Consider the following 52,701-nt stretch of genomic DNA (forward strand, 5'->3'; position numbering starts at 1 on the left):
GGCTAAACGCCGGGGGGACAGTGAGACGCATGGCCCTACTCATCCACGAAGCGAAGCCGACCCCCGTCCGCCGTCCGCTGCCGGGACGGCACGCCGAGACCAGGCGGACCCTCTCCAGGGCCGTGTTCCAACTCGCCACCGGACTGGGGCTGGCCGTCGCGTTCCTCGTGACGTATGTGCTCTTCGTGCACACGTCGGCCGGGCAGCTCGCGGAGAACGGTGTCGTCCGCAGCGCGCAGTCCGGTCAGTGGTCCACAATGGACTGGGCGGGACCGCTGCGCGACCAGGACATGGTGCTCGTGATCGGCGCCGCCGGGATCGGGCTCGTCGTCCTGGCGCTGCTCCGGCGCAAACCCGGTCTCCTGATCCCGGCGCTGAGCGTCCTCGTGCTCCCGCTCGTCGCCGCGCAGTTGCTCAAGCTCTACGTCCTCGTCCGCCCCGAACTGCCCGACGGCGGCCGCGGGCCGGGGCACAACAGTCTCCCCAGCGGGCACGTCAGCGCCGCCATGGCCATCCTGATGGCGCTCGCCTTCGTTCTGCCGCAACGATTCCGTCCGGCGATCATCGGGATCGGCGGCGTCGCCGTCGCCTGGGTCGCGTCGTCGACCATCGCGCTGGGCTGGCATCGGCTCAGCGACACGGCGGGTGCCTGCCTGCTGGCGGCGTCGTTCGCCTGTCTGCTCGCCGCCTGGCTGACCACCCGGCGCCGGGACCTGCGCCGTACCCCCACGTCCCTGGTCGCGCTGGCCGCGGTGCTGCCCACCGTGATCGTCCTGATCGGCTTCGCGGTGCTCAGTACGGCGACCGCCGGGGCCGCCCAGTTCGTCGGCGCGCTGGTGCTGGCCGCGTGCGCGGCGGTGGGAATCGTGCTGGTCGCGCTGTGGCCGTTGGGCGGATCCGCGTTCGAGCGGCGGACCGACGTGGAGACCAGGGTGGTCGGCGATCTGCTCGAGACCCGCCTCGTGACCCGTCGCTGACGAAGGCGGGAACCTCAGTCCACCCGGGTCAACGGCGACGTCGGCGTCCGGGGCGAGGGCGGGACCGCGGAAGGTGCCACGACTACGCGGTTCCGCCCGTTCCGTTTCGCCTGGTACATGGCCGCGTCCGCGGCACGGAACAGCTCGCCGTAGTCCGTCGAGTGCTCCGGCGAGAGGCCGACGCCGATCGACACGGTGCAACCGTGGATCGGCCCCACCGCGCGGGGTTCGTTGGTGGCGTGCCCGCTGGCGAGTTCGGTCAGGCCGGTGATGGCGGTCTTCGCCACGGCCGCCCGGATCCGCTCGGCGATCCGCGTCGCCTCCTCACGGGTGGTGTCCGGCAGCAGTACCGAGAACTCCTCACCGCCCCAGCGCCCGACGATGTCGGTGGAGCGGGTGTTCTGCCGCAGCACGGCACTGACGCAACCGAGCACGATGTCGCCGCCGGAATGCCCGTACTTGTCGTTCCACTGCTTGAAGTGGTCGAGATCCAGCATCAGGAACGCCGTCGGCCGCCGACCGGTCTGGTCTTCGAGCAGCCGCAGGGCCGCGGGCGCGTGGAAGGAGTCCTCGGTCAGCAGTCCGGTCTTCCGGTCACGCTGGCTGCGCGCGATCGTGTCCGCCAGCGCCTGCGAGAGCCGGGTCGACCGCAGCGCGACACCGATCATCACCAGCGGCACCAGCGCGATGTTGACCGCGCCGAGGATCGTGGTGCACGCGGCGAGTTGCAGCGCGTAGACGAAGTCCGCGTTGTCGGCCCAGCTGCCGACCAGCTTCTGCCGCCGCCAGCCGCCCCACGCCAGGCCGCGCGCGATGCTGATCAGGAGCGTCTGCGACGCGAAGTACCAGAGCGCGGCGCCCACCAGCGCGACGGCGGCGACCGCGATGTCTCCCGGTCGCTGGGGGAGCGTGCCCGATTCGAGCCAGGTGTGCAGTGCCGTCAGTTCGATGATCGTGTGCACGCCGAGGATGGAGGCGGCGTGCGCGGCGGTGGTGAACAGGAACGTCGTCATCGCCTTGTGCGCGATGGAGTAGCGCTGCACGCGCACCATCAGCAGCAGCGCGAGCGACAACGCGGGCGGCAGCAGGACGGCCGCGCTGCCCAGCCAGACGGCGGTCTGGTCGATGTGCTCGCCGCGCCGGTCGTCGGCCCGGCGCTGTTCCTCCGGATGCTGTGTCTGGACGACGTACCAGATCGCGCAGCACGCGATCACGCCGAAGCGGACGAGATCGGTGGTCGTGGCGGAGGCCTTGAAACCGCTGTACAGCGCCCAAGCCGCGACGGCGATCTCGGTGCCGAGCATCCAGAAGACCGCCGCGGGCGGCAGCCGCCACAGTTCCCAGCCCGCCGGATGCCGCAGGGTGTTCCAGGCGCGACCACGCAGCCGCCACACGCGGGCGGCGGCGAGGCCGACGGTGTCGGCGAAACCCCGGAGCGAACCGCGCGGGGGCTCCGAGGCCGTGTCAGGGTCGTGCTTGCCGAACTCGCTGACGAGGGTCACCTCCCACCGTTACGCACCGCACCCGCTTCGATCTTGCTGGGTCACCACAAGGGGGTGACAGGGGGACCGCGTTGACGATCGCGTGAGACAGGCCGATATCTGCGTTCGCCGGACGCCGTTCCGCCACGAGCTGGCATCGTGGCTCGTATGCCTGACGCCGCCGAGGTACCCGTGCTGTTCGGCCCGGAGTTCGACAGGGATCCCTCGCCCGCCTACGAATGGCTCCGGGCGAACGCCCCCGCGTTCCGGCTCCCGCTTCCCGGTGACACCTGGACCTGGCTGCTGACCCGGCACGCGGACGTCGTTTCCGCGATGGCCGACCCGCGCCTGTCCAAATGCCCGTCCGTCGCGGCGGACCACTGGCGCAAGGCCGATCTCGGGCTGCCCGCCGACCACCGGCCCACGCTCATCGGGCATATGAACAACGCCGAAGGTGAAGAACACGCTCGGCTGCGCAAGGCGTGCGCCGGCGCTTTCGGCCCGCGGCGGTTGCAGCACATGCGCGACCGCACGCATCGGCTCGCGAACGAACTGCTCGACCCGATACTGGACCGGGGCGAGGGCGACCTCGTCGAGGATTTCGCGTACCCACTGGGAATCCGGTCGATCTGCGAGCTGATCGGCATCCCGGACAGCCTGCTGGACGAGGTCCGCCCGCCCGCGCTGGTGGTCGCCGCCGGCGACGTCACGGACATGGCGTCGATGCTGCGGGCGACCGACGAGCTGGACGCGCTGCTCGCCGACGTCGTCGCCCGCAAACGCGCCGAACCGGGGGCGGACCTGATCAGCGACCTCCTCGTACAGGAGGCCGCCGGGAAACTGACCGGCGAGGAGGTCGCCGCGACGGCGTTCCTCACCCTGATCGCCGGGCACGAGACGACGATCAGCCTCATCGCGTCCACCGCGCTGACCCTCATCACGCATCCGGAGGAGGCGGCCCGCGCCCGCGCCGACGGCGCACACCTGACGCTCGTCGTCGAGGAGGTTTTGCGCCGCGACACCCCGCTGCAGAACACGAGCTGGCGCTTCGTCACCGAACCGATGGAACTCGCCGGGCAGCGGATGGAGGCGGGCGATCCGATCCTGTTGTCGTTGCTGGCGGCCAATCGCGACCCGGAGGTGCACCCCGAACCGCTCGCCTTCCGACCGGGCGAGCGGCCGGTGCGGCATGTGGCCTTCGGCGTCGGCCCGCATATCTGCATCGGCGCCGCGCTCGCGCGGATGCAGGCGTCCGCGGCACTGGAGACGTTGTTCGGCCGCGCGCCCTCGATGACGCTGACGGTGCCCGAGGACCGGCTCGTGTGGTGGCCGAGCGCGATCACCCGGGGCCTGCACCACCTGCCGGTGAAGCTCTAGACCGCGCCCGGTCCGCCGGCTCGTGTGAGCAAACGGACGTCACGCGTGTCGTCCGTCCAATCACGCTTGTCGTCCATGTGATCACGCGTGTCGTCCGTCCAATCACGCTTGTCGTCCGAGGCGGGCATGCGCCCTGAGGTCAGACCGCGCCTTCGAGGCGGCCCCGCAGCACGCTCGCCTTCCGGTCGTCGAGATCCATGACGAGCTGGAGCGCGTCGCGCCAGACCGCCATGGCCTCGTCGGCGTGCCCTTGGGCGGCCAGCGCGCAGCCGCGTTCGTCGAGCGCGTCGGCCTGCCCCCAGACGTCGCCGCAGTTCCGGTAGGCGGTCAGCGCCTGTTCGCAGTACCCGAGGGCCTGCTCGAGATCGCCGAACCGGCGGCAGGTCCTGGCGAGCGGCACCAGGGCGAACCCCATGCCGTGCTGGTCGGCGTCCTTCGCGTAGGCGTCGAAGGCGCGCAGGCCGTGATCAAGGGCCAGGTCCCGCTCGCCGAGGTCGCGGTACGCGCGGCCGAGGTGCACCCGCGCGGTCGCTTCACCGAGCCGGTAACCGATCCGGGCGTTCACCTCCACGCTCTGCTCGACGAGCCGCACGGCTTCGGCGTAGTCCTCCCGCTCGTGCGCGATGTTGCCGAGCCCGACCAGAGCCCAGCCGAGGCTCGGGTTCTCACCGATCTCCTCCGAGAGCTCGACGGCCCGGCCGAACAGCTCGCGCGCGCGGTCGAGGTCGCCGCGCCGGCGGTGCGCCTCGGCGAGGTTGATCGCCGACCACGCCAGCCCGCCGAGGTCCCCGCCCGCCTCCGCGGACTCGATCGCCACCTCGTGGCTGGAGATCCACGTCTGCCACGGCCTGCCGAGCAGGTGGTAGTCGAACAGTTCCACCGGCAGCCGCCAGCCGATCTCGTACAGGCCGTGGTCCAGCGCCAGCCGGGCGACGCCGGTGATGCTCGGCATCTCCGACGCGCACCAGATGTAGGCCTCGTCGAACGTGGCGAACCGGAGCGGCTCGACGCCTTCGGGCGCGGGCCCCAGGTCGATGTGGTGGTCGCGGGCCGGGGTCAGCGTCCAGCTCGCCGCGTTGGCGGCGTAGAGGTACCAGTGGGTCAGCCGGGAGACCGCCGCCTCCCGCTCGTCCCGCCAACGCGCGGCGGCGGCCTCTTCGGCGGCGTAGACGCGGAGCAGATCGTGGAACCGGTAATACCGGGCACCGACCTGCTGGACGAGATGCGCGTGCACGAGCTTGTCGAGCAGCCGACGCGCGTCGTGTTCCGGCAGACCGGCGAGCGCGGCCGCCGCGCCCGCGGTGAACCGCGGCCCGGGATGGAGGCCGAGCAGCCGGAACATCCGGGCGGTGTCGGTCTCCAGCGCGCGATACGACCAGCTGAACGCGGCCCGGACCCCGACGGCGTCGTCGTCGACCGCGAGCAGTTCCAGCCGTCGCCCCTCGGCGACGAGTTCACGGGCGAGGTCGCCGACGCTCTGATGGGGATGCGTGGCGACCCGTTCGGCGGCGATGTTCACCGCGAGCGGCAGCGCCGCGCACAGCCGGACGAGCCTGCCGACACCTTCGGGGTCGCCTGCCGCGCGTTCGTCGCCGATGAGGTCGGCCATGAGCCGCGCCGCTTCGAGATCTTGCAGTGGCTCCAAGGAAACCTGGACCGCACCGGTGCCGACGACCAGCCCGGACAACCGTCGCCTGCTGGTGATCAGCACGGTGGTGTCCGGGGTACCGGGCAGCACCGGCCGCACCTGGTGCGAGTCGAGGGCGTTGTCCAGCACGACGAGCGTGCGCTGACCGCGCAACAGGCCCCGCAGGAGCGCGAGCCGCATGTGTTCCTCGGCGGGAACGCGATCGGGGCGGACACCGACGCAGCGCAGGAGGTCGTCGAGGATGTCGGCGGGTTGCGCGGGAGAACCCGCCGCATAACCGCGAAGATCGGACCAGAGGACGCAGTCGAACTCCTCTTGCCGCCGGTTCGCCCAATTCAGGACGAGCGCGGTCTTCCCGACGCCGGGCGGCCCGGCCACGAAGACCACCTTGGCCGCTTCGGTGAAGATCTTTTCGTCCAGCAGCGCCAACTGTTCCGCCCGGCCGACGAAATGGTCCGGCGCCGGGGGAAGGTGCACATAGGGTTCCGCGCGGGCGGCTTCGGCGAGCACGATCAGGGCGCCGCCCGCGTCCAGCGCGCGATCGCAGGCTTCGGCGAATTCCGCGCTCGGCGGGGTGAGCCCGCGTTCGACCCGGCTGATGAGACTTTTGTCGACATAGGCGGTTTTCTGAAGCTCCCGCAACGCCAGCCCGCGCGCCTGCCGCCGTTGCCGCAACGCGCGCCCGAAGGTCAGCGCGGCCGTCGAGACCGGGCGTGCCTTACCGGTCTCCCCGGATCTGGCCGAGCCGGAATTCTCGGTCACCAGAAGCACCTTTCTCCCCGCTGCGCGGCAGATGGTGCCACAACCCTCCCATTGCCTGGGTCACAACACGGCCACCGGGTGTGCGCGGGTGCGAAGACTGCCCCCAAACTGGGCGGGAACGCGCCCGTTCCCCACCGGTGCGCCAGTGGAAAGGGAGGTGGATCATGCGCGACCGCGAAATGTGAGCAGGCCCTGTTCCGCCTTGCGCGCAACCGGGCGAGTAGTGATCTCCTCGGAAGCCGGCCGTGGCCGCCTTTCCCGGCGGTCACGGCCGTGACCCTTCGGAACATTTAGGACCGCTTAACGTCGGTGTAGATCTTTTCACTTGTCCTGATGAGTCGCCCGAGGCAGCTTGGAGAGGTATCGAGCGGCCTGGCGAAAGGAACGAAGTGAGCATCGGCGCGCCGGGAACCCTGACCCGGATGGGCGTTCTCGCCCTGTTGTGGGGATCGGGGTTCCTGTGGATCAAGCTCGCCCTGACCGGGCTGCCACCCGTTCAGGTGACCGTCATCCGCTGCGCGCTCGGCGCGGCCGTCCTCCTCGTGCTGAGCCGCTTGGCCGGGCAACGTCTCCCGCGCGGCCGTCGGATCTGGGGCAGGCTCCTCGTCGCCGCCTTCTTCTGCAACGCCTTGCCGTTCGCGTTGTTCAGCATCGGTGAACTGACCGTCGACTCCGGTGTCGCCGGGGTGATGAACGCGACGACCCCGCTGTGGTCACTGCTGATCGGCATCGGGATCGGCACCGAACGCCGGATCACCGTGATCCGCGTCGGCGGCCTGGCCCTCGGATTCGGCGGCATCCTGCTGATCTTCGCGCCGTGGCAGAAGAGCGGTCTGCTGGGCTGGGGGACACTGGCCCTGCTCGGCGCCGGTATCAGCTACGCGATCGCTTTCGCTTACATGGGAAGGAAACTCGTCGGCGAGGGCGGTCCGATCGCGATCTCCGCCGCCCAGTTGCTGACCGCCACCGGGCTGAGCGCGCTCGCGCTGCCGTTCGACGCCGCCCCGTCCGGACCGCTGAACGTGACTGCGGTGGTCGCCGTCGTCGTCCTCGGAATCTTCGGCACCGGCGTCACCTTCTACCTCAACTACCGGCTCATCGCCGACGAAGGCGCGACCTCCGCGGCGACCGTCGGCTACCTGCTGCCGGTCGTCTCGGTCGCGCTGGGCGCGCTCGTGCTCGGCGAGGAACTCGGCCCGCGGGTGCTCGCCGGGATGGCCGTGGTGCTGCTCGGGGTCGCCCTGACCCGTTACGTGAGGTCTTCGGCGAGCAAGTCCATCAGCAGTCCGTCGTGCCAGCCTTCGCCGTCGGTGTCGCGTTCGTAGCCGCGCATCACCCCGACCTCGCGGAAACCGACGGCCTTGTAGCAGCGGATGGCGGCGTCGTTGTCCACGGCGGGGTCGATCACGAGCCGATGGTGCCCGCGATCGTGCAGGAGATACCGCGCCATCGTGCGGACGGTGTCCGTGCCCAGCCCGCGGCCGTGGGCCGCCGGGTCGAGGAAGAGGTCGACCGAGGCGTGCCGGTACATCGGGTCGTCCTCTTCGCCGTATTGGACGAAGCCGCGGACGACGCCCCCTTCCAAGACCGTGAAGCAGGCCGTCGTGGGGTCGTCGAACGGCCAGGTGGGGGAGTCGTCGACCGAACCCCAGCGCGCCCCGACCTCGGCCGTGCCGCGGATCCGCCGCAGGTCCGGGACATGGGCCTCGGTGACCGGGGTCAGGGTCACGAACTCCCCGCGCAACTCGGTGGTCAGTTCCCGCTCCGTCCGCTCGTCCGAATGGCGCCAGTCTAGGGAGAAACCGGCTGGGGCGCCGCCGGAACCGCAAGAACGCGGGGGCTTTCGCCGTCGGAATCGGGTATCAACGAAAGGGACGACGGAGGTGGGTCATGGGGAACCCGTTCGAGGGAATACGTCCGGTGGAGGAACTGGTCGACGGTGGGGCGACCGCGGTGCGGGCGGCGGTGCTGCGCAAGGCGACCGAAGCGGTGGTCGCGAACGCCCGCGACGCGACGGATTGCCGGATGCTGCTGGAGATGCTGGGGTTGCATTACGATCGGTCGATCCGGACCGACGACGAGGCCGCCTGAGGGCAGCCTTCACGCGCGTTGCTGATGCTTGTGGGCCGCGTGTGGCGATCGTCGAGTCCGTGAAGGCCTCCTTGAGGGACCCAGAGTCCCTCAAGGAGGCCTTCACGGACCGGCGGACCGGGCGGGCGGACCGGGCGGGCAGGGTCAGCGCCGCGGCAGCACGCAGAATTCGTTCTCTTCCGGGTCTGCCATGACGACCCAGGGGTCCGACTCGGGGTCTTCGAGGATCTTCGCGCCGAGTGAAACGAGCCGGGCGACCTCCTCGCGCTGCTCGAGTTCGATGGGCGCGATGTCGAGGTGTAGCCGGTTCTTGCCCGACTTCCCCTCGGGGACCGGCTGGAAGAGCAGGCTCGGCACGTCGGGGCTCTTCAACTCGACGTAGGTCACCCCGTGGCCGTCGGTCCACCGTTCGGTCTCGGGGTAGCCGAGTGCTTCCTTCCAGAACGCGGCCAGCGCTTCGGCCTCACGGCAGTCGACGGTGACGGCGAGCATCCGGGTTCGCATGGTTCCACGGTGGCACGGAACGGCGAGGTTTGCCGGATGCGCGGACGGGCATCCGGCGGGGGAGCAGAGCCACTCGCCGAAGGGAGCACCATGAAGGCCGTCACCTGGCACGGGAAACGCGATGTCCGGGTGGACACCGTCCCGGATCCGAAACTGGTCGAACCGACCGACGCGATCGTGCGGATCACCTCGACCGGTATCTGCGGTTCCGACCTGCACCTTTACGAGGTCCTCGGTGCCTTCATCGACGAGGGTGACATCCTCGGGCACGAGCCCATGGGCGTCGTCGAAGAGGTCGGGTCCGGGGTCACGAACCTGAAACCCGGCGACCGTGTCGTGGTCCCTTTCAACATCTCCTGCGGCCACTGCTTCATGTGTGACCGCGGCCTTCAGTCGCAGTGCGAGACCACGCAGGTCACCGACCGCGGCAAGGGCGCGGCGCTGCTCGGCTACACCAAGCTCTACGGCCAGGTCCCGGGTGGCCAGGCCGAATACCTGCGCGTCCCGCAGGCGCACTACGGTCCGATCAAGGTGCCGGACGGCCCGCCGGACGAGCGGTTCGTGTATCTCTCCGATGTCGTGCCCACGGCTTGGCAGGCCGTCGACTACGCGAACATCCCCGAAGGCGGCACGGTGGTGGTCTTCGGGCTGGGCCCGATCGGCCAGTTCTGCTGCCGCATCGCGAAACACCGGGGCGCGGGCAAGGTGATCGGCATCGACCTGGTGCCGGAACGGCTCGCGAAGGCCGCCGCGGCCGGCGTCGTCACCTACGACACGCGTGAACACAAGCACCTCGGCGACGTCATCCGCGAGGCCACCGGCGGCCGGGGAGCGGATTCGGTGATCGACGCCGTCGGGATGGAGGCGCACGGCGCCCCGGTCGGGCGGCTGGCGCAGAATCTCGTCGCCCTCCTGCCCGATCCGATCGGCGCGAAGATCACCGAAAAGGCCGCGATCGACCGGCTCAGCGTGCTGTACGCGGCCATCGACTGCGTGCGGCGCGGCGGCACCATCTCGCTGAGCGGTGTCTACGGCGGCATGGTCGACCCGCTGCCGATGATGGAGCTGTTCGACAAGCAGATCACCCTGCGGATGGGGCAGGCCAACGTCCGGCGCTGGATCGACGACATCATGCCGCTGATCACCGACTCCGCCGACCCGCTCGGCGTCGAGGGTTTCGCGACGCACAAGCTCCCGCTGGCGGAGGCGCCGCACGCCTACGAGATCTTCCAGAAGAAGCAGGACGGCGCGGTCAAGATCCTGCTGGAGCCGTCGTCGGGTTGAGGTGTCTGCACGCGGATGCCGGGTATCCGGTCTGCGGAATCCCGACGAAAGGAGCGATGCGATGACCACGGCACGAGAGATCATGACCGCGGGCACTACCTGCGTGTCCGCGTCCGAAACCGTCCTTGACGCGGCGAAGAAGATGGCCGCCGAGTCCGTGGGCGCGTTACCGATCTGCGGTGAGGACGGCAAGCTCCAGGGCATGCTGACCGACCGCGACATCGTGGTGAAGGTGCTCGCCGAAGGCAAGGACCCGAGGGCGCTGCACGCCTCGGAACTCGCTCAGGGCGAGGCGGTGACGATCGGCGCGGACGACGACGCCGAGGAGATCATGCGCACCATGGCGAACCACAAGGTCCGGCGGCTGCCGGTGATCGACGGCCACAAGCTCGTCGGCATCGTGGCGCAGGCCGACGTGGCGAGGGCGCTGCCCAACCCGGACAGCGGCGAGCTGGTGGAAGCACTGTCCTACGACTGACCCGCCATACTCCTTCGGTGGCGTTCTTCGACATCGAGGGTTACGAACCCGTGTGGCTCTCCGGACTCGAGACGATCCGGAGAGCCCACGGGGATCGTTTGCGTGCACTGGTGGGTGAGCGGCTCCAGCGCGTCCACCTCACCTGGTTCGTCGAGTACGCCGAGTGGCTCTCGGACGCGCCCGTGGTGGTGGACTTCGGTGCGGAACGGCTGGAGATCACGCACTGGAAGTTCGACGAGCTTTCCCTGACCTGGAACACGATCGACCCGTACGGCAGGTCCGAATGGGACTGGGGCGACCCGGCCGAGCCCAGCCCGCTGCGGTGGCGGCAGGACGTCTACCCGGAACTGTCCGCTTTGGAGGGTCAGGTGCTCCAGGACGTCGAGCTGCTCGACTGCGCAACGCGGGACATGGCGAACGGCATGGTGGCGCTCGGTTTCGTCTTCCCGCGAGGCCGGTTCACCGTCTTCAACGCCTTGGACGAGAACGGGATCGAGTTCACCGAGCCGGACTCGTCCTACCGGAGACATTCCCTGGCGGGCTGAAAACCGGATGCGGCGGTCGTCGAGCTTGGTGATAATTCCCGGCATGTCCCGGGTCAAACTGGCCGAAGCGCTCGCGCTGCGCGCCGACGCGACCAAGAAGGTGGAGGCACTGCGCTCCCGGATCGTCGACAACGCGCGGCACCAGGAGGGCGAGGAACCGTCGGAAGACGCGTCCGCCCTGCTCGTCGAGGCCGAAACCGCGCTGGACGAACTGGAATCGCTGATCCGGCGGATCAACCGGACCAACGCCGCGACCCCGCTCGGGGAGGGCACGATCACCGACGCGATCGCGCGCCGCGACGTCCTCCGGCTCCGGCACGGCGTCCTCACCGCGGCCGCCGACGCCGCGGCCGGGCGCAATCAGGGCGGCTACGGCCGCCAGCTCCGGTCGGAGCTGCGGTACCTCTCCGCGCTCCCGGTGGCGGAGCTGCGGTCGCGCGCGGACCGGGTCGCGGGGGAGATCCGCACGGTCGACGTCGAGATCCAGCGCACCAACTGGGAGACCGACCTCCTGGATTGAACGTGGAAAGCAGGTAGCCCTCCGGGAAGCGGGCACAAGCCGAGGGCCGGCGGTACTCCGGCCCACCTCCTGGTACGTGGCGGGCAGCGTGGGGTTCGACTCCCCGATCACAACTCCGCCCAGCACCACGCACAGGTGACGGCGCAAACGGCACAGTTCATCACCACGTGCCGGTCCCGGAGGGCGAGGGCGGGTACGGGGTCTTTCCATGCGCAGTCCCGGTGGCCATTCCCGGTGACACAGTGGTGTTCCCGACACTCTTCACCTCGTCGAGGCATGGGCGGAGCTGATCGACTCTGTGCCAAGGTGAAAAGCGGAACAACCCAAGAGCCCAGGTGGTGACCCCGGATGGCACTGAAGATCGGTTACAAGGCGTCGGCCGAGCAATTCGGCCCGCGCGACCTCGTCGAGTACTCCGTGCTCGCCGAGCAGGTCGGGCTGGACAGCGTGATGGTCAGCGACCATTTCCAGCCCTGGCGGCACCAGGGCGGGCACGCGCCGTTCTCCTTCGCGTGGATGGCGGCGGTCGGCGAGCGCACCGAGCGGGTCGTGCTCGGCACCAGCGTGCTGACGGCGACCTTCCGGTACAACCCGGCCGTGGTGGCACAGGCGTTCGGCACCCTCGGCAGCCTGTACCCGGGCCGGGTGCTGCTCGGCGTCGGCAGCGGTGAGGCCCTCAACGAGGTCGCGGTGGCCCGCATCGAGTGGCCGGCGTTCAAGGAGCGGTTCGCGCGGCTGCGCGAGGCGATCGAGCTGATGCGCAAGCTGTGGTCCGAGGAGCGCGTCACGTTCGAGGGCGAGTACTTCCAGACCACCGACGCCACCGTGTACGACCGCCCCGAGGGCGGCGTGCCGATCTACATCGCGGCCGGTGGCCCGGTGATGGCGAAGTACGTCGGCAAGCAGGGTGACGGCTTCATCTGCACCAGCGGCAAGGGCATGGAGCTTTACACCGAGAAGCTGCTGCCGGCGGTGGCGGAAGGCGCGGAGCAGGTCGGCCGCAGCACCGGCGACATCGACAAGATGATCGAGATCAAGCTGTCCTACGACCCGGATCCGGCGCAAGCGCTGGAGAACACCCGGTTCTGGGCGCCGCTCTCACTGACGCCGGAGCAGAAGGCCGGTATCGAGGACCCGGCGGAGATGGAAAAGGCCGCGGACGCGCTGCCGATCGAGCAGGTCGCCCGCCGCTGGATCGTCACTTCCGACCCGGCGGACGCCGTCGAGCAGATCAAGCCGTACGTCGAGGCGGGCTTCAACCACCTCGTCTTCCACGGTCCCGGCCACGACCAGGAGCGGTTCCTGCGCTCGTTCTCCGAACAGGTCGTCCCGGGGCTCCGCGAACTCGGCTGACCCGGCGCGGACGGCGGCATCGCGGGGGCGGTGCCGCCACGGGGCTTCCCTCAGGACTCGGTGACGAGCTTGCCGATCTCCTGGTCGAAGTCAAACCATTCCGGCTCGGAGCCGGCGGGCACGACGTCGTAGGTGCGGTCGAGAAACTCGGCCAGCTCCTGCGCGGGCGCTTCGAGAACCGCGCAGCCGTCGGGCGCGCTGAGCGCGAAAATCACGATCGCGGTGTCGTCGGCCGGGCTGATGATCACGTCGCCTTCACCTGATGGGGTGAGGAGCCCGTCCGCGAGGAGATCGCGGCCGAACATCCAGCGCACCGTCCCACCGCCCGAGTGGTAGGCCACCACGACGGCGTACGGGTCTTCGGGGTCGTATTCGACGTCGGCCCGCACGGGGAGCGGGTCCGCACCGAAAGTGCGCAGACCGAAGACGATCGTCCCCCGGATGAGGTCGCTTTCCCTGTCCAATGCTTCAGCCCCTTACGTTCGGTTGCTGTTGATCTTCAGCTATGGATAACGCAATGTGAAGCCTTTTCGTGACCCGAGTTGACAAGGTTCACACGTTCGGCTGAGAGCTGCGTCTCACGTGCTCACGCACCGTCTTCGCTGGGCACGTGGGGTGAGCAAGCGGAAAAGGTGACCATCCGTGCAAAAGAAAGAGAATGCGCACGTGCATATTCCGATGAAGGAAATACGGGCAGCCGTTTGGCGGAGTGAAACCGTATTCTTGGCGGTTTAACATCAGCAAGCGTCGTTCAAATATTTCCAGGAGACCGGCGTGGCTTTCGTCCTGGACCTCGGCGAGCGTGATCGTTGCGGATCGGGAGGAAGCGGTAATGGGCGTACGAATCACCGTCGTCATTCCCAGGGAAGACCGCGCGCGGCGGAAAGCGAATCAAGGGTCCGGCGGCCGGACGATGCCCGGACGCGTTCCGCCGCCGCCGGGCTACGGCACCTCGCCGGCGGTGCCGCGCGTGCAGGAGCGCCACCGTGATTGACCGGCTCCCGATGCGCGTCGGGCAGGCCGACATCGACCGGCTGGAGGGCGTGATCGCCGCGCTCCGGGCGCGCGACTACCGGGAAGGCGGCGGGTCCTGCCGGGAGCTGCTGCGCGTGCTGGAACCGTACGGCGCCGCGCTGCGGCGCGGGATGATGTCCGACCCGGTGGCCAGGCGGCTGGCCGGTGTGGTCGCGGATCTGCACAACCTCAAGGGCTGGACGGAATTCGACTCGGGCCGCCCCGCACGCGCGGAGCGGCACTTCCGGCGCGCGCTCGATCTCGCGGCGGAGGCGGGCGACGACGACCTCCTCGCCAACATCCGCTACCGGCTCGGCCGGATGTACCTGCATCACCGGTCGCCGTCGGAGGCGCTCGAGCAGTTCGACCATGGACAGGTCGCGGCACGCCGCGCCGGACGGCCGCTGTCACAGGCGATCCTGTCGGCGAACGAGGCGTGGGCCTACGCGCTGCTCGGTGACGTCCGTCAGACGCTCGACAAGATTTCCCTTGCACCGGAACAATTCGCGGACTCCGCGGGCGATGCGGTCCCGTCGTGGTCGGCTTTCTTCACGGCCACCGACCTGGCCGCGATGATCGGCACGGTGCGCACCGAACTCGCCAGGCTCGTCGACGTCCGCCACAGCCGGAAGGCCATTCCCGCGCTCACCGAGGCCATCGAGGGCTACGGGCCGGACATGGTGCGCAGCCGGTCGCTGACGATGATCTGGCTCGCCGTCGACCACGCGCTGGAGGGCGATCTCGACCGGGCGGCGGAGGTCGGTCTCGCCGCGATGGACATCGCGGACGGAATCCGTTCCGCGCGGACAAGAGATCGTTTACGGCCGCTGTCGGAAAGCGTGCGGAAGCGAGTGGGCGATATTAACGCGCGAGATATCCTTGACCGGATCGCAACATTTCGGGCCAGTGCCTGAGCGTCGGAGAATGGGTGTGGGAATGACCGGATCGATTTCGCCGGGCGTAGGCTCGCGGGTATGAAACGGACTTCGTTCGCGCAGTGGCCGTGTTCGATCGCGCGCACCATGGACCTGCTCGGCGACTGGTGGACGCCGCTGGTCCTGCGGGAGGCGTTCTACGGGATCCGCAGGTTCGACGAGTTCCAGCAGCAGCTCGGCATCGCGCGGAACACCCTCGCCGACCGGCTGCGCCGCCTGGTCGCGGAAGGGCTGCTGGAAAAGCGCGCCTACCAGGCCGACCCCGTCCGTTACGACTACGTGCTGACCGAGAAGGGCTCGGATTTCTACGGGGTGCTCGCCGCCATGACCCGCTGGGGCGACCGCTGGCTCTCCGGGGACGACGGGCCGCCGATCACCCTCCACCACGAGACCTGCGGGCAGGACACCCACGCGGAGGTCGTCTGCGCGCACTGCGCCCGGCCGCTCACCGCGGAGAACACGCGGGCGCGGCTCGGCGATGGCTACCCGCCCAAGCTCGCGAGCCGCCCCGACGTCGTACGCCGATTCGCCACGCAGGAGGGTTTGACAACATAAGTCCATCTACGCAACTATCGAGGTCACGGGCAGGGGAGGGTGACCACGATGGAGTGGACGGGCGCCAAGTACGCCGACAAGCCGACGGTCGAGGTGCAGGCGTGGGTCGACGCCGCACCGGAGCGGGTCTGGTCGATCGTGTCCGATGTGCGGCTGATGTCCGAGATGAGCCAGGAAGTCCGCTCGGTCGAGTGGTGCGATGGCGCGGAGGGCGCGCCCGCGGTCGGCAGGCGGTTCGTCGGCCACAGCAGGCACGACGCGTTCGGTGAATGGCAGACCACGTCGTATGTCGTCGAATGCGAGGCGCCGCGCGTCTTCGCCTGGGCGGTGCAGGATCCCGAAACGCCGACCGCACTGTGGCGCTTCACGCTGGAACCCGAGAACGGCGGGACGAAGCTCCGGCAGTGGATGCAGGTGGGGCCGGGACGGTCGGGACTCTCGCTGGCCATCGACCAGATGCCGGACAAGGAGGAGAAGATCGTCTTCGTCCGGCTGCGCGAGTTCGAGAACGCGATGACCGGGACCCTCGCCGCGATCAAGGAGCGCGCCGAGGCGGATGGCGCGTGATGCGGACGGCGACCACGGTCGAGGCCTCCCGCGGCTGGCGGGAGACGCTGGATTTCGTGCTGGAGGCGGAAAAGCTCGGTCTCGACGAATGCTGGGTCGCCGAGGCGTGGGGTTCGGACGCGCCGTCCGTGCTCGGCTATCTCGCGGCGCGGACCGAACGGATCCGGCTCGGCTCGGGCATCATCCAGCTCGGCACCCGGACCCCGGTGGCGGTCGCGCAGACCGCGCTGACCCTCTCGGAGCTCTCCGGCGGCCGGTTCGCCCTCGGGCTCGGCGCGTCGGGGCCACAGGTGATCGAGGGCCTTCACGGGGTTCCGTTCGCCCGGCCGCTGACCCGGATGCGGGAAACGGTCGCGATCATCCGCCAGGCGTTCGCGGGGGAGAAGATCTCGTTCTCCGGCAAGGCATTCGAGATCCCGCTGCCGGGCGAGAGCAAGCCGATGCGGCTGTCGACGGCGCCGAATCCGGATATCCCGATCCATCTGGCCACGCTCTCGCCGAAGCTGCTGGAGCTGACCGGTGAGATCGCGGACGGCTGGCTGGGCACCAGTTTCGTCCCCGAGGGGGCGCAGGCCTATTTCTCGCATCTCGACGCAGGGCTCGCGAAGGCGGGCCGAACGCGGGCGGACCTCGAAGTCTGCCAAGGTGCCGAGGTCGCTTTCGCCGCGGACGAGGACGAGCTGCGCGGGATGGTCGCGGGCCGCAAGGCCGAACTCGCGTTCAGTCTCGGCGGGATGGGTTCGGCGAAGACGAACTTCTACAACAACGCCTACAGCAGGCAAGGCTGGGCCGAGGCGGCCGCGGCGGTACGGGAGCGCTGGCAGGCGGGCGACCGGGAAGGCGCCGCCGCATTGGTGACCGACGAGATGGTGCTCGGCACGACGCTGATCGGCACCGAACCGATGGTCGCCGAACGGCTGCGCGTCTGGCGGGACGCCGGCGTCGACACGGTCCGGCTGTACCCGGCGGGGGAGACGGTCGCCGATCGGCTCACCACCCTCGGCCGCGCGCTGGAACTGGTCCGCGCGCTGGGCTGAATGTCCGCGCCGGTTGAGGTGGCCGGCCGAGCGCGGCGGGTCCCGCCTGCTCCAAGCGGGTAGAACTTGTTTCACTTTTGCCCGCCGTCCGGAGAACATGACCTCGCTCGATCCCCACGCGAGGAGGATTCATGAGTTCCGATTCCGGTCTGTCCCGGCGCCAGGTCCTGCTCGGCACCGGGCTCGCGCTCGCTTCGGGACTGCCGCTGGGCGGGACGGCATCGGCCGCCGCGGCCGCCTCAGCGGTGCTCGGCGAGTACGACGTCGTCGTGGTCGGGGCGGGCGCGGCGGGGATGACCGCCGCGCTGACCGCGGCGAAACGCGGGCTCAGCTGCGTGGTGCTGGAGAAGGCGGCGAAGTTCGGTGGTTCGGCCGCGCGGTCCGGGGCGGGGATCTGGATTCCGTGCAATCCGGTGCTGGCCGCCGCCGGCGTCCGCGACTCCCCGGAACAGGCCGCACGGTACTTGGCCGCCGTGGTCGGCCCGTCGATCCCCGCCTCGCGGCAACAGGCGTTCCTCGCCAACGGCCCCGCGATGCTGTCGTTCGTGATGGCCAACAGCCCGTTGCGGTTCCGCTGGATGGAGGGCTACAGCGACTACTACCCGGAGCTGCCCGGCGGAATGCCCGACGGCCGCTCGATCGAGCCCGACCAGCTCGATGGGAACCTCCTCGGCGCCGAACTGGCCAACTTGAACCAGCCCTACCTCGCCACGCCCGCGGGGATGGTCGTCTTCAGCGCCGACTACAAATGGCTCGCACTGGCCGCGGTCAACCCGAAGGGCGCCGCGGTGGCGGCCACCTGCCTCGCGCGCGGCACGGCCGCCGCGCTGGCCGGGCAGAAACCGCTCACCATGGGCCAGTCGCTGGCCGCGGGACTGCGGACCGGGTTGCAGCGCGCAGGGGTCCCGGTCTGGCTGAACACGCCGCTGACCGATCTCGTCATCGAGAACGGGAAGGTCACCGGGGTGACCGTCGCGGCGGGCGTGGTGAAGGCGCGGCGCGGCGTCATCGTCGGCTCCGGCGGGTTCGAGCACAACGCCGCCATGCGAGCGGAATACCAGCGCCAGCCGATCGGTACACAATGGACGGTCGGCGCCCGGTCCAACACCGGGGACGGGATCCTGGCGGGGAAGCGTGCCGGAGCGGCACTGGATCTGATGGACGACGCCTGGTGGGGGCCGGCGATCCCGCTCCCCGGCGAACCGTACTTCTGCCTCGCCGAGCGGACCCTGCCCGGCGGGCTGATGGTGGACGCGGCGGGCAAGCGATTCGTCAACGAAGCGGCGCCCTACAGCGACGTCGTGCACACGATGTACGACCGGAACCCGACGTCGCCCACCATTCCCGCGTGGCTGGTCGTCGACCAGCACTACCGCAACCGGTATCTCTTCCGCGACGTCGCGCCGCTGTTGCCGTTTCCCGGCGAGTGGTATTCGGCGGGAGCGGTCAAGAAGGCGTGGACCGTGGAGTCGCTCGGCAGCGCGATCGGCGTCCCGCCCCAGGCGTTGCGAGCCACGGTCACCCGGTTCAACGGACAGGCACTGTCCGGTGTGGACAATGATTTCCGCAGGGGCGACAGCGCTTATGACCACTACTACACCGATCCCCACGTCCTGCCGAACTCGTGCCTCGCGCCGCTCTGGGAGCCGCCCTTCTACGCCTTCAAGATCGTGCCGGGTGACCTCGGCACCAAGGGCGGGATGCGCACCGACGCGCGGGCGCGGGTCCTGCGGGCGGACGGCTCGGTGATCCCGGGCCTGTACGCCGCCGGGAACGCCAGCGCGGCGGTGATGGGCAACAGTTACGCGGGTGCCGGATCGACGATCGGTCCGGCGATGACCTTCGGGTATGTCGCGGCGAACGATCTCGCGGATCAGCCCGGCTGAGCTACGAGGACGCGGTCGGCGAGCTTGAGCCGTGAAACGGCGATGACGAGCACGAAAGCGGTGAGCGCGGCGACGGTCCGGACGACGTTGTAGGTCTCCCACTGATCGAGGATCGCCGCGTGGTCGGCCGGCGCCGAGGTGACCGCCCAAACCTTGATCCGGCCGTTGATGGGCACGTTCCCGAAGCGGGTGACCAGGAACGCCGTCACCGCCAATGCCGCTGCGGCGCCGGCCAGCTGTCGTGCCCGTCCTCGGCTCAGGAAGGCGAGCGCGAGCGAGCTGATCGCCGCGAGCGCCATCGCGGTCTGCATGACGACGCCGTTCCGCTGCATCAGCGCCGCGTGGAAGGTCAGCCGCACGTCGAGCGGGACGACGTCGAACGTGGCGGCGACGTTGACCATGCCGTACCCGAACGCTCCCGCGAGCAGCCCTGTCGACAGGAGAGCGATACCGGTTGCAAGGCTTAGCTTTGACATGCTGTCAAATATAACGGCTTGGGTTAAGGTTGACAACATGTCTGAGGTGCCGAACGTGCGGCAGCGGCGACGACGGACCGACGCCGATCGCAGTGTCGCTGCGATCCTCGCCGCGGCCAAGGAAGTCCTTGGCACACAAGCCCATGCGAGCGTCGAGGACATCGCGAAGGCGGCCGGGGTGAGCAGGCAGACCGTCTACGCGCACTTCAAGACCCGTGAGGCGCTCCTGAGCGCGGTGATCGACACGGTGTCCGCGGAGGCCGCGAACGAGATGGCCGCCGCGCGGCTCGACGAGGGTCCCGCGGCCGACGCCATGCTGCGCCTGCTCGATGTCGGCTGGCAGATGTTCCGGCGCTACCCGCGGCTGCCCGCGGGCGCCGCCGAAGAGAACGATCCCGAGGCCGACCGGGACCGTCATTCGGCGGTGGCCGATCATCTGGACCGGCTGCTCACCCGGGGCAAGGCGTCGGGGGAGTTCGACCGGCGGCTCGCGAATCCCTGGCTCGTCAGTGCGATCGTGACGCTCGGCCACGCAGCCGGACAGGCCGTGGACGCGAAGCAGCTGACGCTCGAAGACGGCGTCGACGCGCTCGCCGAAAGTGTGCTGCGGCTCTGTGGTGCCGCTCGGCGGGATTGACGGACACGGAACGCCCCGAAGCGCTCACGGCCGGTTCCCCACCCGTTAAGGTGGGGCGTTCGCGTGGCATCAAGGGCTGGGGGGTCCGCCATGATCGTCAAACGTGCCTATCACCACGGGGATCTTCGTCGTGCGCTCGTCCTCGCCGCACGGGAGCTCCTCGTCGAACGAGGTCCGGAGGGAGTGAGTCTGCGCGCGGCGGTCGCGAAGGTGGGTGCGTCCACCGCGGCGCCGTACCGGCATTTCCGCGACAAGGACGCGCTGCTGGTGGCGGTCGCGCTGGAGGGGCACGCCGAAGTGCAGGACCGCCTGCGGGCCTGCGGCGCCGGGACGGTGACCGCGCTCGGGCGGTCCTATCTCGGCTTCGCCATCGAGCATCCCGCGCTGTACCGCTTGATGGCGGGTGCCGGCATCGGTGACCGCGCCGCGTATCCGGAACTGGCCGAGGCGCACCGGGTGACCTGTGCGCTGCTGGCCGACCGGGTGGGGGAGCGGAACGATCCGGGTGGTTTCGCCGTCACGCTCTGGTGCCTGCTCCATGGGCTGGCGACGCTGGTGATCGACGGTCATGTCGAGCGGGAGGCGGCGGTTGCCGAGGTCGAGCGCAGTCTTGGGCTTCTGGTCGGTTAGGCGAGGGGCGTTGGGGGACCGGAAATCCACACGGTGCCCGCGTGACCGGTCCGGTGACGACGGTCAGGCCGCCGGAGACGTGAGGGGTGTGTGAAAATAGAGACGTCGAACGTCCCTATTTCCACACACCCCTCACCCTCGGTAACACTCACGCGCCGCCAAGCCTCAACCGGAGCGAAGCCGTGGGTGATCCGGGCGCCGGACCACCCACGACCCCGGATCAGCCGATGGACGGGATGAAGGTCGGCAGCCGCCGGACCTTCGTGTCCTGCTCGAAGGCGTAGGCGATGGCCAGCAGCGACGGTTCGCTGAACCGCCCGCCCATGATCGACAGCCCCAGCGGCAACGGCCCGGCGTACGCCATCGGAACGGTCATGTTGGCGTAGCCCGACACGGCCGCCGGGCCGGACGAGTCGATCAGCAGCGCGCCGTCACCGACCCCGAGCTGTGTCTTCCACGCGGCGTTGTTCGTCGGCGCCACGATCGCGTCGAGCTTCTCGCCGCGCAGCGTTTCGTCGAGACCCCGCCGGGCGGCGCTCGTCGCGGCTTCCCGCATCGCGCGGTACGCCGGATCGGTGAGATCGCCGGTGGTGGCCTGGGACCGGTCCCACAGGTTGTGGGTCCAGTACGGCATTTCGACCGCCGCGTGGTCCAGGTTGTACTGGATCAGCCCCGCCAGGTCGGCGGGATGCTTGCCGCCGGTGGAAGCGAGGTAGGCGTTGATGTCGTGCTTGAACTCGGTCCTGATCGCGGGGAATTCGTTGGCCGCGATGACGTCCAGATAGGGGATGGTGATCTCGACGGTGGTCGCGCCGAGCTTCCGGAGCCTGCTCAGCGCCTGCTCGAACGCCGCCTTCGTCGTGTCGTCCGGGGTGTAGACCTCACGCCAGACGCCGATGCGCTTTCCGCGCAAAGCGTTGGGGCGCAGGAATCTGGTGTAGTCGTCGAGTGATTGCCTCGCGGCGTCGACGGTGATCGGGTCGCGACGGTCGGCCCCGTTGAGGGCGGCGAGCAGGATCGCGGCGTCGACCACGTTGCGCGCCATCGGGCCCGCCGTGTCCTGCTGTTTCGACACCGGCACGATCCCGCTGCGGCTGACGAGCCCGAGGCTCGGCTTGACCCCGACGATGCCGTTGGCGCCGGACGGGCAGGAGATCGAGCCGTCCGTCTCGGTCCCGACGGCGACGGTCGCCAGGTGCGCGGCGACGGCCACGCCCGGGCCGGACGACGAGCCGCACGGGTTGCGGTCGAGGACGTAGGGGTTGGCGGTCTGCCCGGCGAGCGGGCTCCAGCCGTTCGACGAGCTGGTGGAGCGGTAGCTCGACCACTCCGACAGGTTGGCCTTGCCGAGGATGACCGCCCCGGCCTCGCGCAGGTTTTGGACCACTCCGGCGTCGCGGTAGGGGCGGGATTCCAGCAGTGCCGTCGAGCCCGCCGTGGTCGGCTGCCGGTCCGCGGTGTCGATGTTGTCCTTGAGCAGCACCGGAATGCCGTCCATGGGGCCCTTCGACCGGTGCCGGTGCCGCCGCACGTCGCTTTCCGCGGCGAGCCGCAGCGCGTCCGGGTTCGTGGTGAGCACCGCGTGGAGCGTCGGGTTCAGCTTGCGGATCCGCTGCAGGTAGAAGGCGGTGAGTTCGACCGAGGACAGCCGCCCGGAGCGCATCGCCCGCTGCAGGTCGGGGATCGTCGCCCGCTCCAAGTCGATCCCGGCCACCACGGGGCGGCCGGAAGATCCCGTGGCCGCCGCCGGGACGGCCGTGGTGACCGACGCCGCCGAAACCATGACGAGAAACGCGGCCACGGCCACGCCGCGCCTTCTCCAGGAATGTCTTTTCAAGGAATTCCCTCCTGTTCGAAAGAATTCCTGAACAGTACGGGTGGTGCTCCGTTCAGGAAGCACCTCGAAAAACGGGGGAACGGTGATTTGATCGCCCCGTGCCCGCCGGTCCGGTAGGCGATCGGTCACGCAAACAGACCGCAGGCCAAGGGTGATCTTGGTTTCGGCACTGGGTGCCGCCGGTCGTGGACGCTCGGTGAGCCGATATTCGTGATTCCGTCGGAAATATTCCGCCTGATTTCGGCGAGGTATCCGGTTTCGCGTTGATCGCGGATTGTTCGCGCTTCGCCGATCATCCGGCCCGGTTCTGCCGTGCGCATTCGGCGAGCGCGGCGCCGAAGGAGCGTGCGGTGCTCGTCAGCCCGGCCACCGCGGAAACCGGGTCGCGGCGGGCGGGCAGGACGGCGGCGAGTGCGGCGCCGACCCGGCCGTCGGGGGTCCTGATGCCGACGGCGGCGCAGCAGAGTCCTTCCGCGATCGTCTCCGATTCGGCCGCGTACCCGGCCGCGCGGATCTCCAGCGCGTCCGTGTCCGGTTCGGCGAGCGCGGGGTGATGAGCGGCGAGGAGCCGCCCGGCGGCGGTCCCCGGCGGAAGCGGGCGGCCCGGGCACACGGGGACGTCGTCGGCGGGGAGGACGGCACCCGCGGCGACCAGCGCGCGCCCTTCCCTCGGGACCACGAGCACCAGGCTCGCGCGCATCCGCGCCGAAAGCGACGGCAGCCGTTCCTTGGCCAGGTCCCGGAGTTCGGGCTGCCAGAACCGCCCGAGGCGGAACACCCGCGAACCGATCCGGTAGCCGCGGCCCGCCCGCTCGACCGCGCCGAGGTCGGCCAGCTGGTCCAGCAGCCGGTGCACGGTGGTCTTCGGTAGTCCGGTGGACCGCACGAGCTGGGACAGCCCGGCCTGTCCGCCGTGTTCGTCGAGCGCTTCGAGCAACGCGAACGCGCCTTCGAGCACGCCGCGTCCGCCGAGGGGTTCCCGCATCGCCGCCCTTTCCCGGAAAAGGTCACACCGGAGAAGTAAAGTGCGCCCCCGGCGGGCCGGGATACGAACTTTCGGGCAGCCGATGGGGCGGTGTTCCGCTGAACGGCCCATCCGCCGACGTGACCGACACCGCCCCGCGAACCACCCTGCCGGGTCCTGCCTCCCGGCGCGTTCCTGGCATGCTGGCAAGGTTCGCGCGAACACCACAGCTCCAGGGGGACGTCGATAATGGAGGAGATCCGCCGCCTCGCCGACCGGTTCGATCTCATCGAGCCCGTCGGCGGTGGCTCCATGGGCACCGTGTGGCGGGCGCGCGACGACAACCTGGAACGCACGGTCGCGATCAAGGAACTCCTTCTGCCGCACGGAGCCGGCGAGGAGAAGGCCGACGAGGCCAAGAACCGCGCGCTGCGCGAGGCGCGCATCGCCGCGCGGCTGGTGCATCCGCACGCCATCACGGTCTTCGGCGTGATCGACGAGCAGGACCGCCCGTGGATCATCATGGAGTACCTGCCCTCGACCAGTCTCGCGGACAAACTGCGCGAAGGGCCGATGGAGGTCGAAGACGTCATCCGCCTCGGCATCCAGCTGTGTTCGGCGCTGGCGGCCGCGCACCGGGCGGGCATCGTCCACCGCGACATCAAGCCCGGCAACGTCCTGCTCGGCGAAGACGACACCGTCAAGATCACCGACTTCGGGATCTCGCGGGCGATGGGCGACGTCCAGCTCACCGCGACCGGCGAGATCTCCGGGACGCCGGCGTTCCTGGCGCCGGAGGTGGCCCGCGGCGAGGACGCCACGTCCGCCTCCGACGTGTTCTCGCTCGGCGCGACGCTGTACACCGCGCTCGAAGGCGGCACGCCGTACGGCACGGCCGAGAACCCGATCGCGTTGCTGTACCGCGCGTCGAGCGGCGAGATCACCCCGCCGACCAGGTCGGGGATCCTGACGCCGCTGCTGAACCGGCTCCTCGACGTCCGGCCGGACAGCAGGCCGACGATGGCCGAGACCGAGCGGGAGCTGCGGGCACTGGCGGCGGGGGAGCCGACGACGCTCGTCGCCGAAGAACCGCCGCCGAAGGCGCGCAAGGGAATGCTGATCGGCGTGATCGCCGTGTTCCTCGTGCTCGCGGCGGGCGCCGCCGCGGCCGTGGTCGTGGTGCTCAGCCGCGAGGACGAGCCCCCGTCCGGCCAGGCGCCGCCGCCTGCCTCCCAGTCGCAGCCCGCCGCCCCGTCCACGTCGGAGCCGGTCGCGCCGCCGCCATCACCGTCGTCCGCGCCCCCTTCGACGCCACCTTCGTCATCCTCGTCCGCGCCGCCTCCGGCGCAGACGCCGGGGCAGGCGCTCGCGGCGTACTACGCGCTGATCCCGGGGAACCTCGAGGCCGGGTTCGCGACGCTGACCGACGACTTCAAGCAGAACAGGAAGCAGAGCTTCGAGCGGTATTCGAGCTACTGGAAGGACTTCCGCTCGGTGACCGTGTCGAACGTGACCGAATCCGGCAACACGGTGTCGGCGACGCTCACCTACGTGCGGGCCTCCGGCGGGACCACGACGGAGAGGGAGACCTTCGTCCTGGTCCAGCAGGGCGGCCGGTATCTCATCGACTCCCAGCGGGCAGGCTGAGCTTCCCGGCGAGGCGCTGAAGCCACGCCTCGACCTCTTCGGGGGAGCGGTCCGGGAGGCCGAAGATCGTTTCCGTGACCCCGGCCGCCTCCAGCTCGGCCAGGTTCTCCGGATCCGGGCGGACGCCGAGCGCCGAGATCTCCGGCTCCCCGGCGCGGCCCGCTTCGCGCCAGATCTCGCGTAGCCGCCGGGCTTTGTCCTCGATGTCGGTGTCGCCGGGCGTGGTGAGCCAGCCATCGGCCGAATTCGCGATCCAGCGGAACGTCTTCTCCGTCCCGCCGGCCCCGACGATCACGGGGATATGCGCTTGAGCCGGTTTCGGCCACGCCCAGCTGGCGCCGAACGAGACGAACTCTCCCGCGTACGAGGCTTCGTCCTGTGTCCAGAGCGCGCGCATCGCTTCCAGGTACTCGCGCAGGACCGTCCGCCGTTTGCCGCCGGGGACGCCGTGATCGGCCAGCTCGTCGACGTTCCAGCCGAAGCCGACGCCGAGGGTGACCCGCCCGGCCGAGAGGTGATCGAGGCTGGCGATCGTCTTCGCCAGCGTGATCGGATCGCTCTCGACCGGGAGGGCCACCGCCGTCGCGAGCCGGATCCGGGAGGTCACCGAGGCCGCCGTGGCCAGCGCGACCCACGGGTCCAGCGTGCGCAGGTAGCGGTCGTCGGGCAACGACGAGTCGCCGGTGCGCGGATGCGGAGCCTCCCGTTTGACCGGGATATGCGTGTGCTCCGGCACGTGGAAGGTGTCGAAGCCGGCCGCTTCGGCCGCTCGCGCGGCGGCCGCCGGGCTGATCCCCCGGTCACTGGTGAACAGCACAATCCCGTGTCTCACAGCCGCTCACGCTATTAGAACGTGTTTCAGTTCGCAACCGTGGCGTGCAGGGTGACCGGCAGCGCGTCCAGTCGCCAGGTGCCCGGGTCCGGGATCCGCAGCAGTCCGTCGGCGAGCGCGAGATCGGGAAACCGGCGCAGCAGGGCGGTGAGCGCGACCTCGACCTGAACCCTGGCCAGGGAGGCGCCGAGACAGAAGTGCGGCCCGTGGGCGAAGGCGAGATGCCAGGCGGGCCCCGCCGCGCGCCGGATGTCGAAGACGTCCGGGTCTCCGAATGCCCTCGGGTCCCGGTTCGCCGCCGCGATCGCAACGGTAACAGGTTCTCCTTCGGGGATGAGGACGTCGCCGATCCGGACGTCCGTGGTGGCGAACCGGGGGATCGTCAGCAACTGCGGGCTCTGCCAGCGCAGCACCTCCTCGACCGCGCCGGGCATGAGCGCCGGGTTCTCGCGAAGCTCGGCCAGCTGCCCGGGGTGGGTGAGCAGGATTTCGACGGCGTTCGCGATGAGGTTGCCGGGCACCTGACCGCCGAGCACGAGCTGCCAGACCAGAGCGACCAGTTCGGTTTCGCTGAGCCGGTCGCCGTCTTCGGCCTGGAGCCGGAGCAGGTGCGAGACGACGTCCTCGCGCGCGTCGAGTTTCCGGTCCGCGATGGCGGCGAGGGCGCCCTCGACGATCCCGGGGACCGCTTTCGCGAGTCCCGCGCCGTCGCCTGCCGAGACCAGCGCGCCGTACTCGCGCCACCGCGGGCGGTCGGCCGCGGGGATGCCGACCAGCGCGCAGATCACGTCGACCGGCAGTGGCCGCGCGAAGGCGGTGACCAGGTCGATCCGGTCTTGCCCGGCGAGTTCGTCGAGGAGGTCGTCCACGAGCCGCTCGATTCCCGGACGGAGGGCGGCGGCCTTGCGCGGGGTGAACGCGGGGGCGACGAGCCGCCGGAGCCGGAGGTGTTCCGGGCCCTCGACCTCCTGCATGGTCCGCATGTACGGGCGGCAGTGGTCAGGGATGTCCATCCGCTGGTAGCTGTTCGCGCTCAGGGCGAACCGCGGGTCGCTCAGCATCTTCCGGGCCTCTTCGTGGCGCAGCACCGCCCGCATCGAGAACCCGGGCGCGCTGAGCTTGGCGATCGGGGAGCGCTCGCGGATCGGTCCGTAGGCGGTGAACGGGTCGCGGAGGACCTCGGGGTCGGTCAGGAGGATCTCGGGAACGTCGGACAAGGTGGCTCTCCCAGTTCGGATGTTTAAATCAGATGTTCTCGTCATCTGAATGGCCAAGGTATCTTGATCCGGGTCCGAGGGCAACGTGCTGGCTGACGGGAGGCCGATGGTTCGGCTGAGCAGGGCGGAGACGCAGGAGCGCAATCGCGCGAAGGTGCTGGCAGCCGCGCGCGACGAGTTCGCAGAACAGGGTTTCCGGGACGCCAAGATCGACCTCATCGCCGAGCGGGCGGAGCTCACCCGCGGCGCGGTCTACTCGAACTTCCCCGGAAAACGCGCGCTGTACTTCGCCGTCCTGGCCGAGTTGGCCGAACAGTCCGCGGGGGCGCCGCACGCGGCGCCCGGCGAGACGCTCGAGAGCGCGCTGGGCGCGCTGGCCAGGGCGAGAGCGGCCGCGTTTCCCCTGGATGACGAGCAAGCCGGCCTCGCGCGCGACCTGATGCCGGAAGTGCTGGCCGACGAGCGTGTCCGGCGCCCGTTCGCTCAGCTGGTGAAGCTCAACGGGCTGCTGCTGGGGCTGGCGCTGGAACGGCTCGACCCGCCGGAGCGGCCGCCGGGGTCACCGATGCGGCGCCGGGTGCGGCTCGCGGAGACCGTGCTGACCGCCCTGCACGGCGCCGGCCAGCTCGCGGCCGCCGCGCCGGGGCTCGTCGAGCCTTTCGACGTGGTGAGCGCCTGCGAGCGGCTGGCGGGACTGTCCTTCAACGACTGGTGGGCGCCGCCGGTGATCGTGCCCGCGGCACAGGCGGCCGACCGGCCCTGGTCACCGCCCGGCGCCGTCGACCTCGTGCGCGCCGGATCCTTCGTGCCCGGCGACGGGGTGGTCGTCGTCCTGGGCACCCATCGGCTGGCCGCCGCGGAAGAGGCGGTCCGGGCTTCCGGCGGCGAGGTCACCGTCGTCGTCGTGACCAGTGAGCCCGCCGAGCTGGTGCCGCTGACCCGGCTGATCGTCGCGGAAGTGTGCGGCGCGCTGCGGCAGGCCTTCCCGGAACCGTCCTGGCCGCGGCTGCGCGTGGTGTGCGACGCGACGGGGACCCTGGCGGCGGCCGCGGGGGTGCTCGCGGTCAGCGACGAGACGGAGGTCGCGATCCGCGTCGAACGAGGCCGGATCGTCGCCACGGCGGACGGTCGCGGCGCGGGACACGCCGTCTCGGGCGAAGTGTCCCGTGTGGACAGCGGCTAGGCGCTGTCCGGCACGTCGTGTTCGCGGTCTTCGCGCCCAGGCGGTCCCTGACGGCACGGGCGGACGCGGCCGAGTACGACCCGGTACGAGGCCGATCCGCCCGCACCGTCAGGAACCACCTGGATCACGAAGGCCATCGAACAGGCTTACCGGACACCGCCTAGACGATGTCGGTGTGCCGGATCCGGTACACCTGCAGGCGAAGCCCGTAGTACTTGTCGGTTTCCCCGACCCAGACCATCCCGAGCCGTTTCGCGGTCGCGATGGCGCGGGTGTTGTTCGGCCGCGCGACGGCGAAAAGCTCGTCCGTGTCCTGGGTGAACGCCCGGCCGATCAGCGCGCGGGCGGCCTCGGAGGCGTAGCCCTCGCCCCAGGCGTCCGGATGCAGCTGCCAGCTGATCTCCAGGTCCTCTTCGTACGGTGGCAGCAGGTGGATGCCCAGCCCGCCGACGACCACGCCGTCCTCCTTGCGCTGCACCGCCCATCTCCCGCGCGGCGGCACGAGATTCGGCTGCGCCTGTTGCCAGGCCTGCAGAACCGAACGCATGGCCGCGGCGTCGGTCACCCGGTCCATCGCCGGGGTGAGCCACCTGGTCACGTCGGTGGTGCCGTAGATCGCCAGCGCTGCTTCGGCGTCGTCCTCGGACCAATCACGGACGACGAGCCTTTCGGTGGTCAAGTCCATAACAGAACGTTACGCGCAGGGATGGGTTCATGGGGTGTCCGGATCATGACAACTCGGCAACCCGCGTACCTTGGCCTCATGCGCGCCGACGCCTCGACGACCCCCGAACAGGCCTGCCCGATCGCCCCGGTGGTCGATCTCGTCTTCAGCCGCTGGACCACGCCGATCCTGTGGGCGCTCAACGAATTCGGCAGGCAGCGGTTCGTCGAACTCGAGCGGCGCATCGGTTCGATCACGCCGAAGGTGCTGACGCAACGGTTGCGGCAACTGGAACGCGACGGTCTGCTCACCCGGACCTATCACGCCGAGGTGCCACCCCGGGTCGAGTACGAGATCAGCGACCTCGGCCGGAGCCTGGCACCACTTTTCGCGACCCTTGCCGACTGGTCGACGGAGAACCTGCCGAAGGTGGAAGAAGCCCGGTCGGCTTACGACTCGCGTAGTTGAGCCCGGCCTCGTGCGGCGAACTCCGTGCCGAAACGGACGACAAGCGTGATCAGCCGGACGACACGCGTGATTGGACGGACGACACGGCGAAGTCTGTGCAGCGAGGCGGTTTCTTGACCGATCGGTCCAGATGCGGTTAGGCTGCTCTCGTGTCCCGGGTGAAGGAATTCGACGTCGACGCTGCCTGCGAAGCCGCGCTGGAACTGTTCTGGCGGCAGGGGTACGAGGCCACCTCGGTCAGCGACCTGGTCGCCGAGCTCGGTATCGGCAAGGCGAGTCTCTACGCCACGTTCGGCACCAAGCATCAGCTGTACCTGACGGCCTTGAACCGCTACATCGCCCGGGGCAACGAGCGGTTCGTCCAGGACTTCGCCGGCCCTGGGCCGGCGCTCGAGGGCGTGCGGCGGCTCATCGACCGCTATCTCGCCGAAATACTGGGTGAATCGGGGCGCAAAGGCTGTTTCGTGGTCAACGCCGCCATGGAGATGATGCCGAAGGACCCCGAGGTCGCGCGGGTGGTCGAGCGCAGCTGGGACGCCCTCGAGCTGGCTGTGCGGATGGCGTTGAGCCGCGCGAAGGCGCAGGGCGAACTCGGCGCCGCCGCGGACCCGGAAGAGCTGGCGGGCTTCCTGCTCACCGTCCTGCAGGGAATGCGGGTGCTGGGCAAGGGGCCTGATCCCGCGGCGCGGGTCAGGGCGACCGCGAAGCAGGCCATCGCGGTTCTCGAAGCCGCTCGCAAACACTGATAATGGAACGATCGGACCAGAAAGTTGGCTATCACTGTGTCTAATGCGGGGAAACGATTCAGCGGCAAGGTCGTCCTGGTCACCGGCGGAGGGTCCGGGATCGGCCGCGCCACGGCGGCGGCCTTCGCGCGCGAAGGCGCTCAGGTCGTCGTCTCCGGGCGTGACGGCGAGAAGCTCCGTCAGACGGTGAAGGAGATCGAGGCCGACGGCGGAACCGCGGACGCGGTGACCGCCGACGTGAGCGCCGGCGCGGAAGTCGAGCGGCTCGTCGCCGAGACCGTGCGGCGGCACGGCAAACTCGACATCGCGTTCAACAACGCCGGTGTGCTCGGCAGCCTCGCGCCGACGGCGGATCTGGACGAAGAGGGTTTCGACACCGTCGTGCGGACGAACCTCACGGGCACCTGGTTGTCGATGAAGCACGAGATCGCCCAGATGCGTAAGGGCGGCGGGGGAGCCATCGTCAACATGGCCTCCAACATCGGCTCGCACTACCGCCTGCCGGGAATGGCCGCCTACGCCGCTTCGAAGGCCGCCGTGGACGTGCTGACCCGCACCGCCGCCCGCGACCACATCGCCGAGGGCATCCGGATCAACGCGGTCAGCCCCGGCGCCACCGACACCGGGATGTCGTTCCGGCCCGGCGAATCCGAGGCCGACCGCGCCGAACGGCTCGGTTCGGTCATCCCGCTCGGCCGGATCGGCGCGGTCGAGGAGATCGCCGCTGCGGTCCTTTGGCTGGCTTCGGACGAGTCCTCGTACGTCGTGGGGCACGACATCGTTCTCGACGGCGGCACCAGCGCCTGAGCCTCAGCGGCGTGAAGGCAGCAGTTCCTGCATCTTCGTCTTGATCCCCTGCGCCACCAGGTGCCAGGCGTCGGGCTCACCCTTCAGGACGGCTTCGGTCATCGCCTTCACCTGCTCGAAGGTGGCGTGCGGCGGGATCGGCGGCACCTCGGGATCGCAGCGGACGTCGAGCACGGTCGGCACGTCGGCCGACAGCGCGACGTCCCATGCCTCGCCGAGCCGGGCGGGATCGTCGACGGCGATCCCGCCGAGGCCGATCTCCAGTGCGAAGTCCGAATAGGACACTTCCGGCAAGGTCTGCGACGGCTCGAACTTCGGCGAGCCGCCCATGGCGCGCAGTTCCCACGTGACCTGGTTCAGATCGCCGTTGTGGAACACGCAGACGACGCAGCGCTGATCGGCCCACAGTTCGCGGTACCGGGCGATGGTCAGCAGTTCCGCCATCCCGTTCATCTGCATCGCGCCGTCGCCGACCAGGGCGATCACCGGCCGGTCGGGATGGGCGAACTTCGCGCCGATCGCGTACGGGACGCCGGAGCCCATCGTCGCGAGGGTGCCGGAGAGCGTGCCCCGCATGCGGCCGCGCATCCGGAGGTTCCTGGCGTACCAGTTGGTGGCCGAACCGGAGTCGGCGGTGACGATGGCGTCGTCGGGGATCCGCTCGGACAGTTCGTGCACGATCCGCATCGGGTTGACCGGTTTCGCGTCCAGCATCGCCTGGCGGGTGATCGTCTCCTGCCACTCACCGACGTTCTTCTCGATCTTTTCGCGCCAGCCGCGGTCGGTTTTGCGCTCCAGCAACGGGATCAACTGCTGCAGCGTGCCCTTCGCGTCGCCGAGCAGGTTGACCTCGGTCGGATAGCGCAGCCCGAGGAACCGGGGGTCGATGTCGATCTGGATCGCGCGGGCCTGGCCGAATTCCGGCAGGAACTGTGCGTACGGCATGTTCGAGCCGACGATCAGCAACGTGTCGCAGTCCCGCATCATCTCGTACGTCGGCCGGGTGCCGAGCAGGCCGATGGAGCCGGTGACGTACGGCAGGTCGTCGGGCAGGACATCCTTGCCCAGCAACGCCTTCGCCACTCCGGCACCGGTGAGCTCGGCGACCTCGCGCAACTCGGTGACGGCGTTACGCGCGCCCTGCCCGAGCAGGATCGCGACCTTTTCGCCCGCGTTCAGCACTTCCGCGGCGCGGGCGACTTCTTCCGAGGGCGGAATGACGCTGGCCCGCGGATGATCGGGCGGGGAGGACGGCACGTGCTTGAACTCGTGCCGCGGCGCCTGGTAGGTCTCCTCCTGCAGATCCGCCGGGATGATCACCGCCGTGGGCGCGCGCTGCGCGATGGCCGTGCGGAGGGCGCGGTCGAGCGCGTTCGGCAGCTGTTCCGGGACGTTCACCTCGACGAGGTACTCGCTCGCGACGTCCTTGAACAACGCCTGCAGATCCACCTCCTGCTGGTAACTGCCGCCCATCGCGCTGCGCGCCGTCTGCCCGACGATCGCCACCACCGGCACGTGGTCGAGTTTGGCGTCGTAGAGGCCGTTGAGCAGGTGGATCGCCCCCGGGCCGGACGTCGCCATGCAGACACCGGGCCGTCCGCTCAGCTTCGCGTAGCCGACGGCCGCAAACGCCGCCATCTCCTCGTGCCGCGTCTGCACGAAGCGGGGCTTGTTGTCCGCCGCGCCGAACGCGCTCACCAGCCCGTTGATCCCGTCCCCGGGATAGGCGAAGACCTGCTCCACGTCCCATTCGCGCAGCCTGGCCAGAACATGGTCCGCAACGGTTTCGCTCATGGTCGCCGGATACCGCCGCCCTCCGGCGGCTAAACGTCCCCGAGGATCTTGGTGATCCCGGCGACGACGTCCGGATGCCCGAGCGGCAGCGGCGGCGGCACCCGGTTGTACGGTTCGCCGGTGCTGTGGGGGAGCACGTCCACGGCGGTCCCAGCTGAGCGCACCCGTTCGGCGAGGTCGGACGACCCGTCCGGCACCGGGTCGACCAGCAGGACATGGGACGCGGCGCCGGGGTGGCGCTCGGCCAGCCGCAGGGCGTCCGCGGCCGCGTCGCCGGCGGCCACGACGTCGATCGGCGGGCCACCGGGTTCCGCGTCACCGAGCACGTCTTCGGCCTGGCTGAGCGCGCCGTCCACCGGCAGCCTGCACCAGATGATCTGACGCCGGGCCGTGAGCGGGCGCCACGTCGCCGGAAGTTCACCGTGCTTGCCCTCGCCCGCCGGGTCGAGGACCAGCAGCTTCGCCCCTTCGTCGTCGCCGTCGGTGACGACCGAAGGGCCTTCGGCGCGAACGGGATCGGATTCGGCGGTCATGGGCGTCTCTCCTCTAGCAGTTCGTGCGGGGGAGTTCGGGGGAATCGGTGTCCAGCGGCACCGAACCCGATCGGACGAGTCCTAATTGGACCGTCTGCCGCTTCGTCACCGCTTCGAGCGCCCAGTCGGTGGCGGTGCGCAGCCGGTTGCCCGGCATGGCCAGCAGATGGTATCCGCGGGTGACCGCCTTGGCGGCGAACCCGGAAAGCGGGATGTGCAAGGGATTCGCCGCGGCCTGGTGGGCGCCGAGGTCGACGACGAAGCCGAGGTCGTGGTGCCGGTAGGTGCCGTGCGAGCCGTGCCCGAGGGAGGCCGCCACGTTCCGCCCGGCGAGTTTGCCCTGTCGTTCGGCGTGCTGGGCCGTCATCGGCGTGTATTCGCCGGGCCTGGTCAGATCCGGGACGGCCGCCGCGTCCCCGCACGCGTAGACGTCGCGCCGTCCGGGAACGTTCAGCTGCGCTGTCACGACGAGCCTGCCCTTGGCCGTCTTCAGCCCCAGGTCCTCGATCAACGGGTCCGGCCGGACGCCGACGCACCACACCAGGGTGTGCGTGGGCACGGATTCACCGGAGGTCAGCGTGACCCCCTTCTCCCCGGCGTCGTCGATCGACGTCTTCATCAGCACCTCGACGCCACGTTTACGCAGCACCTCGTCCGCCGTGTTCCCCAGCCGCCGGTCGAGTTCCGGCAAGACCCGCTCGGCCACATCCAGTAGGAGCCACCGGATCTTCTGGTCCTTCAGCTCGGGGTGCCGGGCGGCGAGCGCGTCGGTGAACGCCGGCCCCTGCGCGGCGACCTCCGTGCCGGTGTAGCCGGCGCCGACCACGACGAACGTGCAGCGTGCGTCGCGTTCGGCCGGATCCTGCGCCGAGGCGGCGAGTTCTATCTGCCGGGTGACGTGGTCGCGCAGGTAGAGGGCCTCGGGCAGACCGCGGAAACCGTGGGCGTACTCGGGCACGCCGGGGATCGGCAGCAGCTTGTTGACACTGCCCGCGGCAAGCACCAGACGGTCGTAGCGAAGGGAGTGTTCGCGGCCCTCGGGGTCGGTGTAACTCACGCTGCGACCGTCGAAATCGACGGCTTTGGCGGTGCCGAGCACCAGGCGAACACCGCGCAACGTGCCGGGGATCGACACCGAAATCCGCCGCGGCTCGAGGATCCCGGCGGCGACTTCGGGCAGCAGGGGGAGATAGAGGAAGTAATCGGTCGGGTTGAGCACGACGATCTCCGTGTCGTCGCCGACCGATTTGAGGAGGGTCTTGGCCGCGTTGTAGCCGGCGAACCCGCCTCCGATGATCACCACCCGCATCGTCAGTCCTCCGTGGGCCAGTCGCCGGTCGCCTTGCGATAGCCGACCGCGCCCGCCCGTTCGGTGGCGGCCTTCACCGCGCCGAAGATCGCGCCCTGGGCGGCGGCCGCGACGATCACCTGGGTCCAGGTGAAGTCGCGGTCGGTGGCGCCCGGCGCGTCTTCGTCACCGCTCACGCGTTTCCAGATCTGCTTGAACGCGATCCCGGCGAGCACGCCGCCCGCGGCGCTCACGACCATGCTGAGCGGCTTGTAAAGAACCTTGTTCACGATGAAGACCTCTTTCGCATGATCAGCCGGATGGTGACGAGCAACGCCAGGAGACCGGCGAAGACCGGCAGGGGGTTCGCGCGGACGACTTCGGTGCCCTGACGGAACTTCTGCGCCGCGGGCTCGGAGACCTTCTCAGAGATCTTGGCGCTCGCCTCGTCGACCTTGGTGTCGAGGTTGTCGTTGACCCTCGCCTTGACGTCCATTTTCTTGCCCAGCGCGTCGAGGGTCTCGGTGAGTTCCTCTCGCGTCACGTCACGATCGGCGCGGGCTTCTTCGGCGTTCTTGGGGAAATCGGTCATGACCGCACTCCTTGCTTGACGGTGTCGACGTCCTCACGGACACCTTCGATGGCCTCTTCCGGCACCGGCGGCGTCGCGCTCGTGACCTCCTTCTTGCCGACGACGGCCGCCAGGCCGCCGATCAGCAGCAGGGCCGCGCCCGTCACCACGGCCGCCAGCCACGCGGGCATCACCAGCGCGAGTGCCAGCACCGCCGCGGCGATCAGGGTCGCCAGGCCGAACAGCGCGAAAACACCCGCGGCGCCGAACAATCCGGCACCGAAGCCCAGCTTCTTCCCTTTGTGCTGCAACTCGAACACGGCCAGCCGCATCTCGTCGCGGACGAGGTGTTTGACCTCGTCGCCGAGATCGGAAACCAATTCGCCGACCGACTTGTCCTCGGACGGCTTCCGGTGGGTCTCTTCGATCATGGGGCACCTCCTCGGAGCGTTCTGCCCGCCGGGTACCCGGCGGCCCGGCGCGTCAATCACAGCGTGTTTCGCTCCGCTGGGCGCCGGGTAGCCGGAGAGTGCCGGCTCGAAAAGCACCCAACCGACAGGAGGATGCATGAGCACGATCACCGAAATGGTGGACGTCGAAGTTCCGGTGAAGACCGCGTACAACCAGTGGACTCAGTTCGAGAGCTTCCCGCAGTTCATGGAAGGTGTCGAAGAGATCCGCCAAATCGACGCGACCCACACCCACTGGGTGACCAAATTCGGTGGGGTGAGCCGGGAATTCGACGCGACGATCACCGAACAGCATCCGGACGAGCGGGTCGCGTGGACCTCGGACTCCGGTCCCGACCACGCGGGCGTCATCACTTTCCATCGTCTTGACGACAACAAGACCCGGGTCACCGCGCAGATGGAAATCGACCCGGAGGGCTTCGCCGAGAACGTCGCCGACAAGCTCGGCGTGCTCGACCGCCGGATCAAGGGCGACATGAAGCGCTTCAAGGAGTTCATCGAGAGCCGCGGCCACGAGTCCGGCGCTTGGCGCGGTGACGTGGACCGCCCCGGCAGCTGACCACCACCCGGCGGACCTCCCCCTGGAAGACGGCGTTTTCCCGGGGGAGGTCCCGGGTATCTCCTGGGGTGAGGTCCATTACGAAGGGAGCGTTCCGGCATGACTACCAACGCATATGTGGCCTTCCTCGTCATCGGGGTGGCGCTGGTCATGCTCGACGGTCTGATCATCTACCAGAGCGGTAAGCGCTACCTGCGAGGTTCCCACGGCGATCCGGCCGCGGGCGCTTCCATGACGTGGCTCGTCACGGTGCTGTTCCACCTCGCGACGCTGGGCGTCTTGGCGCTGTTGTCGACCGTCGACATCGGGGGCAGCGACCTTCCTGGTGTGGTGGGCAGGCTGGGTGTCCTGCTGCTGGTTCTGGCCATCGCCCACGCGATCACGCTCAGCGTGCTTTCGCGGATCCGCGGTGAGCAGGAGGCCGAAGCGGTCATCAACCGGCCGAGGCGCGTCGAGCCCGAGCAACAGGGCACGACTGTGACGCCGGTGCCCGGGCAGGACGGCCGCTACCCGACCGCGAGCCCGTCCATCGAACGGCAGGCGCCGTACACGACGCCGTAAGAAGTCGAGTGCCGGCAGGCGGTTTCGCCGTGCACGAGATCGAAGACGAGGGAACAGCCGAAGTACGTGAAGGCCCCCACTGCGTCCAGCGCAGTGAAGGGGGCCTTCACGTACTTCGCCTTCCCGTACTTCGGACAAGGAGACCTCCGGGTGTCCCTGGCCCGGCGTTGCGAAAGCCACTTTCGCAACCTTCAAGGTTGCGAAAGTGGCTTTCACAACGTCCGCCGGCCGGGCACCGGCTCGAACGCAAGGAACCTTCTTACTCGGAGAGCTTCCCGCGCAGCTGGTCCAGCGTCTGCGAGAGAAGTCGCGAAACGTGCATCTGCGAGATGCCGATCCGTTCCGCGATCTGCGTCTGGGTGTAACCCCCGAAGAAGCGCATCACGAGGATCGCGCGTTCCCGTTTGGGGAGTTCCCGCAGCAGCGGTTGCAGTGCCTCGTGGTTCTCGACCAGCGCCATCTCGTGGTCTTCCTCGCCGATCGTGTCGGCGAGCGAGAGAGCCTCGGTGGCGTTGTCGTGGACCGGCTTGTCGACCGACAACGTCTGGTACGCCTGGCCGGCGAGCAGCCCTTCCCGCACGTCGTTGACCTCGAGCCCGAGGTACTCGGCGAGTTCGGTCGGAGTCGGCGCGCGGCCGAGCCGCTGGGCCAACGCGGCCGTTCCCTGGCTGAGTGAGACGTGTAGTTCCTTGAGCCGCCTCGGCACCCGGACCGACCAGCCGGTGTCCCGGAAATGCCGCCGGACCTCGCCCATGATCGTGGGCACGGCGAACGACAGGAAGTCGTGCCCACGGCCAGGGTCGAACCGGTCGACCGCGTTGATCAGGCCGATGCGCGCCACCTGGACCAGGTCTTCGCGGGGCTCACCCCGTCCGGAGAATCTGGTGGCGATGTGCTCGGCGAGCGGCAGCAGTTCGGTGACGAGGCGGGCGCGCAGGTCACGGCGACGCGGGGAATCCTCGGGCAGGGAGGCCATCTCCGCGAAAAGCGGTTCGCACTGGGCGTAGTCGTCCGCCTGCCGGGTGAGTGTCTTGCGCTCGCCACTCACCCGTCGCTCGTTCCCGGCGCCAAGACGAGGTCGATCGTCGTCGTGCCCCCTGTTTCGCCGGGAATCGGTTCGCACCTCGCTCGCACCGAGTGGGTCAACGTCGTCAGGACGTGCCAGCCGAACGTCGTCTCGCTCGGCAGGTAGGGCCTGCTCGTCCGCGTCGAGATCGAGACGGCGATTCCTTCGGGTATCTCGTGAAAGACGCAAAAAAGAACGGCTCCCAGTTCAGCGGGCTGGACAAGTTGGGAACAGGCTTCGTCGACGGCCATCTTCGCGTCTGAAATGGCGTCCAAGCCGAAGTCCGCACGCGCCACCACACCATGGGTGAGCGTGCGGACGAGAGGGATCTGCTCCGCCTCGGCGGGAAGGCGGAGTTCGACCCGGTCGGACAGACCGTCCGACTGAGACCGGGTCTGCGGGGTGAGGCCGCCCCGTCCGTGTGCATCCATTACGAAACCCATCCGTCCGTGGCCGTGGGGTGACCGCGGCGGTGCTCCGCCGCGTGACGCGTGATCAACGGCCCAGGGCTCGCTGAAGCTCCTTTTTGGACATCTTCGACCTGCCCTCGACGTTGCGCTGTTTCGCTTCGTTGTAGAGCTGGTCCTTGGTCGGGCCGTTCGGGCCCAACCGGTTCCCCGACCGCTTGCCACCCCGCCGCTGAGGTGACATGTCCTGGAGGGACGTACGGCTGGCCTCGCGTGACTCGCCCGCCTGCGCGCGGTTCTTGTTGACCGTGCGGGCGGCGATCTCCTCGGCCCGGTCGGTGCTCGCGCCCCGATCCTTCGCCGAGTCCTTGATGTGTTCGTACTGACGTTCTCGTTTGTCGCTCCAAGCCTGCTGCGGCATCGCGGCTCCTTCCTTTCCCCGGTCGGGTACCCCGATCGATTCGCCGGATAAACGTCCGGTTGATCGCGGCGACGGGCGGGTACGCGGGGGTCGGACGCGAAGGAGGCTTCTATGCGTATCGGCTACACCCTCATGACCGAACAGACCGGCCCGAAAGACCTGGTGGGATATGCCGCCGGAGCGGAGAAGGCGGGTTTCGACTTCGAGGTCATGAGCGACCACTTTTCGCCTTGGCTGGACGAGCAGGGCCATTCCCCGTACGCGTGGAGCGTCCTGGGAGCGGTCACCCAGAGCACCGAACGGGTCGAACTGATGACCTTCGTGACGTGCCCGACCATGCGTTATCACCCGGCGGTGGTGGCGCAGAAGGCGGCGACCGTCCAGGCGCTGTCGGACGGCAGATTCACCCTCGGCCTCGGCGCGGGGGAGAACCTCAACGAACACGTCGTCGGGCGCGGCTGGCCGCCGGCGAACGTCCGGCACGAAATGCTCGCCGAAGCGGTCCAGATCATCGGCGGCCTATTCGACGGCGGCTACTTCAACTACAAGGGTGACCACTTCCGGGTGGACTCCGCGAAACTCTGGGACCTGCCGGAGCAGCGGGTCCCGATCGCGGTCGCGGTGTCCGGTTCACAGTCGGTGACCCGGTTCGCGCCGACCGCCGACGCGATGATCGCGGTGGAGCCCGACGAGTCGCTGTGCCGCGAGTGGGACGCCACCAAACTCGGCCCGCCCAGCAGGAAGATCGCCCAGCTGCCGGTGTCCTGGGGTGAGGATCGCGACGCGGCGATCCGGCGGGCGCACGAGCAGTTCCGCTGGTTCGGCGGCGGCTGGAAGGTCAACGCCGAACTGCCGGGGCCCGCGGGATTCGCGGGGGCCACCCAGTACGTCAAACCGGAGGACGTCGCCGAGGCGATTCCGTGCGGTCCCGACGTCGACCGGATCGTGAAGCAGGCCGGCGAGTTCGAGGCGGCGGGGTTCACCGACCTCGCCCTGATCCAAATCGGCGGTGACCAGCAGGAAGGCTTCCTCCGCTTCGCCGAGGACACGCTGCTCCCGGCGCTGCGGAGCTGATTCACCTGTGTTCGAACCCGCGGGCATCACAGCGACACATCCTTCGACCAAGGGGAAACAGATGAGCAATGAGCTCAGCCTTCATCCCGTCCCGGACCTGCTCTCGGAAGGCCAGGACACACCGGAGCAGGAGGCGATCCGGCGTAAGGCGGCCCTCACCGTGGCTTCGCGGGCGGCGAGCGCCGAAGACTGCGCGACCCTGCTGGACATGCTCGGCCTGCACGACAGAGGCCGCAGCTCCGAAGTGGCCTGATTCAGCGACCGCCGCGCGCCGCCACGAGATCCGCGACGAAGGCCCGGTAGGCCTCGTCGCGATCCGGCGCGCGCAGCACCGCGGACGGATGAACCGTGGCGACCGCGGTGGTCGCGAACTCGGCGAGGTCGATCCGCTCGCCACGGCTCCGGGTGATGCGGAAGTCATCGCCCATCAGCGCCTTCGCCGCGGTGGCGCCGAGGAAGATCAGCAACTCCGGGTGGACCGCCGCCAGTTCGGCGTGCAGCCAGGGACGGCAGGCGACGACCTCGGTCTTGGACGGCGTCTTGTGGATCCGCCGTTTGCCACGTTCGTCCCGCTTGAACTTGAAATGTTTGACCGCGTTGGTGACGTAGATCTTCCGGCGGTCGAAACCGGCTTCTTCGAGGGCGCGGTCGAGCAGTCTCCCGGCGGGCCCGACGAACGGGGCACCTTGCCGGTCCTCCTGATCGCCGGGTTGCTCACCGACCACCATGATCTCCGCCTTGCGGGATCCTTCGCCGAAGACAGTCTGGGTGGCGTCGCGGTAGAGATCGCAGCCGCGGCAGCTGGACGCCGCCGAACGAAGCTTGTCCAGATCCGCGGTTTCGGGCGGATCCGCGCCGGGTGCCTTGGTCGCCATGGCCGCCGGATTCCCCACCCGGACGTGGGACAAACCGGTTGTGCGCGCGTCGCGGCGGGTAGCTCTCGGCATGGCGACTCCGACCGAACCGGCCACCGCTTCCGTCCAGGACACCGTGCGTGTCGCGCTGCGGGTGGTCCTGCCCACCCTCGCCGGCGGGGTGATCAAGCGGCGCCCGCTGGGGATGGCGGCGGCACAGAAGCTCCAGTTCGACCGAGCCGCCGTGCGACTGCTGGGACGGCTCCGGTCTCACTACGGCCCTGGCCCGCTGCGGCTGCGCGTGCCCGGCCGCACGATCGATCTGGCGCTGTCCGGGCAGGACGTCGGCGACGTGCTGGCCGCCGCGCCGGTCCCGTTCAGCCCGTCGACCAAGGAGAAGCGGGCGGCGCTGGGACATTTCCAGCCGCACGGCGTGCTGATCTCGGACGCGGTGGAGCGCGCGCCGCGCCGCCGGTTCAACGAGGACGTCCTCGAACCGGGGAAGCCGCTGCACGATCTCGCCGCGCCCTTCGCCGCGGCGATCGCTGAGGAGGCGGCGTCGCTCTGGGACGGCGGCACGCTGTATTGGGACACCTTCAACGTGGCCTGGTGGCGGATGGTCCGCCGGGTCACGCTCGGCGAGTCCGCGGCGGGCGACGACGGCCTCACCGACGCGCTCGCCCGCCTGCGGAAGGACGCGAACTGGGCGTATGCGCATCCTCGGCGCGACCGTCTCCACGATCAGTTCCGCACCCGGCTCATCGGCCACCTGGAACGGGCGGAGCCGGGGAGCCTCGCCGAAGCCATCGCGTCGGCGGGCCCGTCGGGCGAACGGACGATGGAGGTCGTCGCCGACCAGGTCGCCCACTGGCTCTTCGCGTTCGACGCCGCCGGGATCGTCACCTTCCGCGCGCTCGCGCTGCTGGCCACCCACCCCGCCGCACGGGAACGTGCCGACGAGGAGGTCGCGGCGGCCGACCTGGCCGCGCCCGGCCAATTCGCGTATCTGCGCGCCTGCGCCCTCGAATCCGTCCGGCTGTGGCCGACCACGCCCGCGCTGCTGCGCGAGAGCACGGCCGAGACCGCGTGGGGACCCGCGGGGACCACGGTGCTGATCTTCACCCCGTTCTTCCACCGCGACCCCGAGTCCCTGCCCTACGCCGACCGGTTCGAACCCGGGATCTGGCTGGACGGCAGCGCGGCGGCCAACCCGGCGCTCGTCCCGTTCAGCGCCGGGCCGGCCGTCTGCCCGGGGCGGGACCTCGTCCTGTTCTGCGCGAGCACGATGCTGGCGCATTTGATCAGGGATCGGCGCTTGGAGCTGGTCTCCGGTGCCGTTCTCGGACCGGAGCGGCCGCTGCCCGCGACGCTCGACAACTTCCACCTGAAGTTCTCGGTGGTCTAGGCGTCCGGTAATTCTGTTCGATGGGCCGTCTGGGCGCGAAAGGACAGCGCCTAGTCGTCGACCCATTCGAGCAGGTCACCGGGCTGGCATTCGAGCACCCGGCACATCGCTTCGAGAGTGCTGAACCGGACGGCCTTGGCGCGGCCGTTCTTCAACACCGCCACGTTCGCCGGAGTGAGCCCGACGAGTTCGGCGAATTCGCCGACACTCATCTTGCGTTTGGCCAGTTCGACGTCGATGCGGACGACGATCGGCATCAGATCACCTGTTCCAGGTCCGACCGCAGGGTGGTGGCCTGCCGCAGCAGCGTGCGTATCACGACCATGAGCAGGCCCAGCACGGCGACACCGACCAACGCCAGGAACAACAGCAGTGGCAGGCCCGGGTCTTCGGCGTTGAAGCCGACGTAGAGGAACACGCCCGCCAGCACCACCCAGCCAGCGAGGATCGCCCACACGATGGCGTCCACCCACCCGAGGGACGCCTCGGTGAAGATCCGGTCCTTCTTGACCAGCGTGAGCAGATGCCAGGTGGCGATGACCACGACCTGGACGCACAGCACCCAGAAGATGGAGACCGCCGTCGCGGGCCAGCGCAGGTACGCCATTTCGGGGTCCTGCCGCGCCATATGCGCGAACTGCCCCGGCAGGGACATGGTCTGGAAGAGGACGAGGACCCCGAACAGCAGCACGAGGAACACTCGGAGAGGCGCGACCGCCCGTTGACCTGTGATCATGCATCGAGTTTCGCGCGTTATCTATCGAAAGTCAATCGGTAGTTCTCGGTTGTCGATGTGGGTGGGGTTGGGGTCGGTGGGCGCGGTGGTCGGGTGTGTCTTGAGAGGGGGTTGCGAAAGCCACTTTCGCAACCCTCAACGTTGCGAAAGTGGCTTTCGCAACGTGGCTGGCCTGGTTGGTCGTCGCTTCTGGTGTGGGGTCGGGGCCTTTCGGGTCGCGATTGGTGGGGTGTGTTGGGAGGGGTTGCGAAAGTGGCTTTGGCAACGTGGCTGGCCTGGTGGGTCGTCGCATTTGGTGTGGGGGCGGGTCACGGTGGTGGGGTGTGTCTTGAAAGGGTTGTGAAAGCCACTTTCGCAACCTTCAACGTTGCGAAAGTGGCTTTCGCAACTCCCCAGGGACACCCCTCGCAGAGGTCAGGTGTGTGCCGGTGCACCGGAGGGCTCAGGAGCCGGTGCGCAGATCGAGCCGCATCAGCCACCGCGGCTTCCGGTCCGAGCGCGCCTTGGTCTCGTCGACGAGTGCGAACCCCGCGGCGGCGAACAGCCCGATGGTCCCGACGTGTGCCGCGGAGGAGTTGATCCGGGATCGACGGGGGTGGCCCTCGATGACGGGCGCGCCGTGCGACCGGGCGTAGGAGACCGCGCCGTCCAGCAGCGCGTGTGCCACGCCCTTGCGGCGATGGCCGGACCGGACGACGAAACAGATGACCGTCCACACCGGAACGTCGTCGATCGGCGGCATCGTGCGGGAACGCGTCATGCGATGCAGCTGCGCGCGCGGTCCGACGCCGCACCAACCGACCGGCGTGGTGCCGTCGTAGGCGAGGACGCCGGGCGCCGGGTCGGCCGCGCACAGGCCGCGGACGTGCTCGGCGCGTTCGTCGCCGCGTAGTCGGCTGTAGTCCGCGGGGTTCGTGCGGTAGGCGAGACACCAGCAGGCGCGGTCGTTCCCGTTCGGATTGAGGATCGTCGCGACGTCGCCGAACCGGCCGGCCGTCGCGGGGTGGATCTGGAACGAGGGCATACGGGACCCTAAAGCGGCGCTCGACGGCTGGTCGAGCGTATTCGGTAAATCGCTCACCGCATTCGGTGAACGGCGTTGAATTTTTGGTGTGCGAAGGAATTCACCCGGCGGTAGTCCGGCCATTGTCGTGCCGGGAGGCGTCTGCCAGGATGCTCGTGACCCGACCAGAAGGAGCGTTCCAGTGGCTTCCCGTCTCAATCCGTACCTCAGCTTCGCCGGCGATGCCCGGCAGGCCATGGAGTTCTACAAGTCGGTGTTCGGCGGAGAACTGACGCTGAATACGTTCGGTGAGTCCGGTATGGCCGGAACGCCGGCGGAGGACCAGATCATGCACAGCCAGCTCGATTCCCCGAGCGGCTACACGATCATGGCGTCGGACACGCCGCCGGGAATGGAGCACAATCCGGGCACCAACGTGTCGATCAGCCTCAGTGGCGACGACGGCGAGGAATTGCGCGGATATTGGGAGAAGCTCTCCGCCGACGGCACCGTTTCGGTTCCCCTCGAAAAGCAGATGTGGGGCGACGAATTCGGCGCGTGCATCGACAGGTTCGGCATCTCGTGGATGGTGAACGTCGTTCTGTCCTAGGGACTCGCGCCCGGTCGTGAGTGATTCTGGTCGTTAGAACGACCCGAATCACTCACGACCGGTGCGGGCCGGAACCGGACGTCGAGCACGCCCCGCGGATCTTCCCGGCCGAGTCCGCGGAGGTGGATCGGCGCCCCGCCGGGGTCGTCGTACAGCCGGATGCCGTCGCCGAGCAGGACCGGCGCGATGTGCAGGTCGATCTCGTCGATCAACCCGAGCGCGAGCAGCTGGCGGCCGATGTCCGGCGAGAACACTTCGAGGTTCTTCCCGTTCGCCGCCTCCAGTCCGATCCGGACGGCTTCGGCCGCGCCGCAGTTCAGGAACGTCACCCCGTCCGTGGGGGTGGCGTCTTCGGGGTGGTGGGTCAGGACGAACAGCGGTCCTGTCCAAGCGCCGCCATAGATACCGCTCGGGTCGGGGTAGGCGTCCCAGCCGTCGCGGCCGCCGAGGACGGCGCCGGTGGTCGTGGCGTATTCGTCGATCAGGTCCGGCCGGGAAGTGATGCCGGTCATCCAGTCCATGCCGTGGCCTGGACCCGCGACGAAGCCGTCGAGGGACATCGTGAAGTGCCACAGCACTTTCCCGTCCGCGGTCTGTGGTGCGAACATCCCTGGCCTCCTAGTGATTGCGTTCTGCAACCGGTTGGTTCACGATAAAGTGAGCGATGGTAGATTGCAACCACTTCTGCGGAGGTGAAGGGATGGCGGAACCCGCCCGTTCCGGCTGCCCGATCAACGCCGCGGTCGAGGCGTTCGGCGACAGCTGGAGCCTGCTCGTGCTGAGGGACATCATGTTCGGCACCCGGCGCTACTTCCGGGAGCTGCTCGCCGGATCCGAAGAGGGGATCGCGTCCAACATCCTCTCCGACCGGTTGAAGCGGCTGGTCAAGGCAGGTCTGCTGACTCGCGAGGACGCAGGGCCCGGCAAACGGGCCGCGTACAGCCTGACCGAGGCGTCGATCCAGCTGGTGCCGGTGTTCGCGCACCTCGGTTCCTGGGGTCTCGAGCATCGTCCGACAACGAAGCGCCTGCGGGTTCGGGCCGAACTGCTCGCCGCGGGCGGGCCGGAACTGTGGTCGGAGTTCATGGCCGAACTGCGGGTCGTCCACCTCGGCGAGCCGGCACCGGAGAAGGACGGCCCCGGCGTGCTGCAGCGCCTCGCCGCCGCTTACGAGGCCGCCCTCTGAAGCCGCGCCCTCGTTGATTGTTCTTCCCGAATCAAGGGTTCCGGTCAACCCGCCCCCGGGATGTAGTAGCCCGCGACGGAGCGACGGGCTGGTGGGGAGAGGGAATGAGCTCAGCGGAAGGTGTTGTCCTGGTGATCGGCTGCGGGATGCGGCCATACCGGGAGTACCTGTTGGCGTCGGCCGGGCACCGGCATCCCTTGTGGCTGTTCACCGGGACCGAGCCGACGTGGCAGGAGCGCTACATCACCGGCGCCACGGTGCTGGACACACAGGACCAGGACGCCGTGCTGGCCGCGGCCCGGGCGCTGAACGCGACCACGCCGGTGCTCGGCGTGGTGTCCTGGGACGAGGCGCTGATCGTGGCGGCGGCGCATGTCGCGGACGAACTCGGGGTGCCGGGCGCCGGGATCTCCGCGATCGAAGGCTGCCGTGACAAGTGGTTCAGCCGCCGGACGCTGACCGCGGCCGGTGTCGCGCAGCCCGATTTCGGCTTCGTGCACGACGACGACCAGGCCGTCCGCGTGGCCGAACGGATCGGGTACCCGGTCGTCGTCAAGCCGCGCGGGGGTGGGGCCAGCATCGGCGTCAGCCTCGCGGAAGACGCCGAGGCGGTGCGGAAGGCGTTCCGTACCGCGGAGGACGCCAGCTTCGGCGGCTCTCCCGCCTACCAGGGCGGGGCGCTGGTCGAGGAGTACCTGGCGGGCCCGGAGATCAGTGTGGACGGCGCCGTCGTGGACGGCGAGTACACGCCGATGTTCGTGGCACACAAGACGGTCGGTATGCACCCGTACTTCGAGGAGCTCGGCCACCTGGTCAGCTCCGCGGACGAACTGCTCGCCGACCCGGCCCTGCGCTCGACGCTGGCCCGCGCGCACAGCGCGATCGACTTCCGGTACGGCATCACGCACACCGAGCTCAAGCTCACCGCACGCGGACCGGTGATCGTGGAGATCAACGGCAGGCTCGGCGGGGACCTGATCCCGTGGCTCGCCAAGTTCTCGACCGGGGTCGACCCGGGGGCGGCCGCGGTCGACGTCGCGCTCGGCATGCGTCCGCACCTCCCGCACGAGGCCGAGCCCCGATGGGTCGGCGTGCGGTTCGGCTACCCGAAACAGGATTGCGTCGTCGAGTCCGTGTCGGTCCCGGATTCCCTGCGCGACAACGGGATCCTCGCCGCCGACGTGCTCGTCGAGCCGGGTGCGCGGATGCGGCTGCCGCCGGCGGAGTTCATCTCGCGGCACGCGTACGTGATCTGCGCGGGCACCGACCCCGAAGACTGCGAAGCGGTGCTGGACAAGGCCATGGCCCAGGTCCGGTTGACCGCGCATCCCCTGTTGCCCTCGGTGGCCGCCGGCGCCTGACGCGCACCGGCACCGCAGCACACCTTCCCAGCACTCTCAACGATGGCGGAGCAAACAAATGGCGAACCGTGATGTCGAGCTGCTCGCAGTCGGAGCAGGACCGTCCAACCTGGCGCTCGCAGTGGCACTGGAAGAGCTCGCGCCCGGCCTGGCCCGCGAATCGGTCCTGCTCGAACGGGACGAAGAGGTCTCCTGGCAGCGGGGCATGCTCCTGCCGGAGGCGCTGTCGCAGGTCTCGTTCCTCAAGGACCTGGTGACCCTGCGCAACCCGCGCAGCCGCTTCTCGTTCCTGAACTACCTGCACGCCACGAACCGGCTCAACGAATTCGTGAACATGGGCAGCTTCGTCCCGTACCGGGTGGAACTCGCCGACTATCTCAAGTGGACGGCCGACTCGCTGTCCCTGGTGGACCTGCAGCGCGGCCGGGAGTGCCGTGAGATCACTCCCGTGTGGACGGACGGCACGCTCACCGGCTGGGACACCCACGTCGCCGACGGCGAGGTCATCCGCAGCCGGTACCTGGTGGTCGGCGCCGGCCGGGACGCGCGGATCCCCGACCTGCTCCGGACGGTGAACCAGGATCGCGTCATCCACAGCACGCAGTACCTGCCGAGGATCGCGAAGCTGCGCAAGGATCTTCCGTACCGTGTCGCGGTGATCGGCGCCGGGCAGAGCGCGGCGGAGCTGTTCGGCTCGGTGCAGGCCGACCTGCCCGAATGCAGGCCGACGATGGTGATGCGTTCGATCGGCCTGAACTACTACGAGAGCAGCAAGTTCAACAATGAGCTGTTCTTCCCGTCCCATGTGGACAAGTTCTTCGAGGCGCGCCCGGAAGCACGTGAGCAGATGCTCAAGGAGATGCACCACACGAACTACTCCGGGCTGGCGCCGGGCACGATGGACGCGCTCTACCGCTCCGTCTACCTTGACCGTCTTTCCGGCCGTTCCCGGCTCAAGATGATCACGATGAACGACCTCACCGACGCCCGTGACGAGGGCGACGAGATCGTGCTGGAGCTGACCGACCGGCGCACCGGCGAAGTCCAGGAACTGCGCACCGATCTCGTGCTGCTCGGCACCGGTTTCTCCCCGGAGATGCCGAGGATGGTCCAGGAGATCGCGAAGTCGATCGGCCTGTCGGAGATCAAGGTGACCCGCGACTACCGGCTGGAGATCGACCAGCCCGCGACCGCGGCCGTGTACCTCCAGGGCGTCAACGAGGCCACGCACGGGATCGCGGACTCGCTGTTGAGCGTCCTCGCCCCACGGGCCAACGACATCCTGCAGGACATCCTCGCCCACCGCGGCGAAAACCCTTCGGTGCCACCGCAGCCGACCTCGGAAACCGCCCCCATCGTCGCCACCCGCTGACCACCGAGAAGAAAGAGAAAGTCATGGAGATCCGTCCGCTTGAGCGGGAAAAGATGGTCTTCGAGAACGGCGCCTACGGCCAGCGGCTCCTGCCGTGGGCGGCGCTGAACGCGCCGTTCGAAGGCGCCTGGGTGACGGTGCCGGCGCACGGCGCGACGGGTGCGCATTCCCACCACGAGTACGAGATCTTCATCGCCGTCGACGGTGAGGCGGTCGTCGAGTCCGGGGGAGAGCGCCGTGCCTTCCGTCCCGGCGACATCGAGTTCCACAAGCCCGGTACCGAGCACCGCATCCTCAACGACGGCGCGGAGGACTTCGAGATGTACGCGATCTGGTGGGACTCCGACATGACGGCGAAGTTCGCCGCCCGGCACGCGGAAGAGGCATGAGCATGGCCGACACGCGACCGGTGGTGATCATCGGCGGCCCGCCGACGTCCAACGGGGATCTGCACATCGGGCATATCGCCGGCCCGTACCTCGGCGCCGACGTGCACCGGCGGTACCTGCGCGCGGCGGGCCGCGAGGCCGTGTTCGCCTCCTGCACCGACGACAGCCAGACCTACCTCGTCACCAGCGCGGCCCGCGTCGGGCTGACGCCGCCCGAACTGGTGAAGCAGTCGACCGAGAACATCCAGCTCACCTTCAAGGCGATGGGTGTCGAGGTCGACGGTTTCTCACCGACCGACGAAGGCTACAAGTCGCTGGTCTACGACTACGTCAAACGCCTGTATGACAAGGGAAAGCTCCGCCTGCGCAAGGTGCGGCTGCCCTACAGTGAGAGCAAGGGCGAGTTCCTGGTCGAGGGATTCGTCGGCGGTGGCTGCCCGACGTGCCTCGCCGACAGCCGCGGCGGATTCTGCGAGGGCTGCGGGCATCCGATCGACTTCGACGCGCTCATCGAGCCGTACTCGGTGCTCGACCCGGCCGACGAGGTGACCTACCGCGAGACCGAGATCATGGTCTTCCCGGTCTCGGAGTATCGCGAGCAACTCCTCGCGTACTACGAGGAACGCGGACCCGCGTGGCGGCCGCACGTACTCGGGCTGATGCGGGAACTGCTGTCCGGGCCGTTGCCCGACTTCGCGATCACGTATCCGGTGAAATGGGGCCTGCCTGCGCCGTTCCTCCAGACCCCTGGACAACGGCTCAACGCCTGGGTCGAGGGGATGCCCGCCTCGATGTACTGCACCGAGTACGCGTTGCGGCGCAACGGCAAGCCGAAGGCCGCCGACGATGACGCCTGGCTCGCGGAGAACGACGCGCGGGTCGTGGTGTTCATGGGGTTCGACCCGCTGTTCACCTGGGGAGTCGTCCACGTCGCCGAGCTGATCGCCCTCGAAGGCCGCTACGTCCTGCCGGACACCCTGCTCGTCAACGAGTTCTACGAACTGGAGAACGAGAAGTTCTCCACCAGCAAGGGCCACGTGGTCTGGGCCCGTGAGCTGGCGGCCGAGGTTCCCCGCGACATCGCGCGGTTCCACCTCAACCTCACCGCCCCCGAGTTCGCGCGGACCAACTTCTCCCGCGCCGCGCTGGAGAAGGTCGCGGGGGAGCGGCTGATCACGCCCTGGAACGAGCTCGCCGAGACGCTGGCGAAACTGACGGCCGAGGTCGGCGGTGAGAACGGCTCGCTCCCGGTATCGACCGAAGCCACGGAACGCGCCGCGGCGATGGTCTCCCGGTTCGCTCTGAACTACGAACTCGAGGACTTCAGCCTCAGCCGTGCCGCCGATCTGGTGGTGCAGCACGTCGAGCGCCTGCGCGCGGCGACGGAACGCACGCTGAAGGGCAATCTCGACCAGGAGATGCTCCGCGCCCGGCTCGGCGACCTCTTCCTCGAATTGCGGGCGCTGATCGGCTGCGCCTCGCCGATCCTGATCGACCTCGCCGAGCGTGCCGCCGAAGCAGGCGGATTCGAACCCCGGATCACCCCGGCCGCCTTCGACGTCACGCACACCACGGCCTTCACCGTGCCACCACTGGAATTCCCTCCGACGAGCGAGGTCTGACCCCCCATGTCACTCGACAGCACCCTCTCCACCGACGCGGCCCGGAGTTCCCGGCTTGCCGAACGCTTGCTGGTCCCGGCGGGATTCATCACCACGGCGGGCAACGCGTTCCAGATCACCGCCGCCGCGATCCTGGTCTTCCACGCCGAACAGACCACCCTGGCGGTCGGCTGGCTGTTCATCGCGGTGTCCATCCCGCAGGTCGCGCTCGCGGTCATGTTCGGCAAGCTGGTCGACAAGGTCGACCGCCGGATGCTGTGCGTGGCGGCGGACCTCGTGAGCGCGATGACCGCGTTCGCGCTGCCGGTGTGGCTGTGGATCGGCGGGCCGGCGAACCTCGGCTCCTACATAGCGAACTTCATGCTCGCCTGCACCGCGGCGTTGTTCATGCCCGCCAGCAACGGCCTGATCAAGGAACGGATCCGGGACGAGCGGCTGGGGAAGTTCAACTCCCACTTCGAAATGGCGAGCAACTCCGGGATGCTGCTGGCGTCTTCGCTCGCGGGCTTCCTGGTGATCTGGTTCGGCGCGACGCCGCTGTTCGTGTTCAACTCGCTGAGCTTCGTCCTGTCGGCCGTGCTGGTCTACGCGATCGGCCGCAAACCCGCCAAGGCTCCGGTGACCGAAGAGACCACGGTCACCGACTCGTCGGCACCGGTCGAAGCCCCCGCGCGCCAGCCGATCAAGCGGCTCGCGCTGCTGTACGCCAACGGCAACATCGGCCTGATGGTCGCCAACGTCATCCTGACGACGTTGATCCTGCAGACCTTCAACCAGGGCGCGTGGATGATCGGTGTGGTCGACGCGCTGGCCGGGGTCGGCTTCATCGTCGGCGCCGCCGCGTACGGCAAGGTCAGCAAGCGGTTCAAGGGGATCCATCTGGCCGTGCTCGGCACGCTCGGCAACCTGATCTGCCTCGCGATCCAGCCGCTGCACTACATCGCGCTCATGGCGGCGATCCCGTTCGCCGGGTTCTGCTTCGCGCAGGGCAGGATCGCCGCCCGCACGCTGCTGATGCGGGCCAGCCCGGAAGACCGCGTCGGCCGGATCTTCGGCGGCACCCAGGCCGTCGGTCTCGGTCTCGGCGTCGGCGCGACGGTCGTGTTGTCCTCACTGGCGGACGCGACGGCGGTGCCCTACGCCTTCTGGGGGCTGGCGATCCTGCAGGGCGCGATCGTGATCGGCACCTACTTCAGTCTGGCGAAACCGCTGTCGGCGCAGGAGAAGAAGCAGCCGGCCGAGGTTCTCGAGGCGACCGCCGCCTGAGCGCGGCGACGAGCGGAGGAAACGAAAGTCATGACGGACAAGCCGATCAAGGGTGGCGTCGCCACCTGGGCCTGCCTGCCCGGGTTCCCGCCCGCGGTGATCTTCCCCTTCACCCCGGGCGAACGCTTCGGCGTGCGGAGCCTGTACGAGTTCCAGATGCTGATGTACCGGCCGCTCTACTGGCTGGGCCGCGACGGCGCGCCCGAGATCGACTGGGACCTCAGCGTTGGCGAGGAGCCGGTGTGGGACGAGACCGGCCGCACCTGCACGGTCCGGATCAAACCGTGGAAATGGTCCAACGGCGAGACGGTCCGCGCGGACAACGTCATCTTCTGGATGAACATGCTGAAGGTGAAGGGGCCGAGGTTCGGCGCGTACTCCGAGGGCTACTTCCCGGACAACCTGGTGTCGTTCGAAAAGGTCGCCGATGACAAGGTGAGTTTCACCTTCGACAAGGCGTATTCGAAGAACTGGGTGCTGCTGAACCAGCTGACCATGATCACGCCGATGCCGAAGGCGTGGGACCGCACCGCGGACGGCCCGGCCGACGCGACGCACGACATCGGCCAGGCCGAAGCGGTCTACGAATTCCTGATGGCGGAGAACGGCGACGTCGTCGAGGAGGACAACTCGCACCGCACGCGCTGGGCCGAGAGTCCGGTGTGGAGTGTCGTCAACGGACCGTGGCGGCTCAAGAGCTACACCGAGGAAGGTGTCGTCACCTTCGTCCCGAACGAGCACTACAGCGGGCCGAACCCGCCGCATCTCGACGAGCTGCGCCAGGTGTCGACGACGTCGGACGAGCAGCAGTACGAGCTGCTGCAGTCCGGTGACGTCCAGGTCGGCTTCCTGCCGCCGGGGATGGGCGTCCAGCCGGACGGCGACCCGACGAAGGGCGGGCCCAACCCGCTGGGCGACGGTTTCCAGCTGGAGCCGCAGATCCTGTTCAACATCAACTTCATGGCGGTCAACTTCAGCAACCCGACCGTCGCCGGGAACCTGATCAGGCAGCCGTACGTCCGCCAAGCCCT

General features: G+C 69.1%; 59 protein-coding genes (1 of these 59 only partly in view). 34 read left to right on the plus strand and 25 right to left on the minus strand.

Annotated elements, in window-relative coordinates; translation table 11 throughout:
• Positions 1-29 precede the first annotated feature (29 nt).
• Entirely contained in the window at positions 30-977 is a 948-nt protein-coding gene (locus ACLJQ7_RS19570) for a phosphatase PAP2 family protein (RefSeq protein WP_410649614.1), read from the plus strand.
• Positions 978-991: 14 nt separating this feature from the next.
• Here ACLJQ7_RS19570 and ACLJQ7_RS19575 read toward each other — a convergent pair whose 3' ends face one another.
• On the minus strand, positions 992-2,479 hold the full coding sequence (locus ACLJQ7_RS19575; RefSeq protein WP_410649615.1) for a diguanylate cyclase: 1,488 nt from the start codon (positions 2,477-2,479) through the stop codon (positions 992-994).
• A 147-nt stretch (positions 2,480-2,626) separates the two neighbouring features.
• Here ACLJQ7_RS19575 and ACLJQ7_RS19580 point away from each other — a divergent pair, with 147 nt between their 5' ends.
• Positions 2,627-3,835, plus strand: coding sequence for a cytochrome P450 family protein (locus ACLJQ7_RS19580; RefSeq protein ID WP_410649616.1), 1,209 nt, complete (start codon positions 2,627-2,629; stop codon positions 3,833-3,835).
• Between the two features lie 139 nt (positions 3,836-3,974).
• Here the strand turns inward: ACLJQ7_RS19580 and ACLJQ7_RS19585 are convergent, their stop codons facing one another.
• Positions 3,975-6,245, minus strand: a complete 2,271-nt coding sequence (locus ACLJQ7_RS19585; protein WP_410649617.1) for a tetratricopeptide repeat protein — start codon at positions 6,243-6,245, stop codon at positions 3,975-3,977.
• A gap of 389 nt (positions 6,246-6,634) precedes the next feature.
• Between ACLJQ7_RS19585 and ACLJQ7_RS19590 the strand changes: the two genes are divergently transcribed.
• The gene (locus ACLJQ7_RS19590; protein ID WP_410649618.1) at positions 6,635-7,570 is read left to right on the plus strand and encodes a DMT family transporter; all 936 of its coding nucleotides are present in this window, start codon (positions 6,635-6,637) and stop codon (positions 7,568-7,570) included.
• Here ACLJQ7_RS19590 and ACLJQ7_RS19595 read toward each other — a convergent pair.
• The gene (locus ACLJQ7_RS19595) at positions 7,495-8,001 is read right to left on the minus strand and encodes a GNAT family N-acetyltransferase (RefSeq protein WP_410649819.1); all 507 of its coding nucleotides are present in this window, start codon (positions 7,999-8,001) and stop codon (positions 7,495-7,497) included. The two genes, ACLJQ7_RS19590 and ACLJQ7_RS19595, sit on opposite strands and share 76 nt — an antisense overlap.
• A gap of 134 nt (positions 8,002-8,135) precedes the next feature.
• Between ACLJQ7_RS19595 and ACLJQ7_RS19600 the strand changes: the two genes are divergently transcribed.
• Positions 8,136-8,336 (plus strand): hypothetical protein, encoded by a 201-nt coding sequence (locus tag ACLJQ7_RS19600; protein ID WP_410649619.1) that lies wholly within the window; start codon positions 8,136-8,138, stop codon positions 8,334-8,336.
• A 144-nt stretch (positions 8,337-8,480) separates the two neighbouring features.
• On the opposite strand, the gene ACLJQ7_RS19605 is transcribed toward ACLJQ7_RS19600, so the two are convergent.
• Positions 8,481-8,840 carry a VOC family protein gene (locus ACLJQ7_RS19605; RefSeq protein WP_410649620.1) on the minus strand — a complete coding sequence of 120 codons (360 nt, stop codon included), beginning with the start codon at positions 8,838-8,840 and terminating at the stop codon, positions 8,481-8,483.
• Positions 8,841-8,930: 90 nt separating this feature from the next.
• On the opposite strand from ACLJQ7_RS19605, the gene ACLJQ7_RS19610 reads away from it, so the two are divergent.
• From ACLJQ7_RS19610 to fgd, 5 genes are all read left to right on the plus strand, one after another.
• Positions 8,931-10,124: a zinc-dependent alcohol dehydrogenase gene (locus tag ACLJQ7_RS19610; RefSeq protein ID WP_410649621.1), complete on the plus strand. Its 1,194-nt coding sequence runs from the start codon at positions 8,931-8,933 to the stop codon at positions 10,122-10,124.
• 61 nt (positions 10,125-10,185) lie between these two features.
• Positions 10,186-10,602 carry a CBS domain-containing protein gene (locus tag ACLJQ7_RS19615; protein WP_410649622.1) on the plus strand — a complete coding sequence of 139 codons (417 nt, stop codon included), beginning with the start codon at positions 10,186-10,188 and terminating at the stop codon, positions 10,600-10,602.
• 17 nt (positions 10,603-10,619) lie between these two features.
• On the plus strand, positions 10,620-11,147 hold the full coding sequence (locus tag ACLJQ7_RS19620) for a hypothetical protein (RefSeq protein ID WP_410649623.1): 528 nt from the start codon (positions 10,620-10,622) through the stop codon (positions 11,145-11,147).
• Between the two features lie 43 nt (positions 11,148-11,190).
• Positions 11,191-11,667: a DIP1984 family protein gene (locus tag ACLJQ7_RS19625; protein ID WP_410649624.1), complete on the plus strand. Its 477-nt coding sequence runs from the start codon at positions 11,191-11,193 to the stop codon at positions 11,665-11,667.
• A 348-nt stretch (positions 11,668-12,015) separates the two neighbouring features.
• Positions 12,016-13,020, plus strand: a complete 1,005-nt coding sequence (gene fgd, locus ACLJQ7_RS19630) for a glucose-6-phosphate dehydrogenase (coenzyme-F420) (RefSeq protein WP_192745079.1) — start codon at positions 12,016-12,018, stop codon at positions 13,018-13,020.
• Between the two features lie 50 nt (positions 13,021-13,070).
• Here the strand turns inward: fgd and ACLJQ7_RS19635 are convergent, their stop codons facing one another.
• A complete protein-coding gene (locus ACLJQ7_RS19635) occupies positions 13,071-13,484 on the minus strand; it encodes an SsgA family sporulation/cell division regulator (protein WP_410649625.1) in 414 nt (137 codons plus the stop codon).
• 540 nt (positions 13,485-14,024) lie between these two features.
• On the opposite strand from ACLJQ7_RS19635, the gene ACLJQ7_RS19640 reads away from it, so the two are divergent.
• From ACLJQ7_RS19640 to kstD, 5 genes are all read left to right on the plus strand, one after another.
• The gene (locus ACLJQ7_RS19640; protein WP_410649820.1) at positions 14,025-14,948 is read left to right on the plus strand and encodes a tetratricopeptide repeat protein; all 924 of its coding nucleotides are present in this window, start codon (positions 14,025-14,027) and stop codon (positions 14,946-14,948) included.
• A 60-nt stretch (positions 14,949-15,008) separates the two neighbouring features.
• Positions 15,009-15,524, plus strand: coding sequence for a winged helix-turn-helix transcriptional regulator (locus ACLJQ7_RS19645; RefSeq protein ID WP_410649626.1), 516 nt, complete (start codon positions 15,009-15,011; stop codon positions 15,522-15,524).
• A gap of 48 nt (positions 15,525-15,572) precedes the next feature.
• Positions 15,573-16,091: an SRPBCC family protein gene (locus tag ACLJQ7_RS19650; RefSeq protein ID WP_410649627.1), complete on the plus strand. Its 519-nt coding sequence runs from the start codon at positions 15,573-15,575 to the stop codon at positions 16,089-16,091.
• Positions 16,091-17,128, plus strand: coding sequence for an LLM class flavin-dependent oxidoreductase (locus ACLJQ7_RS19655; protein ID WP_410649628.1), 1,038 nt, complete (start codon positions 16,091-16,093; stop codon positions 17,126-17,128). Before ACLJQ7_RS19650 ends, ACLJQ7_RS19655 begins: the two co-directional genes overlap by 1 nt.
• 131 nt (positions 17,129-17,259) lie before the next feature.
• Positions 17,260-19,014 carry a 3-oxosteroid 1-dehydrogenase gene (gene kstD, locus ACLJQ7_RS19660; protein WP_410649629.1) on the plus strand — a complete coding sequence of 585 codons (1,755 nt, stop codon included), beginning with the start codon at positions 17,260-17,262 and terminating at the stop codon, positions 19,012-19,014.
• On the opposite strand, the gene ACLJQ7_RS19665 is transcribed toward kstD, so the two are convergent.
• Positions 19,002-19,490, minus strand: coding sequence for an anthrone oxygenase family protein (locus ACLJQ7_RS19665; RefSeq protein ID WP_410649630.1), 489 nt, complete (start codon positions 19,488-19,490; stop codon positions 19,002-19,004). The two genes, kstD and ACLJQ7_RS19665, sit on opposite strands and share 13 nt — an antisense overlap.
• Before the next feature lie 37 nt (positions 19,491-19,527).
• Between ACLJQ7_RS19665 and ACLJQ7_RS19670 the strand changes: the two genes are divergently transcribed.
• Together ACLJQ7_RS19670 and ACLJQ7_RS19675 are read left to right on the plus strand one after the other, a co-directional pair.
• Positions 19,528-20,127: a TetR/AcrR family transcriptional regulator gene (locus ACLJQ7_RS19670; RefSeq protein ID WP_410649631.1), complete on the plus strand. Its 600-nt coding sequence runs from the start codon at positions 19,528-19,530 to the stop codon at positions 20,125-20,127.
• A gap of 90 nt (positions 20,128-20,217) precedes the next feature.
• Positions 20,218-20,757: a TetR/AcrR family transcriptional regulator gene (locus tag ACLJQ7_RS19675; protein WP_410649632.1), complete on the plus strand. Its 540-nt coding sequence runs from the start codon at positions 20,218-20,220 to the stop codon at positions 20,755-20,757.
• 220 nt (positions 20,758-20,977) lie between these two features.
• Here ACLJQ7_RS19675 and ACLJQ7_RS19680 read toward each other — a convergent pair whose 3' ends face one another.
• Both ACLJQ7_RS19680 and ACLJQ7_RS19685 read right to left on the minus strand, forming a co-directional pair.
• Complete coding sequence (locus ACLJQ7_RS19680; RefSeq protein ID WP_410649821.1) at positions 20,978-22,540, minus strand: amidase; 1,563 nt, start codon at positions 22,538-22,540, stop codon at positions 20,978-20,980.
• Between the two features lie 346 nt (positions 22,541-22,886).
• Positions 22,887-23,579, minus strand: coding sequence for an IclR family transcriptional regulator (locus ACLJQ7_RS19685; protein ID WP_410649633.1), 693 nt, complete (start codon positions 23,577-23,579; stop codon positions 22,887-22,889).
• A gap of 228 nt (positions 23,580-23,807) precedes the next feature.
• Here ACLJQ7_RS19685 and ACLJQ7_RS19690 point away from each other — a divergent pair, with 228 nt between their 5' ends.
• Complete coding sequence (locus tag ACLJQ7_RS19690) at positions 23,808-25,205, plus strand: serine/threonine-protein kinase (protein ID WP_410649634.1); 1,398 nt, start codon at positions 23,808-23,810, stop codon at positions 25,203-25,205.
• On the opposite strand, the gene ACLJQ7_RS19695 is transcribed toward ACLJQ7_RS19690, so the two are convergent.
• Together ACLJQ7_RS19695 and ACLJQ7_RS19700 are read right to left on the minus strand one after the other, a co-directional pair.
• Positions 25,180-26,037 carry an LLM class F420-dependent oxidoreductase gene (locus tag ACLJQ7_RS19695; protein ID WP_410649635.1) on the minus strand — a complete coding sequence of 286 codons (858 nt, stop codon included), beginning with the start codon at positions 26,035-26,037 and terminating at the stop codon, positions 25,180-25,182. The genes ACLJQ7_RS19690 and ACLJQ7_RS19695 overlap by 26 nt on opposite strands.
• 26 nt (positions 26,038-26,063) lie before the next feature.
• Positions 26,064-27,254, minus strand: coding sequence for a cytochrome P450 family protein (locus tag ACLJQ7_RS19700; RefSeq protein ID WP_410649636.1), 1,191 nt, complete (start codon positions 27,252-27,254; stop codon positions 26,064-26,066).
• A gap of 106 nt (positions 27,255-27,360) precedes the next feature.
• Here ACLJQ7_RS19700 and ACLJQ7_RS19705 point away from each other — a divergent pair, with 106 nt between their 5' ends.
• Positions 27,361-28,437: a TetR/AcrR family transcriptional regulator gene (locus ACLJQ7_RS19705; RefSeq protein ID WP_410649637.1), complete on the plus strand. Its 1,077-nt coding sequence runs from the start codon at positions 27,361-27,363 to the stop codon at positions 28,435-28,437.
• Between the two features lie 160 nt (positions 28,438-28,597).
• Here ACLJQ7_RS19705 and ACLJQ7_RS19710 read toward each other — a convergent pair whose 3' ends face one another.
• A complete protein-coding gene (locus tag ACLJQ7_RS19710; protein ID WP_410649638.1) occupies positions 28,598-29,122 on the minus strand; it encodes a GNAT family N-acetyltransferase in 525 nt (174 codons plus the stop codon).
• Positions 29,123-29,200: 78 nt separating this feature from the next.
• Between ACLJQ7_RS19710 and ACLJQ7_RS19715 the strand changes: the two genes are divergently transcribed.
• From ACLJQ7_RS19715 to ACLJQ7_RS19725, 3 genes are all read left to right on the plus strand, one after another.
• Entirely contained in the window at positions 29,201-29,569 is a 369-nt protein-coding gene (locus ACLJQ7_RS19715) for a winged helix-turn-helix transcriptional regulator (protein WP_410649639.1), read from the plus strand.
• 149 nt (positions 29,570-29,718) lie between these two features.
• Entirely contained in the window at positions 29,719-30,315 is a 597-nt protein-coding gene (locus tag ACLJQ7_RS19720; RefSeq protein ID WP_410649640.1) for a TetR/AcrR family transcriptional regulator, read from the plus strand.
• A 36-nt stretch (positions 30,316-30,351) separates the two neighbouring features.
• The gene (locus ACLJQ7_RS19725) at positions 30,352-31,122 is read left to right on the plus strand and encodes an SDR family NAD(P)-dependent oxidoreductase (protein ID WP_410649641.1); all 771 of its coding nucleotides are present in this window, start codon (positions 30,352-30,354) and stop codon (positions 31,120-31,122) included.
• Positions 31,123-31,125: 3 nt separating this feature from the next.
• Here ACLJQ7_RS19725 and ACLJQ7_RS19730 read toward each other — a convergent pair whose 3' ends face one another.
• The 6 genes from ACLJQ7_RS19730 to ACLJQ7_RS19755 are packed head-to-tail and all read right to left on the minus strand — an operon-like array spanning position 31,126 to position 35,739.
• Positions 31,126-32,916 (minus strand): thiamine pyrophosphate-requiring protein, encoded by a 1,791-nt coding sequence (locus ACLJQ7_RS19730; RefSeq protein WP_410649642.1) that lies wholly within the window; start codon positions 32,914-32,916, stop codon positions 31,126-31,128.
• 29 nt (positions 32,917-32,945) lie between these two features.
• Positions 32,946-33,449, minus strand: a complete 504-nt coding sequence (locus ACLJQ7_RS19735; protein ID WP_410649643.1) for a hypothetical protein — start codon at positions 33,447-33,449, stop codon at positions 32,946-32,948.
• 13 nt (positions 33,450-33,462) lie between these two features.
• Positions 33,463-34,758, minus strand: coding sequence for an NAD(P)/FAD-dependent oxidoreductase (locus ACLJQ7_RS19740; RefSeq protein WP_410649644.1), 1,296 nt, complete (start codon positions 34,756-34,758; stop codon positions 33,463-33,465).
• 2 nt (positions 34,759-34,760) lie between these two features.
• Positions 34,761-35,027, minus strand: a complete 267-nt coding sequence (locus ACLJQ7_RS19745) for a DUF4235 domain-containing protein (RefSeq protein ID WP_410649645.1) — start codon at positions 35,025-35,027, stop codon at positions 34,761-34,763.
• Positions 35,024-35,329, minus strand: a complete 306-nt coding sequence (locus tag ACLJQ7_RS19750) for a DUF3618 domain-containing protein (protein WP_410649646.1) — start codon at positions 35,327-35,329, stop codon at positions 35,024-35,026. Before ACLJQ7_RS19750 ends, ACLJQ7_RS19745 begins: the two co-directional genes overlap by 4 nt.
• A complete protein-coding gene (locus tag ACLJQ7_RS19755) occupies positions 35,326-35,739 on the minus strand; it encodes a phage holin family protein (protein WP_410649647.1) in 414 nt (137 codons plus the stop codon). Before ACLJQ7_RS19755 ends, ACLJQ7_RS19750 begins: the two co-directional genes overlap by 4 nt.
• 136 nt (positions 35,740-35,875) lie before the next feature.
• On the opposite strand from ACLJQ7_RS19755, the gene ACLJQ7_RS19760 reads away from it, so the two are divergent.
• On the plus strand, positions 35,876-36,337 hold the full coding sequence (locus tag ACLJQ7_RS19760; RefSeq protein WP_410649648.1) for an SRPBCC family protein: 462 nt from the start codon (positions 35,876-35,878) through the stop codon (positions 36,335-36,337).
• Between the two features lie 99 nt (positions 36,338-36,436).
• Complete coding sequence (locus ACLJQ7_RS19765) at positions 36,437-36,898, plus strand: hypothetical protein (RefSeq protein ID WP_410649649.1); 462 nt, start codon at positions 36,437-36,439, stop codon at positions 36,896-36,898.
• 259 nt (positions 36,899-37,157) lie between these two features.
• Here ACLJQ7_RS19765 and ACLJQ7_RS19770 read toward each other — a convergent pair whose 3' ends face one another.
• The 3 genes from ACLJQ7_RS19770 to ACLJQ7_RS19780 all read right to left on the minus strand — a co-directional run bounded on the left by ACLJQ7_RS19770 (position 37,158) and on the right by ACLJQ7_RS19780 (position 38,792).
• Positions 37,158-37,946, minus strand: a complete 789-nt coding sequence (locus ACLJQ7_RS19770; protein WP_410649650.1) for a SigB/SigF/SigG family RNA polymerase sigma factor — start codon at positions 37,944-37,946, stop codon at positions 37,158-37,160.
• Positions 37,943-38,395, minus strand: a complete 453-nt coding sequence (locus ACLJQ7_RS19775; RefSeq protein ID WP_410649651.1) for an anti-sigma factor — start codon at positions 38,393-38,395, stop codon at positions 37,943-37,945. Before ACLJQ7_RS19775 ends, ACLJQ7_RS19770 begins: the two co-directional genes overlap by 4 nt.
• A gap of 64 nt (positions 38,396-38,459) precedes the next feature.
• Entirely contained in the window at positions 38,460-38,792 is a 333-nt protein-coding gene (locus ACLJQ7_RS19780; protein WP_125674595.1) for a plasmid stabilization protein, read from the minus strand.
• A 111-nt stretch (positions 38,793-38,903) separates the two neighbouring features.
• Here ACLJQ7_RS19780 and ACLJQ7_RS19785 point away from each other — a divergent pair, with 111 nt between their 5' ends.
• Positions 38,904-39,866, plus strand: a complete 963-nt coding sequence (locus tag ACLJQ7_RS19785; protein ID WP_410649652.1) for a TIGR03557 family F420-dependent LLM class oxidoreductase — start codon at positions 38,904-38,906, stop codon at positions 39,864-39,866.
• A 61-nt stretch (positions 39,867-39,927) separates the two neighbouring features.
• Entirely contained in the window at positions 39,928-40,119 is a 192-nt protein-coding gene (locus ACLJQ7_RS19790; RefSeq protein ID WP_410649653.1) for a hypothetical protein, read from the plus strand.
• Position 40,120: 1 nt separating this feature from the next.
• On the opposite strand, the gene ACLJQ7_RS19795 is transcribed toward ACLJQ7_RS19790, so the two are convergent.
• Positions 40,121-40,741, minus strand: a complete 621-nt coding sequence (locus ACLJQ7_RS19795) for a UdgX family uracil-DNA binding protein (RefSeq protein WP_410649822.1) — start codon at positions 40,739-40,741, stop codon at positions 40,121-40,123.
• 70 nt (positions 40,742-40,811) lie between these two features.
• Here ACLJQ7_RS19795 and ACLJQ7_RS19800 point away from each other — a divergent pair, with 70 nt between their 5' ends.
• Positions 40,812-42,125, plus strand: a complete 1,314-nt coding sequence (locus ACLJQ7_RS19800) for a cytochrome P450 (RefSeq protein WP_410649654.1) — start codon at positions 40,812-40,814, stop codon at positions 42,123-42,125.
• 50 nt (positions 42,126-42,175) lie between these two features.
• Here ACLJQ7_RS19800 and ACLJQ7_RS19805 read toward each other — a convergent pair whose 3' ends face one another.
• The 3 genes from ACLJQ7_RS19805 to ACLJQ7_RS19815 all read right to left on the minus strand — a co-directional run bounded on the left by ACLJQ7_RS19805 (position 42,176) and on the right by ACLJQ7_RS19815 (position 43,885).
• Entirely contained in the window at positions 42,176-42,382 is a 207-nt protein-coding gene (locus ACLJQ7_RS19805; protein ID WP_125674584.1) for a helix-turn-helix domain-containing protein, read from the minus strand.
• On the minus strand, positions 42,382-42,861 hold the full coding sequence (locus ACLJQ7_RS19810; RefSeq protein WP_410649655.1) for a DUF2975 domain-containing protein: 480 nt from the start codon (positions 42,859-42,861) through the stop codon (positions 42,382-42,384). The genes ACLJQ7_RS19805 and ACLJQ7_RS19810 overlap by 1 nt, the downstream gene beginning before the upstream one ends.
• Positions 42,862-43,303: 442 nt before the next feature.
• On the minus strand, positions 43,304-43,885 hold the full coding sequence (locus ACLJQ7_RS19815) for a GNAT family N-acetyltransferase (protein ID WP_410649656.1): 582 nt from the start codon (positions 43,883-43,885) through the stop codon (positions 43,304-43,306).
• A gap of 181 nt (positions 43,886-44,066) precedes the next feature.
• On the opposite strand from ACLJQ7_RS19815, the gene ACLJQ7_RS19820 reads away from it, so the two are divergent.
• Positions 44,067-44,474 carry a VOC family protein gene (locus tag ACLJQ7_RS19820; RefSeq protein WP_125674580.1) on the plus strand — a complete coding sequence of 136 codons (408 nt, stop codon included), beginning with the start codon at positions 44,067-44,069 and terminating at the stop codon, positions 44,472-44,474.
• Here the strand turns inward: ACLJQ7_RS19820 and ACLJQ7_RS19825 are convergent.
• Positions 44,471-45,082, minus strand: a complete 612-nt coding sequence (locus ACLJQ7_RS19825; RefSeq protein ID WP_410649657.1) for a dihydrofolate reductase family protein — start codon at positions 45,080-45,082, stop codon at positions 44,471-44,473. The genes ACLJQ7_RS19820 and ACLJQ7_RS19825 overlap by 4 nt on opposite strands.
• Before the next feature lie 92 nt (positions 45,083-45,174).
• Between ACLJQ7_RS19825 and ACLJQ7_RS19830 the strand changes: the two genes are divergently transcribed.
• From ACLJQ7_RS19830 to ACLJQ7_RS19860, 7 genes are all read left to right on the plus strand, one after another.
• Positions 45,175-45,660 (plus strand): winged helix-turn-helix transcriptional regulator, encoded by a 486-nt coding sequence (locus ACLJQ7_RS19830; protein ID WP_410649658.1) that lies wholly within the window; start codon positions 45,175-45,177, stop codon positions 45,658-45,660.
• Positions 45,661-45,764: 104 nt separating this feature from the next.
• Positions 45,765-47,021: an ATP-grasp domain-containing protein gene (locus ACLJQ7_RS19835; protein WP_410649659.1), complete on the plus strand. Its 1,257-nt coding sequence runs from the start codon at positions 45,765-45,767 to the stop codon at positions 47,019-47,021.
• A gap of 58 nt (positions 47,022-47,079) precedes the next feature.
• Positions 47,080-48,393, plus strand: a complete 1,314-nt coding sequence (locus ACLJQ7_RS19840; RefSeq protein WP_410649660.1) for a lysine N(6)-hydroxylase/L-ornithine N(5)-oxygenase family protein — start codon at positions 47,080-47,082, stop codon at positions 48,391-48,393.
• 23 nt (positions 48,394-48,416) lie between these two features.
• The gene (locus ACLJQ7_RS19845) at positions 48,417-48,782 is read left to right on the plus strand and encodes a cupin domain-containing protein (protein ID WP_410649661.1); all 366 of its coding nucleotides are present in this window, start codon (positions 48,417-48,419) and stop codon (positions 48,780-48,782) included.
• A 2-nt stretch (positions 48,783-48,784) separates the two neighbouring features.
• A complete protein-coding gene (locus ACLJQ7_RS19850) occupies positions 48,785-50,404 on the plus strand; it encodes a class I tRNA ligase family protein (protein WP_410649662.1) in 1,620 nt (539 codons plus the stop codon).
• Positions 50,405-50,410: 6 nt separating this feature from the next.
• Positions 50,411-51,670: an MFS transporter gene (locus ACLJQ7_RS19855; RefSeq protein ID WP_410649663.1), complete on the plus strand. Its 1,260-nt coding sequence runs from the start codon at positions 50,411-50,413 to the stop codon at positions 51,668-51,670.
• A 30-nt stretch (positions 51,671-51,700) separates the two neighbouring features.
• On the plus strand, positions 51,701-52,701 hold the 5' portion of the coding sequence (locus tag ACLJQ7_RS19860; protein WP_410649664.1) for an ABC transporter substrate-binding protein. Its footprint extends 763 nt past the window's final position; only the first 1,001 of its 1,764 coding nucleotides appear in the window; the start codon lies at positions 51,701-51,703; the stop codon falls past the right edge of the window.

This window comes from Amycolatopsis sp. cmx-4-54 (assembly GCF_046548895.1).
GTDB lineage: Bacteria > Actinomycetota > Actinomycetes > Mycobacteriales > Pseudonocardiaceae > Amycolatopsis.

What these genes read in the sequence shown, in the direction of transcription:
- ACLJQ7_RS19790 (WP_410649653.1), top strand. Translation starts at nt 39,928, where the DNA reads ATGAGCAATGAGCTCAGCCTTCATCCCGTCCCGGACCTGCTCTCGGAA.
- ACLJQ7_RS19690 (WP_410649634.1), top strand. Translation starts at nt 23,808, where the DNA reads ATGGAGGAGATCCGCCGCCTCGCCGACCGGTTCGATCTCATCGAGCCC.
- ACLJQ7_RS19615 (WP_410649622.1), top strand. Translation starts at nt 10,186, where the DNA reads ATGACCACGGCACGAGAGATCATGACCGCGGGCACTACCTGCGTGTCC.
- ACLJQ7_RS19785 (WP_410649652.1), top strand. Translation starts at nt 38,904, where the DNA reads ATGCGTATCGGCTACACCCTCATGACCGAACAGACCGGCCCGAAAGAC.
- ACLJQ7_RS19845 (WP_410649661.1), top strand. Translation starts at nt 48,417, where the DNA reads ATGGAGATCCGTCCGCTTGAGCGGGAAAAGATGGTCTTCGAGAACGGC.
- ACLJQ7_RS19775 (WP_410649651.1), bottom strand. Translation starts at nt 38,395, where the DNA reads ATGGATGCACACGGACGGGGCGGCCTCACCCCGCAGACCCGGTCTCAG.
- ACLJQ7_RS19830 (WP_410649658.1), top strand. Translation starts at nt 45,175, where the DNA reads ATGGCGGAACCCGCCCGTTCCGGCTGCCCGATCAACGCCGCGGTCGAG.
- ACLJQ7_RS19625 (WP_410649624.1), top strand. Translation starts at nt 11,191, where the DNA reads ATGTCCCGGGTCAAACTGGCCGAAGCGCTCGCGCTGCGCGCCGACGCG.
- ACLJQ7_RS19640 (WP_410649820.1), top strand. Translation starts at nt 14,025, where the DNA reads ATGCGCGTCGGGCAGGCCGACATCGACCGGCTGGAGGGCGTGATCGCC.
- ACLJQ7_RS19675 (WP_410649632.1), top strand. Translation starts at nt 20,218, where the DNA reads ATGATCGTCAAACGTGCCTATCACCACGGGGATCTTCGTCGTGCGCTC.
- ACLJQ7_RS19855 (WP_410649663.1), top strand. Translation starts at nt 50,411, where the DNA reads ATGTCACTCGACAGCACCCTCTCCACCGACGCGGCCCGGAGTTCCCGG.
- ACLJQ7_RS19765 (WP_410649649.1), top strand. Translation starts at nt 36,437, where the DNA reads ATGACTACCAACGCATATGTGGCCTTCCTCGTCATCGGGGTGGCGCTG.
- ACLJQ7_RS19780 (WP_125674595.1), bottom strand. Translation starts at nt 38,792, where the DNA reads ATGCCGCAGCAGGCTTGGAGCGACAAACGAGAACGTCAGTACGAACAC.
- ACLJQ7_RS19825 (WP_410649657.1), bottom strand. Translation starts at nt 45,082, where the DNA reads ATGTTCGCACCACAGACCGCGGACGGGAAAGTGCTGTGGCACTTCACG.
- ACLJQ7_RS19815 (WP_410649656.1), bottom strand. Translation starts at nt 43,885, where the DNA reads ATGCCCTCGTTCCAGATCCACCCCGCGACGGCCGGCCGGTTCGGCGAC.
- ACLJQ7_RS19680 (WP_410649821.1), bottom strand. Translation starts at nt 22,540, where the DNA reads ATGGTTTCGGCGGCGTCGGTCACCACGGCCGTCCCGGCGGCGGCCACG.
- fgd (WP_192745079.1), top strand. Translation starts at nt 12,016, where the DNA reads ATGGCACTGAAGATCGGTTACAAGGCGTCGGCCGAGCAATTCGGCCCG.
- ACLJQ7_RS19740 (WP_410649644.1), bottom strand. Translation starts at nt 34,758, where the DNA reads ATGCGGGTGGTGATCATCGGAGGCGGGTTCGCCGGCTACAACGCGGCC.
- ACLJQ7_RS19670 (WP_410649631.1), top strand. Translation starts at nt 19,528, where the DNA reads ATGTCTGAGGTGCCGAACGTGCGGCAGCGGCGACGACGGACCGACGCC.
- ACLJQ7_RS19705 (WP_410649637.1), top strand. Translation starts at nt 27,361, where the DNA reads ATGGTTCGGCTGAGCAGGGCGGAGACGCAGGAGCGCAATCGCGCGAAG.
- ACLJQ7_RS19750 (WP_410649646.1), bottom strand. Translation starts at nt 35,329, where the DNA reads ATGACCGATTTCCCCAAGAACGCCGAAGAAGCCCGCGCCGATCGTGAC.
- ACLJQ7_RS19795 (WP_410649822.1), bottom strand. Translation starts at nt 40,741, where the DNA reads ATGGCGACCAAGGCACCCGGCGCGGATCCGCCCGAAACCGCGGATCTG.
- ACLJQ7_RS19665 (WP_410649630.1), bottom strand. Translation starts at nt 19,490, where the DNA reads ATGTCAAAGCTAAGCCTTGCAACCGGTATCGCTCTCCTGTCGACAGGG.
- ACLJQ7_RS19810 (WP_410649655.1), bottom strand. Translation starts at nt 42,861, where the DNA reads ATGATCACAGGTCAACGGGCGGTCGCGCCTCTCCGAGTGTTCCTCGTG.
- ACLJQ7_RS19655 (WP_410649628.1), top strand. Translation starts at nt 16,091, where the DNA reads ATGCGGACGGCGACCACGGTCGAGGCCTCCCGCGGCTGGCGGGAGACG.
- ACLJQ7_RS19605 (WP_410649620.1), bottom strand. Translation starts at nt 8,840, where the DNA reads ATGCGAACCCGGATGCTCGCCGTCACCGTCGACTGCCGTGAGGCCGAA.
- ACLJQ7_RS19800 (WP_410649654.1), top strand. Translation starts at nt 40,812, where the DNA reads ATGGCGACTCCGACCGAACCGGCCACCGCTTCCGTCCAGGACACCGTG.
- ACLJQ7_RS19730 (WP_410649642.1), bottom strand. Translation starts at nt 32,916, where the DNA reads ATGAGCGAAACCGTTGCGGACCATGTTCTGGCCAGGCTGCGCGAATGG.
- ACLJQ7_RS19760 (WP_410649648.1), top strand. Translation starts at nt 35,876, where the DNA reads ATGAGCACGATCACCGAAATGGTGGACGTCGAAGTTCCGGTGAAGACC.
- kstD (WP_410649629.1), top strand. Translation starts at nt 17,260, where the DNA reads ATGAGTTCCGATTCCGGTCTGTCCCGGCGCCAGGTCCTGCTCGGCACC.
- ACLJQ7_RS19715 (WP_410649639.1), top strand. Translation starts at nt 29,201, where the DNA reads ATGCGCGCCGACGCCTCGACGACCCCCGAACAGGCCTGCCCGATCGCC.
- ACLJQ7_RS19645 (WP_410649626.1), top strand. Translation starts at nt 15,009, where the DNA reads ATGAAACGGACTTCGTTCGCGCAGTGGCCGTGTTCGATCGCGCGCACC.
- ACLJQ7_RS19580 (WP_410649616.1), top strand. Translation starts at nt 2,627, where the DNA reads ATGCCTGACGCCGCCGAGGTACCCGTGCTGTTCGGCCCGGAGTTCGAC.
- ACLJQ7_RS19610 (WP_410649621.1), top strand. Translation starts at nt 8,931, where the DNA reads ATGAAGGCCGTCACCTGGCACGGGAAACGCGATGTCCGGGTGGACACC.
- ACLJQ7_RS19685 (WP_410649633.1), bottom strand. Translation starts at nt 23,579, where the DNA reads ATGCGGGAACCCCTCGGCGGACGCGGCGTGCTCGAAGGCGCGTTCGCG.
- ACLJQ7_RS19650 (WP_410649627.1), top strand. Translation starts at nt 15,573, where the DNA reads ATGGAGTGGACGGGCGCCAAGTACGCCGACAAGCCGACGGTCGAGGTG.
- ACLJQ7_RS19710 (WP_410649638.1), bottom strand. Translation starts at nt 29,122, where the DNA reads ATGGACTTGACCACCGAAAGGCTCGTCGTCCGTGATTGGTCCGAGGAC.
- ACLJQ7_RS19850 (WP_410649662.1), top strand. Translation starts at nt 48,785, where the DNA reads ATGGCCGACACGCGACCGGTGGTGATCATCGGCGGCCCGCCGACGTCC.
- ACLJQ7_RS19805 (WP_125674584.1), bottom strand. Translation starts at nt 42,382, where the DNA reads ATGCCGATCGTCGTCCGCATCGACGTCGAACTGGCCAAACGCAAGATG.
- ACLJQ7_RS19835 (WP_410649659.1), top strand. Translation starts at nt 45,765, where the DNA reads ATGAGCTCAGCGGAAGGTGTTGTCCTGGTGATCGGCTGCGGGATGCGG.
- ACLJQ7_RS19570 (WP_410649614.1), top strand. Translation starts at nt 30, where the DNA reads ATGGCCCTACTCATCCACGAAGCGAAGCCGACCCCCGTCCGCCGTCCG.
- ACLJQ7_RS19735 (WP_410649643.1), bottom strand. Translation starts at nt 33,449, where the DNA reads ATGACCGCCGAATCCGATCCCGTTCGCGCCGAAGGCCCTTCGGTCGTC.
- ACLJQ7_RS19755 (WP_410649647.1), bottom strand. Translation starts at nt 35,739, where the DNA reads ATGATCGAAGAGACCCACCGGAAGCCGTCCGAGGACAAGTCGGTCGGC.
- ACLJQ7_RS19600 (WP_410649619.1), top strand. Translation starts at nt 8,136, where the DNA reads ATGGGGAACCCGTTCGAGGGAATACGTCCGGTGGAGGAACTGGTCGAC.
- ACLJQ7_RS19840 (WP_410649660.1), top strand. Translation starts at nt 47,080, where the DNA reads ATGGCGAACCGTGATGTCGAGCTGCTCGCAGTCGGAGCAGGACCGTCC.